At 71.3% G+C, this 47971-nt stretch carries 40 protein-coding genes and 1 tRNA gene (1 of these 41 only partly in view); 20 read left to right on the top strand and 21 right to left on the bottom strand.

Annotated elements, in window-relative coordinates; all coding sequences use genetic code 11:
• Positions 1-146 carry the 5' end (the start) of a YceD family protein gene (locus KV106_RS07775; RefSeq protein WP_261208723.1) on the bottom strand. 412 nt of this gene lie to the left of the window's left edge, so the window shows 146 of its 558 coding nt (coding positions 1-146); its start codon is at positions 144-146; its stop codon lies off the left edge, out of view.
• An 81-nt stretch (positions 147-227) separates the two neighbouring features.
• On the opposite strand from KV106_RS07775, the gene KV106_RS07780 reads away from it, so the two are divergent.
• From KV106_RS07780 to KV106_RS07790, 3 genes are read left to right on the top strand one after another with little or no spacing between them, the layout of a single operon-like run.
• On the top strand, positions 228-809 hold the full coding sequence (locus KV106_RS07780; protein WP_261208726.1) for a Maf family protein: 582 nt from the start codon (positions 228-230) through the stop codon (positions 807-809).
• Complete coding sequence (locus KV106_RS07785) at positions 806-1570, top strand: SAM-dependent methyltransferase (RefSeq protein WP_261208728.1); 765 nt, start codon at positions 806-808, stop codon at positions 1568-1570. Before KV106_RS07780 ends, KV106_RS07785 begins: the two co-directional genes overlap by 4 nt.
• Before the next feature lie 2 nt (positions 1571-1572).
• On the top strand, positions 1573-2727 hold the full coding sequence (locus tag KV106_RS07790) for an MFS transporter (RefSeq protein ID WP_057592303.1): 1155 nt from the start codon (positions 1573-1575) through the stop codon (positions 2725-2727).
• A gap of 13 nt (positions 2728-2740) precedes the next feature.
• On the opposite strand, the gene KV106_RS07795 is transcribed toward KV106_RS07790, so the two are convergent.
• From KV106_RS07795 to KV106_RS07810, 4 genes are read right to left on the bottom strand one after another with little or no spacing between them, the layout of a single operon-like run.
• Entirely contained in the window at positions 2741-3784 is a 1044-nt protein-coding gene (locus KV106_RS07795) for a S49 family peptidase (protein ID WP_057592304.1), read from the bottom strand.
• 42 nt (positions 3785-3826) lie between these two features.
• Positions 3827-4195 carry a Rieske (2Fe-2S) protein gene (locus KV106_RS07800; protein WP_057592305.1) on the bottom strand — a complete coding sequence of 123 codons (369 nt, stop codon included), beginning with the start codon at positions 4193-4195 and terminating at the stop codon, positions 3827-3829.
• Positions 4196-4212: 17 nt separating this feature from the next.
• Positions 4213-4893 carry an HAD family hydrolase gene (locus KV106_RS07805; RefSeq protein WP_057592306.1) on the bottom strand — a complete coding sequence of 227 codons (681 nt, stop codon included), beginning with the start codon at positions 4891-4893 and terminating at the stop codon, positions 4213-4215.
• Entirely contained in the window at positions 4890-5951 is a 1062-nt protein-coding gene (locus tag KV106_RS07810) for an RluA family pseudouridine synthase (protein WP_057592307.1), read from the bottom strand. The genes KV106_RS07805 and KV106_RS07810 overlap by 4 nt, the downstream gene beginning before the upstream one ends.
• A 559-nt stretch (positions 5952-6510) precedes the next feature.
• Here KV106_RS07810 and KV106_RS07815 point away from each other — a divergent pair.
• Positions 6511-9762: an Rne/Rng family ribonuclease gene (locus KV106_RS07815; protein WP_261208733.1), complete on the top strand. Its 3252-nt coding sequence runs from the start codon at positions 6511-6513 to the stop codon at positions 9760-9762.
• Positions 9763-9808: 46 nt separating this feature from the next.
• On the opposite strand, the gene KV106_RS07820 is transcribed toward KV106_RS07815, so the two are convergent.
• Positions 9809-10657 (bottom strand): LysR family transcriptional regulator, encoded by an 849-nt coding sequence (locus KV106_RS07820; protein WP_057592309.1) that lies wholly within the window; start codon positions 10655-10657, stop codon positions 9809-9811.
• Between the two features lie 143 nt (positions 10658-10800).
• Here KV106_RS07820 and KV106_RS07825 point away from each other — a divergent pair, with 143 nt between their 5' ends.
• Complete coding sequence (locus KV106_RS07825; RefSeq protein ID WP_261208735.1) at positions 10801-12345, top strand: MFS transporter; 1545 nt, start codon at positions 10801-10803, stop codon at positions 12343-12345.
• Position 12346: 1 nt separating this feature from the next.
• Here the strand turns inward: KV106_RS07825 and KV106_RS07830 are convergent, their stop codons facing one another.
• Genes KV106_RS07830 through hemC form a run of 4 tightly spaced genes read right to left on the bottom strand, consistent with a single transcriptional unit; the run spans position 12347 to position 16464 of the window.
• A complete protein-coding gene (locus KV106_RS07830) occupies positions 12347-13645 on the bottom strand; it encodes a heme biosynthesis protein HemY (RefSeq protein ID WP_057592311.1) in 1299 nt (432 codons plus the stop codon).
• 16 nt (positions 13646-13661) lie between these two features.
• Complete coding sequence (locus KV106_RS07835) at positions 13662-14762, bottom strand: uroporphyrinogen-III C-methyltransferase (RefSeq protein WP_057592312.1); 1101 nt, start codon at positions 14760-14762, stop codon at positions 13662-13664.
• The gene (locus KV106_RS07840; protein ID WP_261208745.1) at positions 14759-15523 is read right to left on the bottom strand and encodes a uroporphyrinogen-III synthase; all 765 of its coding nucleotides are present in this window, start codon (positions 15521-15523) and stop codon (positions 14759-14761) included. Before KV106_RS07840 ends, KV106_RS07835 begins: the two co-directional genes overlap by 4 nt.
• Positions 15524-15537: 14 nt before the next feature.
• Positions 15538-16464 carry a hydroxymethylbilane synthase gene (gene hemC, locus KV106_RS07845; RefSeq protein ID WP_261208748.1) on the bottom strand — a complete coding sequence of 309 codons (927 nt, stop codon included), beginning with the start codon at positions 16462-16464 and terminating at the stop codon, positions 15538-15540.
• Positions 16465-16559: 95 nt separating this feature from the next.
• On the opposite strand from hemC, the gene ppc reads away from it, so the two are divergent.
• The 3 genes from ppc to KV106_RS07860 all read left to right on the top strand — a co-directional run bounded on the left by ppc (position 16560) and on the right by KV106_RS07860 (position 21246).
• Positions 16560-19406, top strand: coding sequence for a phosphoenolpyruvate carboxylase (gene ppc, locus KV106_RS07850; RefSeq protein WP_261208749.1), 2847 nt, complete (start codon positions 16560-16562; stop codon positions 19404-19406).
• A gap of 11 nt (positions 19407-19417) precedes the next feature.
• A complete protein-coding gene (locus tag KV106_RS07855) occupies positions 19418-19822 on the top strand; it encodes a GFA family protein (protein WP_057592316.1) in 405 nt (134 codons plus the stop codon).
• Between the two features lie 200 nt (positions 19823-20022).
• Positions 20023-21246 (top strand): MFS transporter, encoded by a 1224-nt coding sequence (locus KV106_RS07860; RefSeq protein WP_082321871.1) that lies wholly within the window; start codon positions 20023-20025, stop codon positions 21244-21246.
• A gap of 15 nt (positions 21247-21261) precedes the next feature.
• Here the strand turns inward: KV106_RS07860 and KV106_RS07865 are convergent, their stop codons facing one another.
• A complete protein-coding gene (locus KV106_RS07865; RefSeq protein WP_261208751.1) occupies positions 21262-22227 on the bottom strand; it encodes a LysR family transcriptional regulator in 966 nt (321 codons plus the stop codon).
• A 48-nt stretch (positions 22228-22275) separates the two neighbouring features.
• Between KV106_RS07865 and KV106_RS07870 the strand changes: the two genes are divergently transcribed.
• Positions 22276-22818: a GNAT family N-acetyltransferase gene (locus KV106_RS07870; RefSeq protein ID WP_261208754.1), complete on the top strand. Its 543-nt coding sequence runs from the start codon at positions 22276-22278 to the stop codon at positions 22816-22818.
• A complete protein-coding gene (locus KV106_RS07875; protein WP_261208757.1) occupies positions 22818-24062 on the top strand; it encodes an MFS transporter in 1245 nt (414 codons plus the stop codon). The genes KV106_RS07870 and KV106_RS07875 overlap by 1 nt, the downstream gene beginning before the upstream one ends.
• A 6-nt stretch (positions 24063-24068) precedes the next feature.
• Here the strand turns inward: KV106_RS07875 and KV106_RS07880 are convergent, their stop codons facing one another.
• The 3 genes from KV106_RS07880 to KV106_RS07890 are packed head-to-tail and all read right to left on the bottom strand — an operon-like array spanning position 24069 to position 26750.
• Positions 24069-24461, bottom strand: coding sequence for a tautomerase (locus KV106_RS07880; RefSeq protein WP_261208759.1), 393 nt, complete (start codon positions 24459-24461; stop codon positions 24069-24071).
• 1 nt (position 24462) lies between these two features.
• Complete coding sequence (locus tag KV106_RS07885) at positions 24463-25800, bottom strand: amidase (protein ID WP_261208760.1); 1338 nt, start codon at positions 25798-25800, stop codon at positions 24463-24465.
• Positions 25797-26750, bottom strand: a complete 954-nt coding sequence (locus KV106_RS07890) for a nitrilase family protein (protein ID WP_261208762.1) — start codon at positions 26748-26750, stop codon at positions 25797-25799. The genes KV106_RS07885 and KV106_RS07890 overlap by 4 nt, the downstream gene beginning before the upstream one ends.
• A gap of 210 nt (positions 26751-26960) precedes the next feature.
• Between KV106_RS07890 and KV106_RS07895 the strand changes: the two genes are divergently transcribed.
• Positions 26961-27431 carry a winged helix-turn-helix transcriptional regulator gene (locus KV106_RS07895; RefSeq protein ID WP_057592322.1) on the top strand — a complete coding sequence of 157 codons (471 nt, stop codon included), beginning with the start codon at positions 26961-26963 and terminating at the stop codon, positions 27429-27431.
• Positions 27432-27443: 12 nt separating this feature from the next.
• Here KV106_RS07895 and KV106_RS07900 read toward each other — a convergent pair whose 3' ends face one another.
• The 5 genes from KV106_RS07900 to KV106_RS07920 form a co-directional block, all read right to left on the bottom strand.
• Positions 27444-29804 (bottom strand): hypothetical protein, encoded by a 2361-nt coding sequence (locus tag KV106_RS07900; protein ID WP_261208765.1) that lies wholly within the window; start codon positions 29802-29804, stop codon positions 27444-27446.
• Positions 29805-29824: 20 nt separating this feature from the next.
• Positions 29825-29896: transfer RNA gene (locus KV106_RS07905), tRNA-Thr, on the bottom strand.
• Between the two features lie 66 nt (positions 29897-29962).
• Positions 29963-31243 (bottom strand): AI-2E family transporter, encoded by a 1281-nt coding sequence (locus KV106_RS07910; protein WP_261208767.1) that lies wholly within the window; start codon positions 31241-31243, stop codon positions 29963-29965.
• Positions 31240-31980 carry a LytR/AlgR family response regulator transcription factor gene (locus KV106_RS07915; RefSeq protein WP_057592325.1) on the bottom strand — a complete coding sequence of 247 codons (741 nt, stop codon included), beginning with the start codon at positions 31978-31980 and terminating at the stop codon, positions 31240-31242. Before KV106_RS07915 ends, KV106_RS07910 begins: the two co-directional genes overlap by 4 nt.
• A 28-nt stretch (positions 31981-32008) precedes the next feature.
• Positions 32009-33073 (bottom strand): sensor histidine kinase, encoded by a 1065-nt coding sequence (locus KV106_RS07920; protein ID WP_057592326.1) that lies wholly within the window; start codon positions 33071-33073, stop codon positions 32009-32011.
• Between the two features lie 50 nt (positions 33074-33123).
• Between KV106_RS07920 and argH the strand changes: the two genes are divergently transcribed.
• The 5 genes from argH (at position 33124) to KV106_RS07945 (ending at position 42095) form a co-directional block, all read left to right on the top strand.
• Positions 33124-34521 carry an argininosuccinate lyase gene (gene argH / locus KV106_RS07925; protein WP_093348594.1) on the top strand — a complete coding sequence of 466 codons (1398 nt, stop codon included), beginning with the start codon at positions 33124-33126 and terminating at the stop codon, positions 34519-34521.
• A 33-nt stretch (positions 34522-34554) separates the two neighbouring features.
• A complete protein-coding gene (locus tag KV106_RS07930) occupies positions 34555-36039 on the top strand; it encodes a rhomboid family protein (protein ID WP_261208769.1) in 1485 nt (494 codons plus the stop codon).
• A 189-nt stretch (positions 36040-36228) separates the two neighbouring features.
• On the top strand, positions 36229-37467 hold the full coding sequence (locus KV106_RS07935; protein WP_057592329.1) for an efflux RND transporter periplasmic adaptor subunit: 1239 nt from the start codon (positions 36229-36231) through the stop codon (positions 37465-37467).
• 9 nt (positions 37468-37476) lie between these two features.
• Positions 37477-40650: an efflux RND transporter permease subunit gene (locus tag KV106_RS07940; protein WP_261208770.1), complete on the top strand. Its 3174-nt coding sequence runs from the start codon at positions 37477-37479 to the stop codon at positions 40648-40650.
• On the top strand, positions 40650-42095 hold the full coding sequence (locus KV106_RS07945; RefSeq protein WP_261208772.1) for an efflux transporter outer membrane subunit: 1446 nt from the start codon (positions 40650-40652) through the stop codon (positions 42093-42095). Before KV106_RS07940 ends, KV106_RS07945 begins: the two co-directional genes overlap by 1 nt.
• A gap of 6 nt (positions 42096-42101) precedes the next feature.
• Here KV106_RS07945 and KV106_RS07950 read toward each other — a convergent pair whose 3' ends face one another.
• Together KV106_RS07950 and KV106_RS07955 are read right to left on the bottom strand one after the other, a co-directional pair.
• Positions 42102-43436, bottom strand: coding sequence for a hypothetical protein (locus tag KV106_RS07950; RefSeq protein WP_261208773.1), 1335 nt, complete (start codon positions 43434-43436; stop codon positions 42102-42104).
• 279 nt (positions 43437-43715) lie between these two features.
• Positions 43716-44273: a DUF3455 domain-containing protein gene (locus KV106_RS07955; protein WP_261208774.1), complete on the bottom strand. Its 558-nt coding sequence runs from the start codon at positions 44271-44273 to the stop codon at positions 43716-43718.
• Positions 44274-44471: 198 nt separating this feature from the next.
• On the opposite strand from KV106_RS07955, the gene KV106_RS07960 reads away from it, so the two are divergent.
• From KV106_RS07960 to KV106_RS07975, 4 genes are all read left to right on the top strand, one after another.
• Positions 44472-45047: an RNA polymerase sigma factor gene (locus KV106_RS07960; protein WP_261208775.1), complete on the top strand. Its 576-nt coding sequence runs from the start codon at positions 44472-44474 to the stop codon at positions 45045-45047.
• A 22-nt stretch (positions 45048-45069) separates the two neighbouring features.
• Positions 45070-45828: an anti-sigma factor gene (locus tag KV106_RS07965; protein ID WP_261208783.1), complete on the top strand. Its 759-nt coding sequence runs from the start codon at positions 45070-45072 to the stop codon at positions 45826-45828.
• A gap of 88 nt (positions 45829-45916) precedes the next feature.
• A complete protein-coding gene (locus KV106_RS07970; protein ID WP_057597841.1) occupies positions 45917-46657 on the top strand; it encodes an SGNH/GDSL hydrolase family protein in 741 nt (246 codons plus the stop codon).
• Between the two features lie 240 nt (positions 46658-46897).
• Positions 46898-47971, top strand: a 1074-nt coding sequence (locus KV106_RS07975; protein ID WP_261208785.1) for a type VI secretion system Vgr family protein, incomplete at its 3' end; no start/stop codon positions are given.

Below are 47971 nucleotides of genomic sequence, written 5' to 3' on the forward strand. Positions count from 1 at the left end.
CAGTGCACCGCGGCATCGGGGGCTTCGACCGCCATCTCGTCGACCAGCCGGGTGTAGTTGCGCACCGGATCGTCGGCGGACAGGGTGGCCGCCGCGGCGGCAAAGCCGGCGACATCGAGCCGGCCGGGGGCAAATTCTCTCTTCATCCGCCCCAGTCTAGCGCGCCGACGCCGGCTTGCCCGTCGGGCCGACCCGAAGGGTTGCGGCGCCTCCTTCACAATCGCCGCATGCAACGCACCGTGATCCTCGCCTCCACCTCGCGCTACCGCCGCGAGCTGCTCACCCGCCTGCGCCTGCCCTTCGAGGTGCATGCGCCCGAAGTCGACGAAACGCCGCGGGCCGGCGAGGCCCCGCAGGCCCTGGCCCAGCGGCTCGCGCTCGAGAAGGCCAACGCCGTGGCCGCCCGCTTCCCCGACGCCGTGGTGATCGGCTCCGACCAGGTGGCCGACCTGGCCGGCGAATCGCTCGGCAAGCCCGGCGACCATGCGCGCGCCACCGCCCAGCTGCGGCGCATGCGCGGCCAGACGCTGGTCTTCCAGACCGCAGTGGCGGTGGTCTGTCAGGCCACCGGCTTCGTCCAGCGCGACCTGGCACCCGTGCGCGTGGTGTTCCGCGAACTCAGCGACGCCGCGATCGAGCAGTACCTGCTGGCCGAGCAGCCCTACGACTGCGCGGGCAGCGCCAAGAGCGAAGGCCTGGGCATCGCGTTGCTCGAGGCCATCGACAGCGACGATCCCAGCGCGCTGGTGGGCCTGCCGCTGATCCGCACCGCCCGCATGCTGCGCGCCGCCGGGATCGACCTGCTGTGAGCCGCGGCAAGCTCTACCTCGTGCCGGCGCCGCTCGATTTCGGCTGCGACACCCAGGCCCCGCTGCAGGACGCGCTGCCGCTCGGCACGCTGCAGACCGCCGCCGGCATCACGCACTGGATCTGCGAGAACGCCAAGTCCGCGCGCGCCTACCTCAAGCGCATCGACGCCGTGGCCCCGCTGGCGGCGCCGCTGCAGGCGCAGGTGATCCAGGAACTGCCGCGCGAGGTGCACAAGAAAGGCGACCACGCCGGCCAGTTCGACGCCCGCCCGCTGCTGGCCGCGGCGCTCGAGGGCCACGACATCGGCCTGCTCAGCGAAGCCGGCATGCCGGCCGTGGCCGATCCGGGCTCGTCGGTGGCCCGCGCGGCGCACGATCTGGGCATTTCGGTGGTGCCGCTGATCGGCCCGGTCTCGCTGCTGCTGGCGCTGGCCGCCAGCGGCCTCAACGGCCAGAACTTCGCCTTCGTCGGCTACCTGCCGCAGGACGCCGACGAGCGCCAGCGCCGCATCCGCGAGCTCGAGGCGCTGGCCCTCAAGACCGGGCAGACCCAGTTGTTCATCGAGACGCCCTATCGCAACGCCGCGCTGCTGCAGGCCCTGGTGCAGACGCTGCAGCACAACACGCGGCTGGCGGTGGCGCGCGGGCTCACGCTGGCCGAGGCGAACCTGCGCAGCGAAACCATCAAGGGCTGGCGCGCCAACAAGCCGCCGGCCGGCGTCGACGAACGCCTGCCCGCCGTGTTCGCGATCGGGCGCTGACGATGGCCGTGACCGCCGCCACGCGCTGGGCCTCGCGCGCGCAATTCTTCGCCTCGGGCTTCATCTTCGCGACCTGGGGCGTGCACGTGCCCACGGTCAAGGGGCACTACGGCATCGACGAGGCCCAGCTCGGCCTCGCGATGCTCGCGGCCGGCGCCGGCGCGATGTACGGCCTGACCAGCGCCGGCCGCTGGATCGGCCGCCACGGGCCGCGCCGCATGGCCGCGCTGTGCGGCTGTGTCTACGCGCTGCTGCTCTGCGGCTTGGTCGCGATGCCGGGCTACGCCGCCCTGCTGGGCCTGCTCGCGGTGTTCGGCCTGGTCACCAGCGTGTTCGACGTGGCGATCAACACCGAGGCCGCGCAGCTCGAGCTGCGCGACGGCAAGCCGCTGATGAGCGGCATGCACGGCATGTTCAGCCTCGGCGGCATGGCCGGCGCGGCCAGCGGCAGCGCGGCGCTCGCGGCCGGGCTGGCTCCGCAGAACCATCTGCTGCTGGTGTCTGCCGCGATGGTGGCGCTGGTCGCGCTCTCGGCCACGCGCATGCTGCCGAAACCGCCCGCGACGCCCGGAGCGGCCGAGGCCGATCACGGCTTCCGCCTGCCGCGCGGCGCACTCGCGGTGCTGGGCGTGCTCGCGGCACTGGGGCTGATCGCCGAAGGCGCGATCTACGACTGGAGCGTGCTCTACCTGCAGCAGGAGTTGGGCAGCCCGCAGAAGCAGGCCGCCCTCGCCTATGCGAGCTTCTCGGCCGCCATGGCGGCGGCGCGTTTCGGCGGCGACGCGCTGCGCGCGCGTTTCGCGCCCGCGGTGCTGCTGCGCGGCAGCGGCCTGCTGGCAGCGGCGGCGATGACGCTCGCGCTGCTCACCGACTGGCCCTGGCTCGCGCTGGTGGGTTTCGCGGGCGTGGGCATCGGCTTCGCGAACGTGGTGCCGATCCTGTTCGCGGCCTCGGCCAAGGTGCCGGGCGTGGAGCCGGCGCGCGGCATCGCGGCCGTCTCGGCGATCGCCTACCTGGGCTTCATGGCGGGCCCGGCGGTCATCGGGCTGATCGCGCGCGCCACCTCGCTGACGGCGGCGCTCTACGTGGTGGTGGTGTTCGCGATCGCGCTGGCGGCCTCGGCGCGCTACGCCGCGGCCGACCAGCCGGCCCGCTGAGGCCGCGCAGGCTTCAGCGCAGCGCCGGCACCGACTTCAGCGAACGGATCGTGGCGTCGCCCATGGCGGCGCCGAACTTCTTGGCCAGCTTCTCGGCCACGTTGTCGCGGCGGGTGTAGTCGATGACCTCCTCGGCCTTGATCACCTCGCGCGCCACGTAGTCGACGTTGCCGAGCTGGTCGGCCAGGCCGTAGCTCACGGCCTGTTCGCCACTCCAGAACAGGCCGCTGAACAGGCCCGGGGTGTCGAGCTTGAGGCGATCGCCGCGGCCGGCCTTCACCACGCCGATGAACTGCTCGTGGATCTGGTCGAGCATCTTCTGCGCGTGCTCGCGCTGGGCGTCGTTCAGCGGGCTGAAGGGGTCGAGGAAGCCCTTGTTCTCGCCCGAGGTCAGCAGGCGGCGCTCGACGCCGACCTTCTCCATCGCGCCGGTGAAGCCGAAGCCGTCCATCAGCACGCCGATGCTGCCCACGATGCTGGCCTTGTCGACGTAGATCTTGTCGGCGCCGGCGGCGATGTAGTAGGCCGCCGAGGCGCAGGTTTCCTCGACCACGGCGTAGACCGGCTTCTTGTACTTGGCCTTCAGGCGCTTGATCTCGTCGTTGATGATGCCGGCCTGCACCGGGCTGCCGCCCGGGGAGTTGATCAGCAGCACCACGCCCTTGGCACCGTCGTCCTCGAAGGCGGACTTCATGGCCGCCACGACGAACTCGGCGCTGGCATCGCCGCCGTTGGCGATCTCGCCCTTGATCTCGACCACCGCGGTGTGGGCCGTGGTCTTGGCGGTGCTCGGCGTGCCGCGCGACAGCGCGAACCAGGCCAGGAAGATGAAGAAGGCCAGCCAGGCCAGCCGCGTGAAGGTCTTCCAGCGCCGCGTGGCCTTCTGCTCGTTGAGGGCCGCGAAGGCCAGCTTCTCGAGCGTGGCGCGTTCCCAGCCGGCGCGCTGAGTGGGATCTTTGGACATGGTGCGTTGGGGGTCGGTCGAGGACGAAAGCGAGGGCGGGCTCGGCTCGAAAGGCTCGAAACCCTGGGGATCGGTGCGGTTCTGGTCGTTCATGGGAGCGGCGGGCGAACAGGCAGTCGCGAAGCGCGGCGCATGCTAGAAATTGAAGGGTTGGAGGTTCCAGGCAGTATGCCAGTGCACCACGCCGTCGCGTTCGCTCAGCGCGATCTTCACCAGGCCGCCGCGGCACGGGCCGCCCGCGCATTCGCCGGTGTCGGGCCGGTACACGGCGCCGTGGGTGGCGCACAGCAGCCACTGGCCGGTGTCGTCGAAGAAGCGGTCGGGCTGGAAATCCATCTCCATCGCCACATGGCTGCAGCGGTTGAGGTAGGCATGCGGCTGGCCCTCGAAGCGCACCGCGAAGGCGCGGCAGGTTTCGCCGCCGTAGACCACGTCGAAGGACACGGCCCGGCCGCCCTCGGCCAGGTCGGCCGAACTGCACAGTGGAATGCTGTCGTCGCTCATGACCCCATTGTCCCGATTCAGGCGTTGCGCAGCAGCCAGTCCCGCAGGTCGGCGATCGAATGCGCGATGTGCAGCGGCTTGAACTCGGCGAAGCTGTCGGGCTCGTGCGCGCCGTAGCTCACGCCCACGCCGGCGCAGCCCGCGTTCACCGCCAGCTGCAGGTCGTGGGTGGTGTCGCCGATCATCAGCGTGCGCTCGGCGGGCACCTCCAGTTCCTCCATCAGCTCGAGCAGCATGCGCGGATGCGGCTTGCCGAAGGTCTCGTCGGCGGTGCGCGAGGCGTCGAAGCGGTCGCGCAGCGCCACCGTCTTCAGTGCCTCGTTGAGGCCGCGGCGCGACTTGCCCGTGGCCACGGCCAGCTTGTGGCCGCGCGCGCGCAGCGCATCGAGCATCGGCAGCACGCCGTCGAACAGCACGATGTCGTCCTGGTGCTGCAGGTAGTGATAGCGGTAGCGGGCGCCGAGCTCGGGGTACTTCTCCTTGGGCACGTCGGGCGCGGCGCGCGCCAGCGCCTCGGCCAGCCCGAGGCCGATGACCCAGGCGGCGTCGTCCTCGCTGGGCTTGGCGCCACCGACGTCGACCACGGCGGCCTGGATGCAGCGCACGATCAGGCGCGTGGAGTCGTAGAGGGTGCCGTCCCAATCGAAGGCGATCAGGTCGAAGCGCGGGGGACGGTCGTTGGCGAGAGGTTCGGTCATGGGGTCGTGGGCGTGGGGTGGAGCGCCATCGCGTCGAGCGCGGCGGGCGGCATCAGCGAGCGCAGCTCGGGCGGCAACTCGGCCTGCAGTGCGACGCGTTCGCCGGTGGCGGGATGGTTGAACTGCAGTCGCCAGGCGTGGAGGAACATGCGCTTGAGGCCCAGCTTCTGCAGCGCGCGCCGGCGCTCGGATTCGCCGTACTTGTCGTCGCCGGCGATCGGATGGCCGGCCGACGCCAGGTGGACGCGGATCTGGTGCGTGCGGCCGGTCTTGATGGTGACGGCGAGCAATGACATCGGCGTGGCATCGCCGGGCAGCGACAGCGTGGCCAGCGCTCGCACCAGCGTCACGGCGCGCATCGCGTCGGGATGGTCCTTGGCCACCACGCGCACGCGGCGCTCGCCGGCGCCGGTGCCGCCATCGGGCAGCAGGTACTTGGCGAGCGGCGCGTCGAGCACCTTCCTGTTGGCGGGCCAGGCACCCTCGACCAGCGCCAGGTAGGTCTTGCCGGTCTCGCGCTCGCGGAACTGCTCCTGCAGCGCCACCAGCGCGCTGCGCTTCTTGGCGACCAGCAGGATGCCCGAGGTCTCGCGGTCGAGCCGGTGTACCAGCTCGAGGAACTTCGCGCCCGGGCGCGCGGTGCGCAGCTGCTCGATCACGCCGAAGCTCACGCCGCTGCCGCCATGCACCGCCACGCCGGCGGGCTTGTCGACGGCCAGCACGGCCTCGTCCTCGAGCAGCAGCGGGAATTCGCGCGCCGGCGCCGCGCTCGCGGCCTCCTCGGCGCGCTCGGCCACGCGGATCGGCGGCAGCCGCACCACGTCGCCTGCCTCGACGCGGGTCTCGGCCTGCACCCGCCCCTTGTTGATGCGCACCTCGCCCGACCGGATGATCCGGTAGACGTGGGTCTTCGGCACGCCTTTCAGATGGCGGAAGAGGAAGTTGTCGAGGCGCTGCCCGGCCGACTCGGCGTCGATCGTGAGCAAGCGGATGGCCGCCGGCTGTCCGGCAAACTCCTTAGCCGCGGGGGCTTGCTTCGCACCTATAATGTTTTTCACCAGCGCGGTCGTGTAAGTGCTTGATTAGACAGAAGTTTAGAGCACTGCTGTCAAACACCCCGGCGGCGCTGCGAGGTCGATGCCGCTTTGGCGACGAGCCTGCAAACCCCGCGCAACTGCGCAAAGTGGCAGGCCAGACGCCCAAGTCAAGCCGACACCCACGAAACACCGATACGGAATACCAGCCTGCAGCCTTCAGCTGCCGGCGGATCGAAGCGAGTCCCTTTGTGCTGATGCTGCTGATTCAAATGTGCCTGCGCTGGCTGACCTGGTCCCGACCAGCGGCCTCGGGCATCGAATCGCCAGAACCGCGCGCCACCCTTGCGCAACGAGTTGTCGAACAGACAGCTTCTCAGCACCACGAAGGGCTCGCCCCCATCCACGCGCCCCCACTCCGGCTGTCGTCACCGAGCTGACGCTCGAGACGGCCGCTCGCGCTCGCGCGCCGCGGCACCCAGCATCCGGAGCCAAGCGGCAATTCCCCAAGTTTCGCGGGCGTCGTCCGTGCATCGTTGGCCCTCCAGGGCCGGTAGAACGATACATATAAGGACAACGCATCATGAAGCGGATGCTGATCAATGCCACGCAGGCCGAAGAACGCCGCCTGGCCATCGTCGACGGGCAGAAGCTCCTCGACTACGAAATCGAGATCGAGGGACGCGAACAGCGCAAGGGCAACATCTACAAGGGCGTCGTGACACGCGTCGAGCCCAGCCTCGAAGCCTGTTTCGTCGACTACGGCGAGGACCGCCACGGCTTCCTGCCGTTCAAGGAAATCTCCAAGCAATACTTCGCCGAAGGCGTCTCGGCCAGCCAGGCCCGGATCCAGGACGTCATCAAGGAAGGCCAGGAACTGGTCGTCCAGGTCGAGAAGGAAGAGCGCGGCAACAAGGGCGCGGCCCTCACCACCTTCATCTCGCTGGCCGGCCGCTACGTCGTGCTGATGCCGAACAACCCGCGCGGCGGTGGCGTCTCGCGCCGCATCGAGGGCGACGACCGCGCCGAGCTCAAGGAGGCGATGGACCAGCTCGAGTACCCCAAGGGCATGAGCATCATCGCGCGCACCGCCGGCATCGGCCGCTCGGCGCCCGAACTCCAGTGGGACCTGAACTACCTGCTCAAGCTCTGGAGCGCCATCGACGGCGCGGCCAAGGGCGGCAAGGGCGCCTTCCTGATCTACCAGGAATCCTCGCTCGTGATCCGCGCGATCCGTGACTACTTCAATCACGACATCGGCGACATCCTGATCGACACCGACGACATCTACGACCAGGCGCAGCAGTTCATGGCGCACGTCATGCCCGAGCATGCCGCCCGCGTGAAGCGCTACCGCGACGATGCCGCGCTGTTCAGCCGCTTCCAGATCGAGCACCAGATCGAATCGGCCTACGCCCGCACCGTGCAGCTGCCCTCGGGTGGCGCCATCGTGATCGACCACACCGAGGCACTGGTCTCGGTCGACGTGAACTCGGCCCGCGCCATCAAGGGCGGCGATATCGAGGAAACCGCGACCCGCACCAACCTCGAAGCCGCCGACGAAGTGGCGCGCCAGATGCGCCTGCGCGACCTCGGCGGCCTGATCGTCATCGACTTCATCGACATGGACGAGTCGAAGAACCGCCGCGAGGTCGAAAGCCGCCTGCGCGACGCGCTGCGCCAGGACCGCGCGCGCGTGCAGTTCGGCTCGATCAGCAAGTTCGGCCTGATGGAGATGAGCCGCCAGCGCCTGAAGCCGGCGCTGAGCGAAGGCTCGTCGATCCCCTGCCCCCGCTGCGGCGGCTCGGGCCACATCCGCGACACCGAATCGAGCGCGCTGCAGATCCTGCGCATCATTCAGGAAGAGTCGATGAAGGACAACACCGCCGCCGTGCACGTGCAGGTGCCGGTGGAAGTCGCGTCCTTCCTGCTCAACGAGAAGCGCACCGAGATCGCCAAGATCGAGCTCAAGCAGCGCGTGAGCGTGCTGATGGTGCCGAACAAGACGCTCGAGACGCCCAACTACAAGCTCGAACGCCTGAAGCACGACGACCCGCGCCTCGACCACATCGAGGCCAGCTACAAGATGGCCGACGAGATCGAGGATCCGACCTCGGTCACGCGCCGTTCGCAGGAACCCACCAACAAGCAGACGCCGGTCATCAAGGGCGTGCTGCCCGACGCGCCGGCACCCGTGGTGCCGGTCAAGCCCGAGCCGGTGCGCGCGCCCGTCGCCGCACCCGCGCCGGTCGCACCGCCCGTGGCGGTGGCGCCCGCGCCGGCCGAGCTGGGCTTCTTCGCCCGCATCAAGAGCTGGTTCGGCGGCGGCACGCCGGCGGCCGCGCCGGCACCCGCGCCCTCGGCCATTCCGGTCGAGCCGCCGAAGCCCGCACGCCGCGAAGGCCGTGACGGCCGTCCGGGCCGCGATGGCGAAGCGCGCGGCGCACGCGACGGCGAACAGCGCCGTGGCGGCCGCGGCGGCGAAGGCCGCAATGCCGAAGGCCGTGGCGAGAACGGTGCCCGTTCGGGCAACCGCGACGGCGAACGCCGTGGCAGCGGCCGCAATGGCGAGCGCCGCGAAGGCGGTCGCGAGGGCCGTGAAGGTCGCGAAGGCCGCGACAACCGCAGCGCCGAGCTGCGCGCCGATGGCCAGCCGCGCGAGAACAACCGCGAAGGCCGTCCGCCGCGCGAGGGCGATCAGCGCCGCGGTCGCGGCGAACGCCGCGAGGGCGAAGGTCGCAACGTGCCGGCCGAAGCGCTCGAAGGCGTCAGCCTCGAAGCCCAGCAGCTCGCACCGAACGCGGTGCCGGGCGAGGAAGGCACGGCTGGCGGCGAACGCGCACCGCGCGCCCGTCGCGAACGGGGTGAACGTGGCGGCGAGCGTGGTGAACGTGGTGAACGCAACAGCGACCGCGGCGAGCGCAACCTGAACGGCGAAGCGCCGCGCAGCGAAGCAGCCGCCGGCGAAGACGGCAACGCCGCGCAAGGCGAACGCACCGAGCGCGCGCCGCGCAACGGCCGCGAAGAGCGTGGCCCGCGTGGCGAACGCAACGACGGCCGCCGCGAGCGCCGCAACGACGGCCAGCCCCGCTTCAACGAGGAAGGCGAAGCCGCCACCACCGCATCGGCCGACGCCGAAGCCGGCCGCGAAGCCGCACCGCAGGACGGCGCCGAGCAGGCACCGCGCCGCGATGGCGAGGAGCGCCGCGGCCGTTCGCGCGACCGCTACGGTCGTGACCGCCGCGAACGCGCCCCGCGCGAAGAAGGCGAAGCGCAGCAACCCGTGGCCGCCTTCGACGGCGCGCCCGCCGAGGCGCAGAACCTGCAGGACGCGCCCGTCGCGCGCCAGCCGCAGCCGTTCGCGGAGCAAGCGGTGGCCCAGGCCGCCGACAGCGTCGCGGTCGTCGCCGAAGCCCCGGTCGCCGCGCCGCAGGTGCGCGAGCCCGCACCCCAAGCGCGCTTCGAGCAGCCGCAGCAACCCGCGGCGCCCGCGGCACCGATCGTGGTCGAACGCGCGAGCGCTCCGCAGCCGGCCGCCAACGGCCGCGCGCTGCCGAAGGTCCAGTCCTTCGAACTGCCGCTCGACGAGCTCGCGCAGATCGCTCAGAGCTCGGGCCTGCAGTGGGTCAACTCCGACGCCGAACGCATCGCGCAGGCGCGCGCCGCGATCGCCGCCGAGCCGAAGCCGGTCCATGTGCCGCGCGAGCGCCCGCCGGTGATCGTGCTCGACGAAGGCCCGCTGGTGCTGGTCGAAACCCGCCGCGAACTGGCCGCGATGACGTTGCCGTTCGAGCAGCCCGCTGGCGAAGCGCAGCCGGAGCAGCGCACGCTCTGAGCATCCGCTCGACTGCGATGAAGACGGCGCCCTCGGGCGCCGTTTTTCATGGGGCCGGCATCTCGAGGATCAGCTCCCCGAAGCGGCAGGCGCAGGGCGTGCGGCCGTTCTCGCTCCAGATCAGCGAGAAGTCCACGCTCGGCAAGGGCCGCAACCCATAGCGGCCGTCGACGATCTTCATGCCCGGCTCCACGTCCTCGCGCGTGATCACCGTTGCCGCGAGCCCCGCGAGCACCGCCGCGCGAATGCCCTGCGGGCTGGCCGAGGTGAACACCACGTGCCAGTCGATCGGCGCGAGGTCGAGCGCCGAGCCGGCCACCTGCCGGTAGACGCAGGGCTTGGGAAAGAAGGCCAGCGGCAGCGAGCCACCCCTGGGCGGCTCGAAGGTCTCGGCCGCGGCCCAGACCAGCTGCGTGCGCCGCAGCCGCGTGCCCTCCTCCACCTCGGGCGGCGACATCACGACCGCGAGGTCGAGCTCGCCGGCCTTGATCGCCGCGCGCAGGTCGACGTGCATGCTCACGCAGACCTCCATGCGCACCGACGGAAAGGCGCGCGCGAACTGCGACAGCAGCGGCGCCAGGCGCTCGCCCAGGAAGTTGTCGGGTGCGCCGAAACGCACCACGCCCGAGATCGGCGAGGGCTGGAAGCGCTGCGTCATGGCATCGAGCGTCGTCAGGATCTGCTCGGCATAGCGCAGGAAATCCTCGCCGTCCTCCGTCACCGTGAGGCGGCGCGTCGTGCGGTGCAGCAGCGCGCGGCCCACCTGCTCCTCGAGCCGGCGGATCTGGTGGCTGATGGCCGACTGCGTCAGGTGCAGGCGCTGCGCGGCGCGCGTGAAGCTGCCGGTCTCCTTCACGGCCACGAAGGCGCGCAGCAGGGTGGGATCGAAGTCCATGGCGGGGCGGGCGGGTCGTTCGAGTAGTGATGGAGATTAATGAATCTCACGAAATTAAATCATTTCCCTCATGAAGACCCTTTGCCCAAAATCGCGCTCCTCACGGCCGGCCTCCTCGCCGCGCCGCGCCAACCGGACACCCCATGACCCTCTCACCCACCGCACGCAACCGCCTCGCGCTGGTCGCCCTCTGTCTCGTCGCCGCGATGTTCGGCCTCGAGATCTCCAGCATTCCCGTGATCCTGCCCACGCTCGAGAAGACGCTGCACGCCGACTTCGAGGCCATGCAATGGATCATGAATGCCTACACCATCGCCTGCACCACGGTGCTGATGGCGGCCGGCACGCTGGCCGACCGCTACGGTCGCAAGCGCGTGCTGGCGATCAGCCTGCTGCTGTTCGGCCTCACCTCGCTGGCCTGCGGGCTGGCGCCGAGCGCGCCGCTGCTGATCGGCGCGCGCTTCCTGCAGGGCCTGAGCGGCGGCACCATGCTGATCTGCCAGATCGCCATCCTCTCGCATCAATTCCAGGAGGGCCGCGAGCGCAGCCGGGCCTTCGCGATCTGGGGCGTGGTGTTCGGCGTCGGCCTGGGCTTCGGGCCGATCGTCGGCGGCGCGATCGCCGCGCTGTGGCGCTGGGAATGGGTGTTCCTGGTCCATGCGCCGCTGGCCGCCATCGCCTGGCTGCTCGCGGCCGCAAGCATCGGCGAATCGCGCGACCCCGAGGCGAAGCGGCTCGACCTCGCGGGCATCGTCACGCTGTCGCTCGCGGTGCTCGGCCTCACGGGCTACATCACGCAGGGGCCCGGGCTCGGCTTCGCGAGCGCGGCGGCTCTGGCCCTGCTCGGCGCCGCGGCCGCGAGCTTCGCGGCCTTCGTGGCGATCGAGCGAAGCCGCGCCCATCCGATGTTCGACTTCTCGGTGTTCCGCATCCGCGCGTTCTCGGGCGCGATCCTCGGCTCGGTCGGCATGAACTTCAGCTTCTGGCCCTTCATGATCTACCTGCCGATCTACTTCCAGGCCGGCCTGGGCTACGACGCGGTGCAGGCCGGCACGGCGCTGCTGGCCTACACGCTGCCGACCCTGCTCGCGCCGCCGCTGGGCGAACGGCTCGCCACGCGCTTTCGCGCCGGCATCGTGATCCCGACGGGCCTGTTCGCCATCGGCGCGGGTTTCCTGCTGATGCGCTGGGGCAGCGGCGCCGCCGACGCGAGCTGGCTCACGCTGCTGCCGGGCTGCCTGCTGGCGGGCCTCGGCCTGGGCGTGATCAACACGCCGGTGACCAACACCACCACCGGCTCGGTGTCCGCGAGCCGCGCCGGCATGGCCTCGGGCATCGACATGAGCGCGCGGCTCATCACGCTGGCGGTCAACATCGCGCTGATGGGCTTCCTGCTGCTCGCGGGCATCGCCGACGCGCTGCGCCGCGCGCTGCCGGAACTGGCCTTGTCGCTGCCCGCGCTCGCCGAGCGGATCGCGGCCGGACACCTCGCGACGCTGGACCGGGAGTTTCCGGCGCTTGCCGCGCTCGACCCCTCGGGCACCATCGCCCACGCGGCACTGCTGCGGGGTTTCGGCGGGGTGATGCTCTACGGCGCGCTCGGCGTGTGGATGCTCGCGGCGCTGAGCGCGCTGGCCTTCCACGGCGGAAGCAGGCGGCCGGCGGTCGCCTGCGCCTCGCGTCCCTGAGCTATCGCAACGAAACCGGGTGGTTCTCGATCTGCGCCGCGTTGCGCCAGGCCAGCGCGGCCTGCTCGGCATCGCCACGGTCCTCGGCCAGCTGCGCGAGCGCGAGCCAGGCGCGACGGTAGAGTTCGGGATCCTGCAGCCCCATGCCGGCCTGCGACAGCAGCTGCTGCGCCTTGCCCCAGAGCTGGCGCTTCATGCAGGCCATGCCCGCGAGGTACTGCAGGTTGGCATCGCGCGGGTTGTTGCGCTGGGCGCTCTCGATGCGCGCGAGCCAGTCGGCATCGACCGGATCGAGCCCCGCCTCGAGCGCCAGCGCGAGCTTGACGCGCAGCGCGTCGCCGAGACCGCGCGGCACCGACACCATGCGCTCCCAGACCGGCAGCAGCCAGCCGCGCGCCACCGGCAGGTCGCCCTTGAGCAGCACCATGCGCTGCGCGGCGTGGATGGCGACCTCGGGCATCTCGCGTTCGGCCGTCTCGAGTTCGGACCAGGCACGCAGCAGCTGCGCCGGATCGTGCGCGCCCGTCAGCAGCTCGGTCGCGAGCCCGCGCACGATGCTCTGCGCGGCGGCCTCCGAGAAGGCGCGGTGCTTGGCCAGCAGCCGCGCGGTCTCGAGCGCCTCGAGCGTGCGGCGGTCCTGGCGCGCGGCCTTCAGCCGCAGCCGCAACGCCAGCGTGCGGCGCTGCGCGCCCTGCGGCAGTTCCTCGAGCCGCGCGAGCGCGGCGGCCGGATCGCGGTCTTCGAGCGCCCAGCGCGCGGCGCGCAGCTGCACGCCCTCGCGGGTCTCGGGGCTGGCCAGCAGGTTGCGGTCGGCGCTCTCGTTGAGCGCCTGCTGCAGGTGGGCGTCGCGCGCCGGGCGGTCCTGCAGCGCCTGCGCGCTCTCAGCCGCGAGCAGGTGCGACAGCACGCGCACCTGCTGCGCCTGCGGCAGACTGGCGCCCAGCGCGGCCAGGGTCTTCTCCTGCGTGAGCGCGGCCTGCGCGGCCTTGCGCGCGCGCGAGAAGCGGCCCGAGATCAGCTGCACCATGGCATCGAGCAGCGCCGAATGCAGCATGCGTTCCTTCTGCTGCATGCGCCACTGGCGCGCCTGCGTCGGCAGCGAGAACAGCGCGGCCAGCGCGCGCAGCGCCGCGTGCAGCAGCACGAACAGCGTCAGCAGGATCACCAGCACGAGGTTGAGCGAGAGATCGACCCGCCAGGGCGGCCAGAACACGGTGATCGTGCCCTGGTTGTTGCCGGCGAACAGCGCGACCGCCGCGGCGACGGCGAACAGCGCGAGGAGCCAGAGTGCGGCGCGCATGAAAAGCCCTGCCTCCTCAGCGTCCGGCCGCGGCGGTGGCCAGGGCGGCGAGCGTGTCGTCGATGCGCGGCGGCTCGGTGGTCTTCACCAGCGCCTGCAGCTGCTGCAACTGCGTGGCGGCCGTCTGCGTGCGGCGCGACGCGGGATCGAAATAGCGGTTGAGCGAGGCCGCCACGGTGGCGAGCTCGCTGCGCGTGACGTCGACCTGGCGCGACAGCAGCGACAGCCGCGCGTTGAGCAGCTTGAGCTTGAGGTTCTCGCGCAGGAAGTAGGTCTGGTCGGGCGCCAGCAGGATCGCCTCGGGCCGCTCGATGCGGCCCACGCGTACCAGCGAGCGCGCCTCGTTGCGCACCGTGAGCAGCGCGCGCTCCCACCAGGGCGCGTCGGCCGGCACCGGGTCGGACTGCCAGGCATTGAGGCCGGTGCCGCGCATCGCGACCGCGTTGAGCGGCGGCAGGTCGTCCACGCCGCGCATCAGTTCGTCGAGCTTCTGCAGCGCCTCGCCGCCGTCGGCGCTGGCGGTGCTGCGCAGCCGGTCGGCGTCGCGCTGCATGGCGCGCTGCAGCGGCGCCAGCCGCGGCTGCGCGGCGCGCGCGATGCGCAGGTCGCCGGCCTTCAGCGCGGCCAGCAGCGGCTCGACGCTGCCCGTGACCTGCGCCTGCTGCAGCGCGAGCCGCAGCGTGGATTCGATGTCGACCACCAGGTTCTCGTCGCGCGAACGCGAGAGGCTCTGCATCAGTTCCTCGAGCTGCGAGCGCTGCAGCGCGACCTCGGCGACCCGGGTCTCGGTGAGCGCCACGCGCGCGGCGGTGTCGCGCACCGTGTCCTTGGCCTCGCGTGCCAGCGTGCGCGCCTCGAGCGACTGCATCAGCGCCTCGCTGCTCTGGCGCGCGAGCTGCTCCTTCATGTTGCCGACCTTCTGCCACAGCGCGATCGACGTCAGCAGCGCGCCCAGCGAGACCAGGGCCAGCAGGCCGAGGCCGATGCGCGTGAGGGTGGTGGCGGCCGCGGCGAGGGCAGCGGGAGATTGGGAAGAAGTCGTCAGCGGAGCCGGCACGGGTGCCTGGGGTGCGGCGGAGGCGGAAGAAGACTCGTCGGACGGAGGCACGGCGCTCATGCGAGGGATTCTATCGACGCGACCAGCGCTTCCAGCAGCGGCGCGCTCTCGCGCACCGTGCCGAAACCCGCGCCACGCGCGGCTTGCGCGATGCGCGGGTGGGTGGCGATGGCGCGCGCGGCCCGCCAATCGGTGGCCGGCAGCGCGGCGCGCAGGTTGGCGATCGCCTCGGAACTGCTGAAGAGCCAGAGCGCGCGGCCCGCCGCGCCCTCCCCGGCCAGCCGGCGCTGGGCGTCGTCGAACACGGGCGCGAGCCGGCGGTAGGCGACCACCGTGTCGCGCTGGGCGCCCGCAGCGTCGAGCGCTTGCGCGAGCCAGTCGCGGCCCGCGGGAAGGCCCTGCGCGTCGCCGCCGCGCACGATCAGCACGCGCATGCCGGGCACGAGCCGCGGCCCCACGATCGCCCACAAGGCTTCGGAATCGAAACGGCCTTCGTCGGCCGCTGGCGTGTCGATGGCCTCGAGCGGAACACCGTTGCGTTGCAGCGCGCGCGCGGTGCCGGGGCCGGTGGCCCAGAAGCGGCAGCCGGCTGGCAGCGCGGCGCCGGCGTTGGCCTCGAAGAAGCGGTCGACCGCCGCGGCGCTCACGAACATCCGCGCCGCATGGGCGTCGTTCCAGGCCGCGCGCAACGGCGCGGCATCGGCGACCGGCGCGATCTCGATCAAGGGCAGCGCACGCGCGTCGAAGCCCGCGTCGCGCAGGGCATCGATCCACGGGGGAGCCTCGCGCGCCGGCCGTGTCACGAGGACGGTCGTCGCCACGGTCCCCACGCGCCTCAGTGGGCGCCCGCGTCGCGCAGTAGCGAGGCCGCGTGCAAACCGAGCGCATCGGCCTGCGCATGGTCACCGGCTTCGGCGCGCGCGCTCACCTGCAGCATCGGCTCGGCGCCCTCGGGGTCGCCCCAGGCGGCGTCGATGCGCAGGCTGCCGTCGGGCTGCCAGCGCGCATGCGCGGCCAGCGGCATCGAGCAACTGCCGCCCATCGCGCGGCTCACGGCGCGCTCGGCGGCGGTGGCGAGCCAGTCGCCGCGGTGCGCGAGCGGCGCCAGCAGTTCGATCAGGTCGGCGCGGTCGGCGCGCACCTCGATGCCCAGCGCGCCCTGGCCCGCGGCCGGCAGCATGGTCTCGGGCTCGAAGGCGATGCGGATACGCTGCTCGAGGCCCAGGCGCTTGAGGCCCGCGGCGGCGAGCACGATGGCGTCGTACTGGCCCTCGTCGAGCTTGCGCAGGCGGGTGTCGAGGTTGCCGCGCAGCGGTTCGATGCGCAGGTCGGGCCGGCGCGCGCGCAGCAGCATCACGCGGCGCAGGCTCGAGGTGCCGACCACGGCACCCCGCGGCAGTTCGTCGAGCGAGGCATAGCGCGGCGACACCAGCGCGTCGCGCGGGTCCTCGCGCTCGAGCACGCAGGCCAGCACGAAGCCCTCGGGCAGTTCCATCGGCACGTCCTTGAGCGAATGGACCGCGATGTCGGCACGCCCTTCCTCGAGCGCGAGCTCGAGTTCCTTCACGAACAGGCCCTTGCCGCCGACCTTGCTCAGGGTGCGATCGAGGATCTGGTCGCCACGCGTGGTCATGCCCAGCAGGCGGACCGTGTGGCCCTTGTCTTGCAACAGCGCTTGCACGTGCTCGGCTTGCCACAAGGCCAGCCGGCTTTCGCGCGTGGCAATCACGATATTGCTCAAAACCGCCCCCGAAAAGTACATGAACAGAAACCGGCGGGATGCTAGCATGTTGCGCCGCAGCAACGGCGGCGACGCTCCATTCCAACAGCACTCCAAGTCTCCAGGAACAACATCGAATGAAAGCCAGCAAGACCCCTGTCGCCCCACCGAAGCGCAGGCAAGCCGAAGACCAGCCGCTGATCGACGACATCCGCCTGCTGGGCCGCATCCTCGGCGATGTGATCCGGGAGCAGGAGGGCAAGGAGAGCTATGAACTGGTGGAGAAGATCCGCACTCTGTCGGTGGCCTTCCGCCGCGATGCCGACCAGACCGCCGACCGCGCGCTCAAGAACCTGCTCAAGAGCCTGACCGCGGCCGAGACGGTGCGCGTGATCCGCGCCTTCAGCTACTTCAGCCACCTGGCCAACCTGGCGGAAGACCGCCACCTGATCCGCCGCCGCACCGAGGCCGAACGCGCCGGCGAAAGCGCCGACGGCGACCTGCAGACCGCGCTGGCGCGCATCCGCAAGGCCGGCGTGAAGCCCGACGAGATCGTGGCCACGCTGGCCCACAGCTACCTGTCGCCGGTGCTGACCGCGCACCCGACCGAGGTGCAGCGCAAGAGCATCCTCGACGCCGAGCGCGCCATCGCGCTGCTGCTGACCACGCGCGACGAGATCCGCCTGCGCCAGCAGGCCTATGCCGGCGGCACCGACGCGCTGTCGCCGCTCGAATTCGCCGACAACGAGGCGCAGATCCGCATCCGCGTCACGCAGCTGTGGCAGACGCGCCTGCTGCGCTTCTCCAAGCTCACCGTGGCCGACGAGATCGAGAACGCGCTGAGCTACTACGAAGCCACCTTCCTGCGCGAGATCCCGCGCGTCTATGCCGACCTCGAGAAGGCGCTGGCGCAAGGCGGCCAGACGCCCTCGGTCGCGACCTTCCTGCGCATGGGCCAGTGGATCGGCGGCGACCGCGACGGCAACCCCAACGTCACGGCCGAGACGCTCGAGTACGCGCTGCGCCGCCAGGCCGAGCTGGCGCTGCGCCACTACCTCACCGAGGTGCACTACCTGGGCGGCGAACTGTCGCTCTCGGCCACCCTGATCGATGTCTCGGTCGAGATGCAGGCGCTGGCCGAGCGTTCGCCCGACACCAGCGAGCACCGCAAGGACGAGCCCTACCGCCGCGCGCTGACCGGCGTGTACTCGCGGCTCGCGGCCACGCTGCGCGAGCTCACGGGCGGCGAGGCCGCGCGCCACGCGGTGGCACCGCAGAACCCCTATGCCACGGCCGAGGAGTTCCTCGCCGACCTGCGCACCATCGAGGACTCGCTCGGCGAGAAGCACGGCAGCCTGCTGGCCGCGCCGCGCCTCAAGCCGCTGATCCGCGCGGTCGAGGTGTTCGGCTTCCACCTCGCCACGGTCGACCTGCGCCAGAGCTCCGACAAGCACGAGGCCGTGATCGCCGAGCTGCTGGCCACCGCGCGCATCGAGCCCGCCTATGCCTCGCTGGCCGAGGAAGCCAAGCAGACGCTGCTGCTCAAGCTGCTCGACGACGCGCGCCCGCTGCGCGTGCCCGATGCCGACTACTCGCCGCTCGCCCGCAGCGAGCTCGCGATCTTCGCGGCCGCGCGCGTGGCCCGCGCGCGCTACGGCAACGCGGCGATCCGCCACTACATCATCAGCCACACCGAGACCGTGAGCGACCTGCTCGAGGCGCTGCTGCTGCAGAAGGAAGTGGGCCTGCTGCGCGGCGCGATGGACAAGGACGCCACCTGCGACCTGATCGTGGTGCCGCTGTTCGAGACCATCGAGGACCTGCGCAATGCCGCGCCGATCGTGCGCGCCTTCTATGCGCTACCGAACATCCAGGCGCTGATCGAGCGCTCGGGCGCCGAGCAGGACGTGATGCTCGGCTACAGCGACAGCAACAAGGACGGCGGCATCTTCACGAGCAACTGGGAGCTCTACCGCGCCGGCATCGCGCTGGTGGCGCTGTTCGACGAGCTCAACAGGAAGAAGGCCAACCCCATCCGCCTGCGCATGTTCCATGGCCGCGGCGGCACCGTGGGCCGCGGCGGCGGCCCGAGCTACCAGGCGATCCTCGCGCAGCCCCCGGGCACGGTGCGCGGCCAGATCCGCCTGACCGAACAGGGCGAGGTCATCGGCTCGAAGTACGCCAACCGAGAGATCGGCCGGCGCAACCTCGAGACCCTGGTGGCCGCCACGCTCGAGGCCACGCTGCTGCCGCAGGGCAAGTCGGCGCCCGCCACCTTCCTGTCGGCGGCCGGCGAGCTCTCGAGCGCGAGCATGGCGGCCTACCGCAAGCTGGTCTACGAGACCCCGGGCTTCGGCGAGTACTTCTTCAGCGCCACGCCGATCCGCGAGATCGCCGAGCTCAACATCGGCTCGCGCCCCGCCTCGCGCAATCCCAGCCACAAGATCGACGACCTGCGCGCCGTGCCCTGGAGCTTCAGCTGGGGCCAGTGCCGCCTCACCATCCCGGGCTGGTTCGGCTTCGGCTCGGGCGTGGAGCAGTTCCTCGCGGCCGCCGGCAATGCCGCGGGCCGCAAGGAGCGCCAGGCGCTGCTGCAGCGCATGTACGCGCAGTGGCCCTTCTTCCGCACGCTGCTGTCGAACATGGACATGGTGCTCGCCAAGAGCGACCTCGCGCTGGCCTCGCGCTATGCGGAACTGGTGAGCGACCGCAAGCTGCGCCAGAAGGTGTTCTCGATGATCGATGCCGAATGGCACCGCACCTCGGACGCGCTCACGCTGATCACCGGCGCCAAGCAGCGGCTCGAGGGCAATGCCGAGATGCAGCGCTCGGTGCGCCACCGCTTCCCCTACATCGACCCGCTGCACCACCTGCAGGTCGAGCTGATGCGGCGCTACCGCGCGGGCGACGGCGGCGAGCGGCTGCAGCGCGGCATCCACATCTCGATCAACGGCGTGGCCGCCGGCCTGCGCAACACGGGCTGAGGAGGCACGGCATGCAAGGCTCCTGTCTCTGCGGCGCCGTGGCCTACGAGGCCGCGAAGCTCGCGGGCCCGATCGGCCACTGCCACTGCCGGACCTGCCGCAAGGCGCATGCGGCCGCCTTCGCGAGCACGGCGCGCGTGGACCGCGCCGACTTCCGCTGGCTGCGCGGCCAGGACGACGCGCTCGCGGCCTTCGAGTCGACGCCCGGCAAGCTGCGCCATTTCTGCCGCCGCTGCGGCAGCCATCTGGTGGCCGAGTGGGTGGCCCAGCCGCAGGTGATCCTGCGCGTGGGCTCGCTCGACGACGATCCCGGCGTGCGGCCCAGCCAGCACATCTGGCGCTCGCACGACGTGCCATGGATGGCCTGCGGCGAGGACCTGCCCTCGTTCGCCGAAGGCGCGCCGCCGAAGCCCTGAGCGCGCATTGCCGTCGATGGACGGCAATGCGCCGCCTGCGTGCGGTCGAGGACACGCAAACCCCTCGATTGTTCGCCCCCGGGAAACTGACAACTGCCGCGCGGCCCCTTTGTCGCGGGCGCCCGTGCGACCACACTGCGAAGCCCTTTGCAACAAGCATCGACCGCCGCGCCGGCCGATGCCCACCGGACTTCCTCCTCATGATGAACGCACCCAGCGGCGCCCCCTGCATCGACGCGCTGCCGCCCGATTCCGCGAAGACCTCGCGCTCGACCTGGCTCGCGGTCGGCTCGCTCTCGGTCGGCTCCTTCGCCATGGTCTCGACCGAGTTCATGCCGATCGGCCTGCTCACCGACATCGCCAGCACCCTCAACGTCTCCAACGGCACGGCGGGCCTGATGATCACCATGCCCGGCATCCTCGCGGCCTTCGCGGGGCCGGGCCTGATCGTGGCCTCGGGCCGGCTCGACCGCCGCACCCTGCTGATCGGCCTCACCGTGGCGCTGATCGCCTCGAACCTGCTCGCGGCCTTCGCGCCCAACTTCGCCACCATGCTGATCGCGCGGCTGATCCTCGGCCTGTGCGTGGGCGGCTTCTGGACCTTCGCGCCGCCGGCCGCCACGCAACTGGTGCCGCCGGCCCAGCAGGCGCGCGCGATGTCGCTGGTGCTGGCCGGCGTGTCGGCCGCCACCGTGCTCGGCGTGCCGGCCGGTGCCTTCCTCGGCACCACCTTCGGCTGGCGCGCCTCCTTCGCCGCCACCGGCGCGCTGGCCGGGGCCGTGCTGCTGGTGCAGCTGTGGCTGCTGCCGCCGCTGCCCTCGGCACGGGCCATCGGTGCGCGCGACCTGCTGATCCCGCTGACGCGGCGCATGGCGCAGGTCGGGCTGCTCGCGGTGCTGTTCTTCATCGCCGGCCACTTCGCCGCCTACACCTACCTCAAGCCGCTGCTGCAGCAGGTCTTCGGTCTCGACCCCAACGGCGTGACCACGCTGCTGCTGGTCTACGGCGCCGTGGGCTTCTTCGGCACCTTCCTCGGCGGCAGCATGGTGGCGCGCAGCGTGCGCGGCACCACCCTGCTGGCCGCGCTGCTGCTGGCCACGGCGCTCATCCTGTCGACGCTGCTGGGCACCGGCCTGGTGGCCGGCGCGGTGGTGGTCGTGATCTGGGGCGTGGCCTTCGGTCTGATCCCGGTGGCGCTCACGGGCTGGATGCTCGAGGCCGTGCCCGACGCGCCCGAGGCCGGCCAGGCGCTGCTGGTCAGCGGCTTCCAGGTGGCGATCGCCTCGGGCGCGCTGCTCGGCGGTCGCGTGGTCGACGGCTGGGGCATCTCGAGCACCATGGTGATGAGCGGCGGGCTGGTGCTGGTCGCGGCGCTGATCGTGGTCACGCTGGGCCGTGCGCGCGGCGCCGCCGTGGCGGCCTGAGCGGCAGCTTCGCCCTCAACGGCCGGGACGCCCGCGTGGCGCGCCCGGCCTTTTGCTTTCGGCCCCGGCCCGCGCGATCGCATCGAGCACCACGCGCAGGCCCTTGCCCACCGGCTTGTCGCGCCGCAGCACGATCGCCAGGCTGCGCGACAGGGGCGGCACCAGCCGGCTGATCTTGAGTTCGGGATGGGCGCCGCGCCCGCGCATCGCCATGCCGGGCACGATGGCGTAGCCCAACCCCGCGGCCACCATCTCCTTCATCGCCTCGACGCTGCCGAGTTCCATCACCGGCTGCGGCTGCAGCCCTTCGGCCGCGAACCAGCGCTCGACCAGCCGGCGCGTGTTGGCCGCGGGTTCGAACAGCACCAGCGGCAGCGGCGCCAGGTCGGCCGGCCCCACGCGCGCCTTCAGCGGCGCGAGGTCGGCGCGGCCGATGGCCACGAACTCGTCGTCGAGCACCGGCGTCACCTCGAGCGAACGCCCCGTGGCCGGCAAGGTGACGAGCGCGAGGTCGATGCTGTTCTCCTCCACCTTGCGCACGCAGTCGTCGGTGTTGCCGGTGCTCACCACCACGCTGAGCGCGGGGTACTGCTCGCGCAGCGCGCGCAGCAGCGGCGGCAGCAGGTGCAGGCAGGCCGTGGCGCCGGTGCCCAGCCGCACGCGGCCCGCGACCGCGCTCGCATGGTCGCCCAAGGCCTCGATCGCGTTCTCGACCGCCGCATCGATGTGCTGCGCATGCCGCAGCAGCTCGCTGCCGGCCGCCGTGGCCCGCGCGCGCCGGCCCACGCGCTCCACCAGCCGCACCGCGAGGCGGCGCTCGAGCTGGCGCACCTGCAGGCTCACGGCGGGCTGGGTCAGGCCCAGGCGTTCGGCCGCGGCCGAGAAGCTGCCGGTCTCCACCACCAGGCCGAAGGCGCGCAGCTGGTCGAGGTTGAGCGAGCGCTGCAGCGGTTTTTCCAAAGTTTTTCTCATGGCTTGCATAGGTGATCGAAGCTTCATTTATCGATCGCCGCGCGTCAAGATCGCGCCATGCCTTCTTCCGACCCTTCTTCCGACCCTTCTTCCGCTTCCGCCGCGTTCGAGATCGCCGACGCCGAGCCTCAGCACCTGGACCAGATCCAGGCCATCTACAGCCACTACGTGCTGCACGACCTCTGTTCCTTCGAGGAACAGGTGCCGACCGTGGCCCAGATGCTGTCGCGCCGCCTCGAGGTGCTGCGCCTGGGCCTGCCCTACCTGGTCGCGCTGCGCGAGGGCCGCGTGGTCGGCTATGCCTATGCCGGCGCCTACCGCGCGCGCTCCGCCTACCGCCACACGGTCGAGGATTCGATCTACGTCGCGCAGGGCGAACACGGCCGCGGCATCGGCAAGGCGCTGCTCGCGGCACTGATCGAACGCTGCGCCGCACGGGGCCTGCGCCAGATGGTCGCGGTGGTCGGCCACAGCGGCAACGCGGGCTCGACGCGGCTGCACGAGAGCCTGGGCTTCGAACGGGTCGGCGTGCTGCGCGACGTGGGCTTCAAGTTCGGCCGCTGGGTCGACACCGTGCTGATGCAGCGCGCGCTGGCCTGATGGCGGCGCCGGCCACCCTGCCCGCGCCGGGCTGGCTCGCGATGCTCTGCGCGAGCCGGCTGCTGCAGGCCATGATCGTCACGGCCTATGCCGGCGTGCTGCCCTTCACCATGGTCGACTGGCGGATGAGCGCCGCGCAGGCCGGCTCGATCCAGAGCGCCTGGCACGTGGGCTACATGAGTTCGCTGTTCGCCGTGGGCCTGCTCGCGGACCGCTTCGGCGCGCACCGCGTGTTCCTGCTCGGCAGCGCGGTCAGCGCGATCGCGGCGCTGGGCTTCGCGCTGTTCGCGAGCGGCCACCGCTCGGCGCTGCTGCTGTACGGGCTCGCGGGGCTGTGCGCCGGTGCCTCGTACACGCCGGGACTGCAACTGCTCGCGCGCAATGCCGAACCCGCCGTGCGCGGCCGCGCAATGGGGCTGTTCCTCGGCGCCTCGTCGCTCGGCTATGCGCTCTCGCTCGCGGTGGTGGCCGCGCTCGCGAGCCTCGCGCACTGGCGCCACGGCCTGATCGCGGCCGCGCTGTGCACCGCGGTGGGCGCGCTGCTCACCGTGCCGGCACTGCGCCGCATGCGACTGCCCACGGCACCGCCGCCGGCCGCGCGCGAAAGCACGCTGCGCGCGCTGGCCGAGACGGTGTGCGACAAGCCCGCGATGGCCGGCAACTGGGCCTATGCCTTCCATTGCTGGGAGCTGATGGCGCTGTGGGCCTGGCTGCCCGCCTACCTCGTGGCCTCGTCGGGCGATGTGCCCGCGGCCTGGAAGGGCGCGGGCATCGCGCTCGCGGCGCTGGCGCACCTGGTCAGCGTGTTCGGCAGCATCGCGGGCGGCGCCGCCTCCGACCGCTGGGGCCGCGCGCGCGTGATGATGGTCGCCACCCTCGCGAGCCTGTGCATGTCCTTCGCCTTCGGCTGGATGTGGAGCTGGCCGCTGTGGCTGCTGGCGGCGGCGGCCGCGCTCTACAACCTGTTCGCCATCGCCGACTCCTCGGTCTACTCGACCGCGCTGGCCGACGTGGTGGCGCCGCATCGCCTGGGCGTGGCCTATTCGGTGCGTTCGGTGATGGGCTTCGGCGCGGGCGCGGTCAGCCCCTGGGTGTTCGGCCTCGCGCTCGACTGGGGGCAGGCGCGCTTCGGCGTGGGTAGCACCCACGCCTGGGTGGCGGCATGGACCACGGTCGGACTGGGCGCGCTGCTCGGGCCGCTGATGATCGCGCGCTTCGCGCGGCTGGCCAGGCCACCGCGCTGAGCGCCCTCAGCCGCCCTCGCCCTGCGCCCACTCGGGGCTGTAGCCGCCCAGCGTCGGGTGGTACATCTCGTCGCCCGCATGCTGGGTGAACTCGACGTTGAGCCGGTCCTCGCGCAGCCCGAGGATCTCCGCGCAGTCGCGGCACAGCGCCTTCGCGACCGCGAGCCGCAGCTCGGCCGAACGGCCGCGCCGGATGTCGCACATCAGCACCGAGACCTCGACCGGCTGGCCATCGACCATGCGCCACACGCCGCCCTCGCCCGCCTCGCGCACCGTCACGCTGATGCGCCGGATGTCCACGCTCATCATCGCGGCATAGGTTTCGCAAAGGCGCTGCGCGAGCCGTCGCTTGTCGGTGGCCGCATGGCGGCCGTTCACGTCGAGTTGCAGATAGGGCATGTCAGGCGACTCCTTCGAGGGTGGAGGCGAGGCGGAACAGCGCGGCTTCCCTGCCGGCCGCGGCCACTAGTTGCAGCGCGATCGGCAGGCCGTCGATGCGCCCCACGGGCACGCTGATCGCGGGCAGCCCGACCAGGTTCCACGGGCTCGTGAGCGACAGCAGCGCGGCGCGCACCTCGACGGCCACGCCATCGATGCGGGGCGTTCGCTCGCCGATGGCGGGCGCCAGCATCGGCACGGTCGGCAGCGCCAGCACCTCGTGCCGCCGCAGCAGCTCGGCCACGGCGCGCGCCACGGCCTCGCGCTGCGCGAGCGCGCGCACATAGCGCCAGGCCGGGATCGCCTCGCCGCGGCGCAGGCGCTGCAGCACCTCGGCATCGATGGCCTCGGCGCCGCGCGCCACATCGTCCGCATGCACGGCGAAGGCCTCGCTGGCCTGCAGCGTGGAGAAGAGCTCGAACAGTTCGTGCGCCTGCGGCAGCCGCGCGGGCAGGTCCACCTCGTCGACCGGCAGGCCGGCGGCACCGAGGCGTTCGCGCACGGCGCGCGCGATGCGTGGATCGGTGCGCGCGAGCAGCGAAGGAACGATCCAGCCGATGCGCGTCGCGGGCGCAACCTCCGTATCGAAGGATGCCAGGCAGCCATAGGCCAGCGCCACGTCTCCGGCGTCGCGCGCGAACAGCCCCACGTGGTCGAGCGACGCGGCCAGCGGCCGCACGCCCTCGCACGAGATCGAGCCCCAGGCCGGCTTGAAGCCCGCCACGCCGCACAGCGCCGCGGGCACGCGCACCGACCCCGCGGTGTCGGTGCCCAGCGCCAGCGGCACCATGCCCGCGGCCACCGCGACCGCGCTGCCGCCGCTGCTGCCGCCCGACATGCGCGCGCTCGCATGCGGATTGCGCGCCGCGCCCTGCACCGAGCGGTCGCCGGTGGCGCCGTAGGCGAACTCGTGCAGCGTGGTCTTGCCCACCGGCACCGCGCCGGCCGCGCGCAACTGCCGCACGCAGGCCGCGTCGTCATGCGCCACGTGCTCGAGGTACAGCGCCGAGCCCTGCGTGGTGGGCTGGCCCGCGATGTCGATCAGGTCCTTGATCGCCACCGGCATGCCGTGCAGCGGACCGCGGTCGATGCCTTGCCGCAGCTCGTCGTCGGCACGCAGGGCGGCGGCGCGCGCGCCCTGCGCATCCACGCGCACGAAGGCATTGAGCCGCGGGTTCCGAGACTCGATCGCGGCCAGCGAGGCCTCGACCAGCTGCGCCGAGGTGCGCCGGCCCGCGCGCAGGTCGTTCGCGAGCGCGGCGATCGTCTGCCGCGCGAAGAAGCCGAAGGTCTCGCTCATCGCGGCAGCGCCCGCGCACCGACGTAGCCGAGCAGCGGGTCGTAGAGGTCGGTGCGGCGGTCGCGGTGCAGGTCGTTGAGCGGCGTCCAGATCGGCGCCGAGCGCGCCGCGCCGATGTCGACGTCGGCATGGAGGATGGTGTCCTCGTCGGGGCCCGCGATGCGGCCGATCGGCCAGCCGTTGGTGCCCGCGATCAGCGAGTTGCCCATGAAGCCCGCGCCGCGCTCGGTGCCGATGCGGTCGGCCGTCGCGATGAAGATGCCGTTGGCATGGGCCGCCGTCATCGTGAGGTAGGCCGCCATGCAGGTGCCGCTGGCGTCGTACAGCGGCGGCGGCGTCCAGACCCAGTTGGTGGGCGCGCAGACGATGTCGGCGCCCAGCTGCGCGAGGATGCGCGGCACCTCGGGAAACCAGATGTCCCAGCACACCAGCAGGCCGATGCGGCCGATCCGGGTCTCGAACACCGGATAGCCCTCGTCGCCGGGCGTGAACCACAGCTTCTCGTTGTTCCACAGATGGGTCTTGCGGTAGCGGCCGATGTAGCCCTCGGGCCCGACCAGCACCGCGGTGTCGAACAGCTGCAGCCCGTCCTGCTCGACCAGGCAGCCGACGATGTGGATGCCGTGCTTCGCCGCATACGACACCCACCCCTGCACCGTGGCACCGCCGGGCACGGGCTCGGCATGGGCATAGGCCTCGGCGCGGCCGCTGAAGCAGTAGCCGGTGGTCGCGAGCTCGGGCAGCACCACGAGCTGCGCGCCGTTGGCGACCGCGGCATCGAGCCGCTGGTAGATCGCCGCGCTGTTGCGCGCGAGGTTCTCCACGCCGACCTGCGGGTCGAACTGCACCACGGCCACGCGCACGGGGCTGGCGCGCAGGCCGGGAACGGCATCGGCGCCGCGGGCGATGCCGGCGGCGGGGGACGGTTGCGTATCGGATGAAGCGGTCATGGATGGCTTTCTGCGCAATGGCAAAGGGAGGGATCGAATCGGCTATCTGGTTTTTATTTGAAACCTGATTGATCGTAGGCAGATCGGTTTTTGTTTGCAACCTGATGGGTCGGACAGCCCCGCCACGCCGCAAGGTCTTGCGGCAGCGCGCATGCGGCCAGCGCCGAAATGGTTTAATCCTGCAACCACATCCACCCGCAACGCATCGCCATGGCCCGCCGCAAAAGCCTCAAGGAAGACGCCTGTCCCATGGCGCGCACGCTCGACATCCTCGGCGACCGCTGGTCGCTGCTGATCGTGCGCGACGCCTTCGACGGCATGAAGCGCTTCGGTGAGTTCCAGCAGAGCCTGGGCGTGGCGAAGAACATCCTCGCGGACCGGCTCAAGAACCTGGTGAACGAAGGCGTGCTGAGCCAGGCGCCGGCCTCCGACGGTTCGCTCTACCAGGAGTACCTGCTGACGCCAAGGGGCGAGGGGCTTTTCCCGGTCGTGGTGGGGCTGCGCCACTGGGGCGAGCAGCACCTCTATGCCAAGGGCGAGCCGCACTCGGTGCTGGTCGAGCGCGAGAGCGGCAAGCCGGTGAAGCGCATCGATCTGCGCACGCACGACGGGAAGCCGCTGGCGCCGGCGGCGACCTTCGTCAAGAAGCTGCAACCGAAGGCCGCGCGCGGCACCGCCTAGGCGGCATCCGTGTCAGCGGCCGGGGTTGTCGTCCTGCATCAGCCAATGCGTTCCTTCGGTCCATCCCATGAAAGGCTGGACGCGCGGGTCCTCCGTGGTGGCGGCGGCCACCAATCCGGAAAGGATCGGCTCGAAGCGGCGCTTGAAGGCCTTCGCCTGCCCGCCCAGGCACGCCCGTGACCAGCCCAGGAACTCGATGACTTCGTCGTCGCGGCACTGCGAGAGGAAGAAGACCATCTGGCGCCAGGCATAGGCCGAGCCCTTGATCCGGATCAGGGTCGCATGCCGGTCCGCCGCGGGCAGTTGGAGCTGCGCGCAGATCCATTCGAAGCATCGGCGTGCCATCGCGGGCAGTTGCGCGGCAAGGCTTTCGCGCAGGCCCGACCCGGCAAGCAGGAGCGCCAGGTTGTGGGTGGTCAGCACCTGCACCTGCTCGATCACCATGCCGTTGCGCACCACGTTCCGCGCCGGCCACTCGATGCCCGCGCGCGACGCGCCCAGGCGGGCCAGGACATCGACCGCGTCCTTCGCCCCTCGCTTGGATGCGGCGTCCTGCGGCGCGCGCAGCGCCCGCAACACCGGGCCGTCGATGCCGTAGTAGCGGGCATAGAGGCTGCCCTCCACGACATCCGCGGCCAGCCTGGCGGCCTCGAGGAACTTCGGCGAGAACCGACCCATGAAGATGTCGGCCGCGATCTCCTCGACGAATGGCAGTGGCAGCCCGGCCATCTCGGCCAGGGCCCCCAGCTCCTGCAGCAGCTTGTTCGGCAGGATCGCCTGCGGGAACGACGTCAGGGCCAGGCGCGCGATCTCGGTCAGCGCCTGCCGCGCCGCCTCGCGCGAGGCCGAACCCGGCGCGCGGAAACGCGCGGTCGCGGCCACCCAGGGCAGTTCCGCCAGCTGCACCTGTCGTTCCAGATTCAGCAGCAGCAGCGAGCGCCGACGGCGAAACGCCTGGTCGATGGCGGACTGGAGCCGCCGCAGCGCCGGGTCGGCGATATCGGCGGCGCGCAGCGCGGCGGTCCATCGAGGCAGCACGCGGGCCAGCGCCTCGCCCGAGGGAATCGCGCCGCGCTCGACGAGCTCGCCGGCGGCTCCCTCGAGGGCGCGCGCGAGCTTGCGGCGAACCGAGTGCGGAATGGTCGTTCCTTCGCGGATGCCGCTCGCCGCGGCCTCCGATGCATCGACAGGGGCCAGAAAGGGCTCGATGTCGTCGAGCCCCGCTTCGGGCGGCACAGCCTCGAGCCGGTGCGCAACCTGGCGGCCGATCTGCTCGAAGGGAGGCGCGCCCGCTTCGTCGCGCTGGCGTTGCCTGAACGTCAGGCGTTCGGCAGCGCCGGGCAGGCCGTGTGTCGCGCGGTAGCGCGCGAGAACGAGTCGCAGCCGCCCCACCTCCCTACCGCTCAAGGCCGCGGGCTTCTCGACGCAGCGCCGCAACCCTTCGCGAAGCGTGAAGAAACTGTCACCTTCGCGCTCCGGCCGCCCGCATCGCGCGTGCAGCGCGCGTGCCTGCCGGTACTGGTCGAGCAGCATCGCGGCGCGCTCGTGCCAGCCTTCGGGATAGTGGGCACAGGGCCAGCCTCCGGACACGACGAAACTGTTCGCCTCGCCGCGCTGCCAGGCGCCATCGGCGGTGCGCAGCGCGATGGGGGCATCGCCCCGCACGGTCTCGAACAGCAGCGCCGCCATGCGGTCATGCAGCGGAGCCCAGACCTCGACGGCTTCCTTCTGCGCCAGGATCGCCGCGTTCGGCTTCACCGCGCGCAAGCGCTGCATCACGGTGGCGACATCGTCGACCCACAGGAGCGTGCCCTGCGTGCGCGCCTCGGCCAGCTCGACCGGGTAGAAGCGCAGCCGCGAGAACCAGGGCGCGATCGCCTCCACCAGTTCCCAGGCCTGCTCCACATGGCCAGCGCGCAGCAGCCATGCCACCGCGAGCAGGGCGCCCTCCTCGGGCACCGCGACCTCGAAGCGTCCCGCATCGAGCAGCAGCCCGAGCCGCTCGAGGCCCGCGTCCGTGAGAAAGAAGCTGTTCAGTGCCCCTCGTGCATCGGCCTCGGGCACGCCCGGCGCGAGTTCGTCGCGCAACGTGCGTTCATGCGCCTGGAACGCCCCGCCCGCCAGCAGCGCGCCGGTCGCGAACCCGCCGGTCGCCACCTCGGGCGTGACCCAGGCGGGCATGTCCTTGAGCGGCGTGCGCGAGCCCGTGGCGATCGCGCCGCCGCGCTGCCCCTCGATCACGGCAGTCCACTGCCGCACGCGCTTCGCGGCGTTGCGGCGCACCGTCTCGTCGGCATGCTCGGTCGCGGCCAGCGCGCGGGCCAGCTGGAAAGCCGAGTAACCGCCGGCCGCCAGGGACGGATCGTCTTCCATGGTCATGCGAAATGAGTGGGGTCCGGGGGCTGGGGTTGAACCAGCGCCTTCTCGGTTACAAGCCGAGCGTTCTGCCACTGAACTACCCCGGAACAGAAACGATGAAGATCAGGTGTCCGGCTCTTGAATCACAGGGCCTCGACGGCCTTGCCCGCGGCCTACTCGCCCAGCAATTCGCCGATCGGCTGCAGGTCCTCGACCCGGTCGCAGATGGCCTTGATCACCATGGTGATCGGGATGCCCAGCAGCAGTCCCCAGACGCCCCAGAGCCAGCCCCAGAAGATCACGCCGACGAACACCGCGACCGGGTTCATGCGGCTGGTGCGGCTGGTGAGCCAGGGCATCAGCAGGTTGCCGACCAGGGTGTGGATCAGCAGCGAGGTGCCGGCCACCAGGATGCCCATCTCGAGGGTATTGAACTGCAGGAAGGCCACCAGGCCCGCGGCCGAGAGCACGATCACCGAGCCGATGTAGGGAATGAGGTTGGTGACGCCGGCCACGATGCCCCACACGGCCGCGTTCTGCAGCCCGATGGCCCAGAAGGCCAGGCCGGTGGCCACGCCCACGAGCACGCTGGTGAAGATCTGCACCAGCAGGTAGCGCTCGATGTTGCGCGTGATGTCGTCGAGCACGTGCACGGTGATCTTCTTCTTCTCGAGGCTGGAGCCCGAGATCTTGATCAGCTTGCGCCGGAAGGTGGAGCCCGAACAGAGCGCGAAGTAGGTGAGGAAGGCCACCAGCGTGAGCTGCCCGGCCGCGCCGAGCAGGCCGACGGTGCCGGTCCAGAGGTAGTCGCGCACGTTGAACGGCGGCCGCTCGATCACCACGCGCGCGACGCCGCGGCGTGCCAGCGCGCGCGAGTTCTCCTCGGCCGCGCGCTCGAGCTGCGAGGCGGCCTGCTGCACGCTGTCGAGCGTGCCGCCGGTGCTCTTGTCGGTGCGCGTGGCCTGGCGCAGCTTCTGCGCGGCGGCCGGCAGCGAATCGAGCAGCGCCGAGGCGCTGCCCGAGAGCGAATAGCCGGTCCAGCCGATGGCGCCGCTGAGCCCGAGCAGGATGACCGCCGCGCCGATCCAGCGCGGCAGCCACCAGCGCTCGAGCCGGTCGACCAGCGGCGACAGCGCATAGCTCAGCAGCAGGCTCAGCATCAGCGGGATGAACACCGACTGCGCCCACTGCAGCGCGAACACGCTGGCCAGCACCGCGAGCACCACCAGCGAGAAGCTGCGCACGTCGACCGGCACGCGCAGCACCGGCAGGTCGCGCTCGGCATCGGCCTCGGATTTCGGCGCGGGCGGCGGCTCGGGACGCAGCGCGGGCGCGGGCGAAACAGCGGCCACCACGGGCTCCTCGGGCCGCGGCGCAAGGTCGGGCGCGGGCACCTCCTCCGGCGCGGCCGGCGGCCGCGGGGCGTCGTCGTCCTCGCGCGCCTTGTCGTTCATCGTGCGTCCTTGATGACTTCGCGCACCGCCGCCAGCTGCCGGCGCGACACCGCGACCAGCTCGGGCACGGTCGACAGGCGCAGCGCCCAGCCCTCGGCGTCCTCGCCGTCGTCGTAGCGCTCGAGCGCGCGGATCGCGCTGCGCGCCACCAGCGCGTTGCGGTGCACGCGCAGGAAACGCTGGGGATAGCGCTCCTCGAAATCGTTGAGCGAGCCGTCGAGGATGTGGCTGCGCGCGGCCGTGCGCACCGTGAGGTACTTGTACTCGGACTTCAGGTAGACGATCTCCGCCAGCGGCACGCGCTCGGCGCGGCCGCGGTCCTGGATCAGCACGCTCTCCTGCGCCACCTTGTCGCTGGCGCGCTCCTTGAGGTAGCGCTCGGCCTTCTGCAGCGCCTGCTGCAGCCGCTCGGCGCGCACGGGCTTGGTGAGGTAGTCGACCGCGTCGAGCTCGAAGGCGGTGACGGCATGCGCCGCATGGGCGGTCACGAACACCACGGCCGGCGCGTCGGCGCGCTCGCGCAGCGCACGCGCCACCTCGATGCCGTCGATGCCGGGCATGTGCACGTCGAGCAGCACCACGTCGAGCTTCATCGACGCCAGCTGCGCCTGCGCCTCGGCGCCCTGCGCGGCCTCGGCCACCACCTCGGCCGCGGGCGCGCTGCAGTCGCGCAGCAGCGTGCGCAGCCGCGAGCGGGCCAGTGCTTCATCGTCGACGATCAATGTCCTCAGGCTCATTCATGTCCCCCCACGCAATGGCATGCGTTCATGATTCGGCGGGTATCGCGATGCGCACCCGGTAGCTCTTCTGGTCCATGCCGGCGCTGAACTGCATGCGCATGTCGTGCAGCAGCCGCAGCCGGTCCCTCACGTTCGCCAGCGCGATGCCGTGGCCGCGCGGCAGCGGTTGGTCGGCCCAGCGCAGCGGCGGCAGGCTGTTGACCACCTCGATCACCACCATCGAGCCGCGCCGCTCGGTGCGGATGCGCAGCCTGGCACCGTCCGGGCTCGGCTCCACGCCGTGCTTGATCGCATTCTCGACCAGGGGCTGCAGCAAGAGCGGCGGCAGCCGCGCGTCGCTGGCCGCGGCATCGAGGTCCCAGCGGATGCGCAGCCGCTCGCCGAAGCGCACCTGCTCGATCGCGAGGTAGCGCTCGGCCAGCGCGATCTCGTCGGCCAGGGTGCCCGATTCGCCGGGATCGGCCAGCGCCTGGCGGAACAGTTCGCTCAGGTCCTCCAGCATGGTCTCGGCCTTGGCGGGCTCCTCGCGCACCAGCGCGATGGCGCTGTTGAGCGTGTTGAACAGGAAGTGCGGCCGGATCCGAGACTGCAGCTCCTCGAGCCGCGCCGTGGTGGCGGCCGGTGTCTGGCCGCGCGCGCGCAGCACCATCGCCGCCATCACCATGCCCGCGAAGAAGGCCCCGGCCAGCGCGCTCGCGAACCAGGGCGCGCTGCCCAGCACGCCCGTGAGCCGCAGCAGCCCGCAGCCGTAGAGCGCCGAGATGGCGCCCAGCACCGCGCCCACCGCGTACTGCCATGCAACCGGCAGCCGCCGCAGCGGCTTCTTGAGCCCGCAGGCCGCGACCAGCCACAGCAGGGTGGCCGGCAGCGCGCCGCCCGTGACGGTGGCGGCCTGCACCAGCCACTCGCCGGGCGAGCCCGAGACGAACATCGCGGCCACGCCCACCACCGCCTCGACGAAGACCACGGTGCGCAGCACCACGCCGATCTGGCAGGCGTCGAACAGCACGGCCTGCGCGCGCGCGGACGGGCGCGTGCGGTCGGAGGACGCGGCGGATGGGGTGGCCGATAAAATCGCCGGCTTGCGCATTCGCAGATACATTGGGTAACCAGCCCATTATTGCCTCCCGAACGGCTCCCATGACCCAAAACCAACTCGACAAGAAATCCGAAGCCTGGTCCGCCCTGTTCTCGGAACCCATGAGCGACCTCGTGAAGCGCTACACCGCCAGCGTCTTCTTCGACAAGCGCCTGTGGCAGGCCGACATCGAAGGTTCGCTCGCCCATGCCGGCATGCTGGCCGCGCAAGGCATCATCACCATGCAGGACCACGCCGAGATCGAGCGTGGGATGGCGCAGATCCGCGCCGAGATCGAATCCGGCGCCTTCGAGTGGAAGCTCGACCTGGAAGACGTGCACCTGAACATCGAGGCCCGCCTGACCCAGCTCGTGGGCGACGCCGGCAAGCGGCTGCACACCGGCCGCAGCCGCAACGACCAGGTCGCGACCGACGTGCGCCTGTGGCTGCGCGGCGAGATCGACCTGATCGCCGAGCTGCTGGTCACGCTGCAGAAGTCGCTGGTCGACATCGCCGAGAAGAACGTCGAGGTGATCCTGCCGGGCTTCACCCACCTGCAGGTGGCGCAGCCCGTGAGCTTCGGCCACCACATGCTGGCCTACGTCGAGATGTTCAGCCGCGACGCCGAGCGCCTGGCCGACGTGCGCCGCCGCGTCAACCGCCTGCCGCTGGGCGCCGCCGCGCTGGCCGGCACCAGCTATCCGCTCGACCGCGAGCTGGTCGCCAGGACGCTGAACATGGAAGGCGTGTGCCAGAACAGCCTGGACGCCGTGAGCGACCGCGACTTCGCGATCGAGTTCAGCGCCGCCGCCAGCCTGTGCATGGTGCACATCAGCCGCATGAGCGAGGAGCTGATCCTCTGGATGAGCCAGAACTTCGCCTTCATCCAGATCGCCGACCGCTTCACCACGGGCTCGTCGATCATGCCGCAGAAGAAGAACCCCGACGTGCCCGAGCTGGCGCGCGGCAAGACCGGCCGCGTGGTCGGCCACCTGATGGCGCTGATCACGCTGATGAAGGGCCAGCCGCTGGCCTACAACAAGGACAACCAGGAAGACAAGGAGCCGCTGTTCGACACGGTCGACACGCTCAAGGACACGCTGCGCATCTTCGCCGAGATGATCGGCGGCATCACGGTCAAGCCCGAGGCGATGGAACTGGCCGCGCTGCGCGGCTACGCCACCGCCACCGACCTGGCCGACTACCTGGTGAAGAAGGGCCTGCCGTTCCGCGACGCGCACGAGATCGTGGCCCACGCGGTCAAGGCCGCGACCTCGCACAAGGTCGACCTGGCCGAGCTGCCGCTGGCGGTGCTGCAGCAGTTCAACCCGAAGATCGAGAAGGACGTGTACGACGTGCTGAGCCTGCGCGGCTCGCTCAACGCACGCAACATCCTCGGCGGCACGGCGCCCGCGCAGGTCAAGGCGCAGATCGCGCGCCACCGCGCCCGCCTCGGCTGACCGCACCGGCCCTCGGCACCGCGGGGCCCCGCCATGTTCTACGCCATCCCGCTCGAGAACCGCCCGAGCTGGCGCAACCCGCCGTGGATGACGGTGCTGCTGATCCTCGTGAACATGCTGGTGTTCTGGGGCCCGCAGCGCAGCGAGGAGAACGCGCAGGAGCGCGCCGCGCGCTACTACGCGAAGAGTTCGCTGCCGGCGCTCGAGCTGCCGGCCTTCGTCGACTGGCTCGAGCGCACCCGGTCGCCGCGCGCCGAGGCCGCGCGGCAGCTGCTCGAGCGCAAGCGCACCGGCGAGCTGCTCGAGGGCCTGCAGCACGAGCGCGTCTTCCTGCGCCAGCTGCGCGCCGGCGAGGTGATCCCGCCCGCGCATCCGCGCTTCGACGAATGGAAGCGCGACCGCCGGGAGTTCGATGCCCAGTGGCCCGCGCCCTTCACCGAGCGCTGGGCGCAGGACTACGCGAAGGACGCCGAGTTCAAGCCCTGGACCTGGATCACGGCCGCCTTCCTGCACGGCAGCACCGGCCACCTGCTGGGCAACATGCTGTTCCTGTTCCTGTTCGGCTTCTCGGTCGAACTGGCGCTCGGACGCACCACCTTCCTGAGCTTCTACCTGCTGGGCGCCGTCGGCGCCTCGGCGCTGGCCGACTGGGCCTATGCGGGCAAGGGCAGCTACGGCCTCGGCGCCTCGGGCGCGGTGTCGGCGCTGATGGGCATGTATGCCGTGATGTACCGGCTGCGGCGCATCCGTTTCTTCTACCAGCTGTTCTTCTACTTCAACTACGTCACGGCGCCGGCCCTGCTGCTGCTGCCGGCCTGGATCGCGAACGAGCTGCTGCAGCACCTGGTGGGCGGCCAGGGCATCGCCTACATGGCGCACCTGGGCGGGCTGCTCAGCGGCGCGGCACTGATGACGCTCGCGCTGGCGCTCGGGCGCGTGAAGGCGCCCGAGGCGCTGGCGGCCGAGCGCGGCCGTGATGGGGGCGGCGACGGCGAGTTCCAGCGCCGCGTCGCCAACGCACGGCGGCTCGGCGCGGCGATGAAGTTCGAGTCGGCCAGCAGCGAATGGCGCGCCGCCGCGGCGCTGCGCCCGAACGACGCCGACACCTTGCGCGCCTGGTTCAACACCGCACGGCTGCAGCCGGCCGGCGACGACTTCCATGCCGCGGCGCGGCGCATCTTCCGCCTGAACGCCACCGACCCCGACACGCTCGCGCTGCAGCATGCGAGCTTCACCACCTACCTCGACCAAGCGAAGCCCGGCGTGCGCCTCAAGCCCGACGACATGGCGCGGCTCGCGCGCCGCTTCGTGCGCATCCGCCAGTTCGAGGACGCGCGCCGGCTCTGCACCATCCTGCTGAAGACCGCGCCCGACCATCCCGAGCTGGCCGACACGCTGTCGGTGTGCGCCAACGGCCTGCTGCACGCGGGCGAGCGCGACAAGGCCGTGGGCCTGCTGCCGCACCTGCTGCGGCTCGCGCCCGACGACATGGTCACGCGCGCGCTTCAACGCGCATGAAGCGCGCCTGAAGGCGCCCCAAGTACATCTAACTTTGCATTCCGGCAAAGCGTCTGTCACAGGACTTTGTCAATCTTTGGCACTGGACTTGCAGGGCCTCTCTGTAAAGCTCGCTTCCGGCCTCCCGCCGCATTGAACTCGGGAGCGCCCGTTCGCTCCATTTGGGGCCTTCGTCACTTCCCCCTGCCCATGCCCGATCACCTACGCCGTCCCTTCCCGCTGCCCATCGCAGCCCTCGCGCTGGCCGCCGCCATCACGCTCGCCGGCTGCTCGCGCAACGAGGCCGCCGCACCAAAGCCGGCGGCGGCCGCGGCGCCCGAACGGGAAGTCGGCACCGTCACGCTCAAGCACGAGACGCTGGCGCTGAGCACCGAGCTGCCGGGCCGCACCGCGGCCCCCGTCATCGCCGAGATCCGGCCGCAGGTCGGCGGCATCCTCAAGGAGCGGCTGTTCACCGAAGGCTCGCAGGTCAAGGCCGGCCAGGTGCTCTACCAGCTCGACCCGGCCTCGCTGCAGGCGGCCCATGCCAGCGCGCAGGCCAGCGTGCGCAAGGCCGAGTCGGCGCTCGCCACCGCGCGCACCGTGGCGCGCCGCAATGCCGAGCTGGTGAAGATCGACGCCATCAGCCGCCAGGTGTTCGACGAATCGCAGGCCGCCGAGCAGCAGGCCGAGGCCGACCTCGGCGTGGCGCGCGCGGCCGAGCAGACCGCGCGCATCCAGCTCGGCTACACCCGCATCACCTCGCCGATCAGCGGCTGGGCCGAGCTCTCGAGCGTCACGCCGGGCGCGCTGGTCACGGCCAATCAGGCCACCGCGATGACCACGGTGCAGCAGCTCGACCCGATCCACGTGCACGTCACCCAGTCGAGCAGCGAGCTGCTGCGCCTGAAGCGCGAGCTCGCCAGCGGCCGGCTGCAGCGCGCCAGCGATGCCGAGGCGCGCATCCAGCTGGTGCTCGAGGACGGCAGCAAGTACCCGCACCCCGGTCGCCTGACCTTCAGCGGCGTCACCGTCGATGCCGGCACCGGCAGCGTGACCCTGCGCGCGGTGGTGCCCAACCCCGACCGCCTGCTGATGCCCGGCATGTACGTGCGCGCCGTGCTGCAGGAGGGCGTGAACGCCGCCGCGCTGCTGGTGCCGCAGCAGGCCGTGACGCGCGCGCCCGACGGCAGCGCCTCGGCGCTGGTGATCGATGCCGAGAACAAGGTCGCGAAGCGCCCGATCCAGGTCGGCCGCGCGATCGGCACGCGCTGGCAGGTGCTCGAGGGCCTCGCCCCCGGCGACCGCGTGATGACCGAGGGCTCGCAGCGCGTGAAGGTCGGCGACAAGGTCAAGGTGGTCGACCTCGGCGCCCGCGCCGCGGCCGGCCCGGTGGCCGCCGTCGCGCCCGACGCGGCCGACGCCGCCACCGATCCCGTGGCGCGCTGAGGTCGGGCCATGGCGCAGTTCTTCATCGACCGACCCATCTTCGCGTGGGTGCTCTCCATCGTCGTCATGCTCGCGGGCCTGATGGCGATCCGCACGCTGCCGCTCGAGCAGTACCCCGACATCGCGCCGCCGCGCGTGTCGATCAACGCCACCTACACCGGCGCCTCGGCCAAGACGGTCGAGGACTCGGTCACGCAGGTGATCGAGCAGCAGCTCAAGGGGCTGGACAACCTGCTGTACATGCAGTCGACCAGCAACTCCTCGGGCGTGGCCCGGCTGTCGCTGACCTTCAACCCCGGCACCAGCATCGACGTGGCCCAGATGCAGGTGCAGAACAAGCTGCAGCAGGCCATGTCGCGGCTGCCGCAGCAGGTGCAGAGCCGCGGCGTCACCGTCACCAAGGGCGGCAACGACTTCCTGATGATCGTCTCGATGTTCTCGGGCGACGGCAGCGCCTCGGCCGTGGACGTGGGCGACTACATCAGCAGCAACCTGGTCGACGTGATCAGCCGCATCGACGGCGTGGGCGAGGTCCAGACCCTGGGCACCGGCTACGCCATGCGGCTGTGGCTCGACCCCGACAAGCTGCGCAAGTACGCGCTGATGCCCTCGGACGTGAACGCCGCCATCACGGCGCAGAACGCGCAGGTGTCGGCCGGCCAGCTCGGCGCGCTGCCGGCGGCGGCGCAGCAGCAGCTCAACGCCACCATCACCGCGCGCAGCAAGCTGCAGACCGCGGAGCAGTTCGAGAACGTGGTGCTGCGCGTGACGCCCGACGGCGCCGTGGTGCGGCTGAAGGACGTGGCGCGCGTCGAGCTCGGCGCCGAGAACCTCACGGTGCGCTCGCAGCTCGACGGCCGGCCCGGTGCCGGCCTCGGCGTGGTGCTGGCCGACGGCGCCAACGCGGTGCAGGTGGCCGAGGCCGTGAAGGCCAAGGTCGAGGAGCTCAAGCCGCTGTTCCCGAACCAGCTGCAGACCTTCGTGAGCTACGACACCACGCCCTTCGTCAGCGCCTCGATCGACGAGGTGGTGAAGGCGCTGCTCGAGGCCATGCTGCTGGTGGTGCTGGTGATGTATGTGTTCCTGCAGAACTTCCGCGCCACGCTGATCCCCGCGATCGCGGTGCCGGTGGTGCTGCTGGGCACCTTCGGCGTGCTGTCGATGGCCGGCTACTCGATCAACACGCTCACCATGTTCGGCATGGTGCTGGCGATCGGCCTCCTGGTGGACGACGCCATCGTGGTGGTCGAGAACGTCGAGCGCGTGATGCACGAGGAAGGGCTCTCGCCCAAGGAGGCCACGCGCAAGTCGATGGCCGAGATCACGCCCGCGCTGGTAGGCATCGCGCTGGTGCTGTCGGCGGTGTTCGTGCCGATGGCCTTCTTCGGCGGCTCCACCGGCGTGATCTACCGCCAGTTCTCGATCACCATCGTCTCGGCGATGGCGCTGTCGGTGTTCGTGGCGCTCACGCTCACGCCCGCGCTGTGCGCCACGCTGCTCAAGCCGGTCGCCAAGGGCGGGCATGCGGCGCCGCGCGCCGGCCTGCTGGGCCGGGTCGACCGCTTCTTCGCGGCCTTCAACCGCGGCTTCGACCGCAACGCCGCGCGCTACGAGGGCGTGGTCGGCGGCATCGTGCGGCGCGGCAAGCGCAGCCTGGTGGTCTACCTGCTGATCGCGGGGGTGATGGCGCTGCTCTTCATGCGGCTGCCGACCTCCTTCCTGCCCGACGAGGACCAGGCCTTCCTGCAGGTGCAGGTGACCCTGCCGCCGGGCGCCTCGAACGCGCGGCTGCAGCCCGTGACGCAGCAGGTGCAGCAGTACTTCGCCAAGCAGCCCGAGGTGCTGAGCGTCAACGTCATCACCGGCCAGAACGGCGACCAGAGCTCGGCGCGCGCCTTCGTCAAGCTCAAGGACTGGGCCGAGCGCACCGGCAAGGGCCAGTCGGCGGCCGAACTCGCGCGCCGTGCCAACAAGGACCTGTCGACCGTGCGCGACGCGCGCATCTTCGTGCTGCTGCCGCCGGCCGTGCGCGGCCTGGGCGCCAATGCCGGCTTCAACTTCCACCTGAAGGACATCAACGGCCTGGGCCACGACGCGCTGGTGAAGGCGCGCGACCAGGCCATCGAGCTGCTGGGCCAGCGGCCCGAGGTGGCGAACGTGCGCAGCAACAACCTCGACGACACGCCCGAGTTCGCGGTCGACATCGACGACGCGCGCGCCGGCGCGCTGAGCCTGGCGACCGCCGACATCGACAGCACGCTGTCGAGCGCCATGGGCGGCACCTACATCAACGACTTCCTCGACAAGGGCCGCGTGAAGCGCGTCTACATGCAGGGCGACACCGACTTCCGCATGCTGCCCTCGGACATCGACCGCTGGAGCGTGCGCAACAGCCTGGGCCAGATGGTCTCGTTCCCGGCCTTCTCGAGCTCGCGCTGGAGCTACGGCTCGCCGCAGCTGCAGCGCTACAACGGCAGCCCGAGCTACGAGTTCGTGGGCGATGCCGCGCCGGGCGTGAGCTCGGGCGACGCGATGGCCGCGGTCGAGGAGGTGATGAAGCAGATGCCGCCGGGCATCGGCTACGAATGGACCGGCGCCTCGTTCCAGGAGCGGCTGTCGGGCGCGCAGGCGCCGCTGCTCTACGCGATCTCGATCCTGTTCGTGTTCCTGTGCCTTGCCGCGCTCTACGAGAGCTGGTCGGTGCCGTTCTCGGTGATCCTGGTGGTGCCGCTGGGCATCGTGGGCGCGCTGCTGTTCACCAGCCTGCGCGGCCTGAGCAACGACGTGTACTTCCAGGTCGGCCTGCTGACCACCGTGGGGCTGTCGTCGAAGAACGCGATCCTGATCGTGGAGTTCGCCAAGCAGCTGCAGGAACAGGGCAGGAGCGTGCTCGACGCCACGCTGCAGGCGGTGCGCCTGCGGCTGCGCCCGATCCTGATGACCTCGCTGGCCTTCGGCTTCGGCGTGCTGCCGCTGGCCATCGGCACCGGCGCCGGCGCGGGCGGCCGCCAGTCGATCGGCACCGCGGTGCTCGGCGGCATGGTGGTGGGCACCGCGCTCGGCATCTTCTTCGTGCCGCTGTTCTTCGCGCTGATCCGCGGCTGGCTCGCGGGGCGGCGCAAGCCCGCGCCGAAGGACGAGCCCCTCGCACCCGCGCAGACCGCCGGGCAAGGAGGCCACTGATGCGCCACGCCCTCCCCTTGCGTTCGCTGACGCTCGTCGCCGCCGCCGTGCTCGCGGGCTGCGTCAACCTCGCGCCCGATTACCAGGCGCCCACGTTGCCGGTGCCGCAGACCCTGCCCTCGGCCAACGTGGAAGCCGCCACGCCGCTCGATGCGGGCTGGCGCGACTTCTTCGTCGAGCCGAAGCTGCGCGCCGTCATCGAACTCGCGCTCGCCAACAACCGCGACCTGCGCGTGGCCGCGCTCAACATCGAGCGCGCACGGGCCCAGTACGGCATCGCGCGCGCCGGGCTCTTTCCCACCATCGACGCCGGCGCCGGCGGCAGCCGCTCGCGCACGCCGGGCAGCCTCTCGACCGGCGGCGAGCCGCGCTACGCCACGCAGTACAGCGCCGACCTCGGCCTCACGAGCTACGAGATCGACCTGTTCGGCCGCGTGCGCAACCTGAGCGAGTCGGCGCTGCAGAGCTTCTTCCAGACCGAGGCCACGCAGCGCGGCACGCAGATCAGCCTGGTGGCCTCGGTCGCCACCGCCTGGCTGCAGCTCGCGGCCGACGAGCAGCGGCTGCAGCTCGCGCGCCACACGCTCGAGAGCCAGCGCCGTTCCTTCGACCTGATCCAGCGCGGCCATGGGCTGGGCGCGCAGTCGGGCCTCGCGCTCGCGCAGGCCCAGAGCACGGTCGACGCGGCGCGCGCCGACGCGGCCGCCTTCGACAGCCAGGTCGAGCAGGACCGCAATGCGCTCGCGCTGCTGGTCGGCGCCACGCCGCCGGCCGAACTGCTGCCCACGCCGGCCGCGACCGACCCGAGCACGGCCACGGCCGCCACCGCCGAGCCCGCGCCCGCCGCGCGGCTGCTGGTGCCGCCGGCCGGCCTGCCCTCGAGCGTGCTGCAGCAGCGGCCCGACGTGCTCGCGGCCGAGCATGCGCTGCGCGCGAGCAACGCCGACATCGGTGCCGCGCGCGCCGCCTTCTTCCCGCGCATCGCGCTCACCGCCTCGGCGGGCACGGCCAGCAGCACGCTGTCGGGCCTGTTCGCCAGCGGCAGCAGCGCCTGGAGCTTCGCGCCCTCGATCAGCGTGCCGATCTTCGATGGCGGCGCCAACCGCGCCAACCTGCGCGTGGCCGAGGCGCAGCAGAAGATCCAGCTCGCGAGCTACGAGAAGACGGTGCAGACCGCGTTCCGCGAAGTGGCCGATGCGCTGGCCGAGCGCCGCACGCTGGCCGAGCGGCTGGACGCGCAGCGCTCGCTGCTCGACGCCACCTCGCGCAGCTTCTCGCTGTCGCAGTCGCTGTTCCGCAGCGGCGCCAGCAGCTACCTCGACGTGCTCGATGCGCAGCGCGCCTACTACGCCGCGCAGCAGACGCTGATCGGCCTGCAGCTCACCGAGCAGACCAACCGGCTCACGATCTACAAGGTGCTGGGCGGGGGCTGGAAGGAGAGCTGAGGCCGCTCAGGCCGACGCCGCCACGCCCGGCGCCGGCCGCAGCAGCCAGCGCACCTCCTGCGTCTGCTCGCTGTCCGGGTAGCGGTTCTCGAGCGTGGTCAGGATCGGTTGCGCCATGTCCGAACGGCCCAGCCCCTGCACCAGCACGCGCGCGGCCAGCTCGTAGGCCTGCGGGATCGCGGCATGGCCGCGGAAGCGCCGGTCGAAGCCCGCGAGCAGCGCCAGCGTGCCGTGGGCATCGCCGCCGCGCCATTCGGCGCGCGCCATCGCGATCACCATCGCGGGGTCCTCGAGCGCGAAGGCCTTGTCCTTCTCGCGGCAGGCCTTGAACACCCTGAGCGCCTCGGACGCGAGGTCGCGCCGCATCAGCAGCGGGATGAAGCGGCGCGCCTGGTCGAGCATCGCGTCCTTCTTGTCGGGCACGAGCGCCAGCACGCGGTGGTAGCGGCGCTGCGCCGCGAGGTCGTCCGAAGGCGCGGTGCGCTGCGCCTCGTAGGCGAGGCCGAGCGCGGCCGCGAGGTCGCCCTCGGTGATGCACTGCGCGACCTCGGCGTCGAGGCGCTGCGCCGCAATCTGCTCGGGCGTGCGGCGGTCCACCGGCGCGCCGTCGTCCACGCCGCCGCCGGGCAGCAGGTCGATGCCCAGTGCCGCATGGTGCTGGTACATCACGTAGCCCAGCAGGCTGGCCATCACCCAGCCGAAGTAGATGAAGGCGAAGTTGATGATAGGCAGCGCGATGCGCCCGTCGATCACCGGCAGCAGCATGGCGATCGCGATCTGCGCGCCGGTGCTCAGCAGGAACAGGAAGAAGCACAGCAGCGCATAGGGCCAGCCGATGATGCGCATCGTCTCCCACACGTAGCCGGGGTTCATCGCCTGGAAGAAGCTGCACGACTGCACCAGCACGATCACCGCGGCCGGGAAGGTGAAGGACATGACGAACACGCCGACCGTGGCGAGCATCGGATCGAGCCTGGCCAGCGCGCCGATCGCGATGCCCTGCACCAGCGAGATCGCGAACAGCTTCCACGGCAGGTTGACCCACTCGTCGTCGAGCGTGCGCGGGAAGTCGGCCGAGCGCCAGATGCCGCGCGAGCCCAGCGCCACCACCTTGAAGCCGTAGCGGCTCGCGGCCAGCACGATGCCCAGCTCGATCAGAAGGATCGCGAGCACGTCGGGCAGGAAGAACACCGCCTCGAACAGCAGGCTGCACAGCGCGAGCGCCAGCCCGTACATGAGCGGGCGCATCTGGAAGGGAAAGGCGAAGAAGCTGTTGAGGCGGTGCCAGAACGGCGGTGGCGCGGGCGGCTCGTCGTCGAGCCGGCGGTCATGGGCCCTCATGGCGCGGCCCCCGCTGTCCGGGCCTCGCAGCGGCGGGCCATCGGCGCACGCGCGCGCCCGCCGATGAAGCCATGGCACGCGCCCACGCGGCGCGCGATCACGATCGCGATGTTCCTCATGCTCCACCCCGCGCGCCTCGGCGCTCCCGCTGCTGTTCTGTGTGCGGGGCAGTATACGTTCGCAAATGTTTCCAACGCCCACCCAAATGGGTGGTTCGCGCGCGCAAAAGCCACCGGAAGCCGGGGGCACGCCCCGGTCTTCGCGATGGCGGCGCGAGGCTCAGCCCGCGCGGTAGAAGATGTAGTCGGCCTGGTACTTGACGACCTGTTTCTGGCCCATGTTCGAGGCGCCGCAGGCCGCGGCCGGCGCGACGCCGCCCTGGGTCGCCACGCGCTGGATGTAGCTCACGTTCTGCATCGCGCCGGCGCCCGTGGCCGGGTTGGCCTTCACGAGCTGGTGCGGGATGTTGCCGCTGCCGTTCGGAGCAACCGCGACCTGCGTGGCCGTGACCTTCGAACCGTCGGCGCTTTCCCAGGTGGCCGGCGGACCGTAGTACTTGCCGACCTGCTTGCCGCCGCGATCCCAGAGCTTGGCATCGGGGCCGACGAAGAACCATTCGTACTGGCCGGCGGCGTTGGCCTTGACGCGGCATTCGTAGGTGATATCGCCGGTGCCCACGGTTTCCATGACCACCATGTGGCCGGCCGGCACCTTCACCGCGTCGGGCAGGGAGGCCTGCGAGAACGTCGCGGCGGGCTTGGCGCCCATGCCGGAGCAGGCGGCGAGCCCGACCACGGCCAGCGCGGCGGCCAGGGCGTTCAGGGTGCGGATATGCATGATCGTTTCCTTTTTCAGATCGGCTTCGGGAGAGGTGAAAGAAGAAGCGGTCCGTTGTTGTCGTACGTTTCGACGGCCTCCTTCCCCTGTACGCACGCGACGGCCGAACGGATTCAGCACGCGCGCAAGGCCGGTTGAATCCGGCGCCGCCGCGCGGCCGTATTCCAGGGATGCAAAGCGATGCCCCACAATCGGCGAATGACCGCACCCAGCCCCGACGCCGAGCTGATGGCGCTGATCGACCGGATCGGCCATCGCGACGAAGCCGCCCTGCGCATCCTGTACGACCGGACCGCCCCGAAGCTCATGGGCCTCGCGATGCGCGTGGTCCGGCAGCGCGAATGGGCCGAGGACGTACTGCAGGAGAGCTTTCTCACCGTCTGGCGCGTGGCCGGCGACTACCGCGCCAGCCTGAGCCCGCCGCTGGCCTGGCTCGGGCTGATCGTGCGCAGCCGCGCGCTCGACCTGCTGCGCCGCCGCACCGCCGACCGGGCCCAGCTCACGCAGGAATTCGACGAGCTGATGGCCGACACGCTCGAATCCGATGCACCGAACCCGGCCGACACGGCCGATGCCAGCGAGCAGGCCTGGGCGCTGCACCAGTGCCTGAGCCAGCTCGAGGGCCGGCAGCGCGAGGTGGTCAGCCTGGCCTACCTGCGCGAGCTCAGCCATGGCGAACTGGCCGACCAGCTCAAGCTGCCGCTGGGCACGGTCAAGACCTGGATCCGGCGCGGCCTGGAGAAACTGCGCGTCTGCATGGGACGCTTCGCGTAGGCGCAGAGAAAGTAGCCCCGCCATGAAACTCACCGCCCATCCCGAACTGCTGGAGCTGCTGGCCGCGAGCCACGCGCTCGGCACCCTGCGTGGCGGCGCGCGCCGCCGCTTCGAGACCCTCGCGCGCGAACAGGCGCCGGTGCGCGCCGCCGCGCTGGTCTGGCAGGGCCGACTGGCCAGCATGACCGAGCTGCAGAGCCCGGTCGTGCCCGACCCGGCCGTCTGGACCCGCATCCGCAACATGATCGACGCCGAGCAGGCGCAGCTTGCGCTGACGCGCCAGCGCGAGGCGGCCGCGGCGGCCCAGCAGCGCAAGCCCGCGGGCGGCTGGCTCGGCAGCCTCGCGCTGTGGCGCGGCGCGACCGCGGCCGGCGCGCTGGCCACGGTGCTCGCGGTCACGGTCGGCCTGAACCTGCGCGACCAGCTGCAGAACGCGCCCGCGGTGCAGTACGTGGCCGTGCTGTCCGACGACAAGGACGCGGCCTCGATGCTCGTGACCTTCGATCCGAAGAAGCGCCAGCTGGTGCTGCAGCGCGTGGGCGGCTTCAGCGAAGGCGCCGACAAGTCGCTGCAGCTGTGGGCCCTGCCCCCGGGCGGCGCGCCGCGCTCGCTGGGCGTGCTCGACCGCGCGCCGGGCCTGCGGCTGCCGGCCAGCGAAGCCGACGTGCGCGCCGTGCCCACGCTCGCGATCAGCCTCGAGCCCAAGGGCGGCGTACCGAGCGAAGGCGGGCCGACCGGCCCGGTGCTCTTCAAGGGCGCACTGATCGAGAAGACAATCTGAGGCCTGGCGGGCGCCGTGCGCGGCGCCCGTTGTTCGCCCAGCTTCGGCTTTTCCGATGGTCCGCCCGCCCGCTTTTTCTTTTCGTTCCATGCTTTCGACGAAGACCGCGCTCGCCGCGCTGTGCCTGCTGGCCGCCTCGCTCGCCGCCCAGGCCCAGGCACCCGCCCTCGCCCCGGCGCCCGCCGCCAGCTTCGACCCGGTCGTCTCCTCGGCCGACTACCTCGCCGCGCGCGTGCGCTGGCACCGCGAGCTCGAGGCCTTCGCGCGCGCCGACCAGGACGGCCTGCCACCGCCCGGCGGCGTGGTGTTCGTGGGCAGCTCCACGGTGCGCATGTGGACCCGCCTCTCGCAGGACTTCGCCAACGTGCCCGGCATCGTCAACCGCGGCTTCGGCGGCTCCACGCTGGCCGACTGCAGCCTGTTCGCGCACGACCTCGTGGTGCGCTACCGGCCGCGCCAGGTGATCGTCTACGCGGGCGACAACGACCTCGCCGAGGGCCGCACGCCGCTGCAGGTGCTCGATGCCTTCGTGCGCTTCGCCAACGCGGTGCGCAACGAACTGCCCGATGCGCGCATCAGCTTCGTCTCGGTCAAGCCCAGCCCCTCGCGCGAGCACCTGATGCCGCTGATCCGCGAGACCAACCACATGGTCTCGGCCTACCTCAACCGGCTGCCCAACAGCGAGTACATCGACATCTTCACGCCGATGCTCGGGGCCGACGGCAAGCCGCGGCCCGAGCTGTTCCGCGGCGACCGGCTGCACATGACCGACGAGGGCTACCGGCTGTGGCAGTCGGTGATCGCCTCGCACCTCGTGCCGGCGCCCTGAGGCGGTCGCGCGCGGATTCGAATTCTTTCGACTGAACTTTCCCGCCGGCTTTCGCCCATTGCCGGCGGTGTCCTACGTCGGGCCCGCGCGCCCGGTCATCGAGGACCCGCGCCGGCCGTGTAAAAACGACGCATGGTCAACACCCGCCGGGCGCCATGCAGCCGCGGCGGGACGTTCAGGGAGAGATCCATGCCGAGCGCTTCGCGAGCCCAACGCGTCCTGCGAGTCACTTCGCCCGCGATGCCGCAATGGGGCGGCGACTCCGCGCTGGAGCCGGTCGCGATCGAGGGTCACGAGGGACTGAGCCGGCTGTTCGCCTACACGGTCACGCTGAGCACGCGCGAGCAGCCCGGCCTCAACGAGCGGCAGGCCGCCAACGTCGCCATCAAGCAGCTCGTGGGCGAACCGCTGGCGGTGCACATCCTGCTCGACGGCCGTCCGGGCGCGAACGGCGAGTGGCGCCATCTCTCGGGGCTGGTCACGCGGGTGCGCTTCCTGCGGCTGGAGAACCGCCGCGCGCTCTACGAAGCCGAGATCGAGCCCTGGCTCACGCTCGCCACGCGCAGCAGCGACTACCGCATCTTCCAGCACAAGACGGTGCTGGACATCGTGCGCGAGGTGCTCTCGCCCTACGGCTTCGCGCTCGACATCCGCGCCTCGCGCAGCTATCCGGCGCGCGATTTCCAGGTGCAGTACGGCGAGACGGATTTCGATTTCGTCGCGCGGCTGCTGCACGAATGGGGGCTGTACTTCCACTTCGAGCATGCCGAGGACAAGCACACGCTGGCGATCGTCGACGAGATGGACGCGCACCGGCCCTTCGCGAACGCGGGCTACGAGAAGATCCCGTTCCACGCGGCCGAGGACACGGTGCGCGAGGAGCACTGCGACAGCTTCTGCGCCTTCGAGGCGCTGCAGAGCGGGCGCTGGGTCACCGACGACTTCGACTTCGAGCGACCCAAGGCACGGTTGCAGCAGGTCAGCGCGATGCCGCGCAAGACCGCGCAGAACGAACGCGAGCGCTATGGCTGGCCCGGCGACTACACGGTCGAGTCCGAAGGCGAGCAACTGGTGCGCCGCCGCATGGAGGAGACCGGCAGCCGCGGCGAGCGCGCGAGCGGCTCGGGCAACCTGCGCGCGGTGGTGCCGGGCTGCACCCTGACGCTCGAGCGCCATCCGCAGAACGAGGCCAACCGCGAATACCTCGTCACCGCCGCGCGGCTGCGCCTGCAGGAGCCCGGCGAGGCCTCGGGGCAGGAACAGTTCGAGTGCCGCGTCGACTTCGAGGTGATCCCGACCAGCAAGGTCTACCGC

Source organism: Variovorax endophyticus (genome assembly GCF_025376855.1).
Lineage (GTDB): Bacteria > Pseudomonadota > Gammaproteobacteria > Burkholderiales > Burkholderiaceae_C > Variovorax.

What these genes read in the sequence shown, in the direction of transcription:
- KV106_RS07870 (WP_261208754.1), top strand. Translation starts at nt 22,276, where the DNA reads ATGCCTTCTTCCGACCCTTCTTCCGACCCTTCTTCCGCTTCCGCCGCG.
- KV106_RS07945 (WP_261208772.1), top strand. Translation starts at nt 40,650, where the DNA reads ATGCGCCACGCCCTCCCCTTGCGTTCGCTGACGCTCGTCGCCGCCGCC.
- KV106_RS07885 (WP_261208760.1), bottom strand. Translation starts at nt 25,800, where the DNA reads ATGAGCGAGACCTTCGGCTTCTTCGCGCGGCAGACGATCGCCGCGCTC.
- KV106_RS07890 (WP_261208762.1), bottom strand. Translation starts at nt 26,750, where the DNA reads ATGACCGCTTCATCCGATACGCAACCGTCCCCCGCCGCCGGCATCGCC.
- KV106_RS07865 (WP_261208751.1), bottom strand. Translation starts at nt 22,227, where the DNA reads ATGCAAGCCATGAGAAAAACTTTGGAAAAACCGCTGCAGCGCTCGCTC.
- KV106_RS07970 (WP_057597841.1), top strand. Translation starts at nt 45,917, where the DNA reads ATGCTTTCGACGAAGACCGCGCTCGCCGCGCTGTGCCTGCTGGCCGCC.
- KV106_RS07900 (WP_261208765.1), bottom strand. Translation starts at nt 29,804, where the DNA reads ATGGAAGACGATCCGTCCCTGGCGGCCGGCGGTTACTCGGCTTTCCAG.
- KV106_RS07780 (WP_261208726.1), top strand. Translation starts at nt 228, where the DNA reads ATGCAACGCACCGTGATCCTCGCCTCCACCTCGCGCTACCGCCGCGAG.
- KV106_RS07820 (WP_057592309.1), bottom strand. Translation starts at nt 10,657, where the DNA reads ATGGACTTCGATCCCACCCTGCTGCGCGCCTTCGTGGCCGTGAAGGAG.
- KV106_RS07855 (WP_057592316.1), top strand. Translation starts at nt 19,418, where the DNA reads ATGCAAGGCTCCTGTCTCTGCGGCGCCGTGGCCTACGAGGCCGCGAAG.
- KV106_RS07935 (WP_057592329.1), top strand. Translation starts at nt 36,229, where the DNA reads ATGCCCGATCACCTACGCCGTCCCTTCCCGCTGCCCATCGCAGCCCTC.
- KV106_RS07875 (WP_261208757.1), top strand. Translation starts at nt 22,818, where the DNA reads ATGGCGGCGCCGGCCACCCTGCCCGCGCCGGGCTGGCTCGCGATGCTC.
- hemC (WP_261208748.1), bottom strand. Translation starts at nt 16,464, where the DNA reads ATGTACTTTTCGGGGGCGGTTTTGAGCAATATCGTGATTGCCACGCGC.
- KV106_RS07830 (WP_057592311.1), bottom strand. Translation starts at nt 13,645, where the DNA reads ATGCGCGCCGCACTCTGGCTCCTCGCGCTGTTCGCCGTCGCCGCGGCG.
- KV106_RS07805 (WP_057592306.1), bottom strand. Translation starts at nt 4,893, where the DNA reads ATGACCGAACCTCTCGCCAACGACCGTCCCCCGCGCTTCGACCTGATC.
- KV106_RS07800 (WP_057592305.1), bottom strand. Translation starts at nt 4,195, where the DNA reads ATGAGCGACGACAGCATTCCACTGTGCAGTTCGGCCGACCTGGCCGAG.
- KV106_RS07860 (WP_082321871.1), top strand. Translation starts at nt 20,023, where the DNA reads ATGATGAACGCACCCAGCGGCGCCCCCTGCATCGACGCGCTGCCGCCC.
- KV106_RS07910 (WP_261208767.1), bottom strand. Translation starts at nt 31,243, where the DNA reads ATGAACGACAAGGCGCGCGAGGACGACGACGCCCCGCGGCCGCCGGCC.
- ppc (WP_261208749.1), top strand. Translation starts at nt 16,560, where the DNA reads ATGAAAGCCAGCAAGACCCCTGTCGCCCCACCGAAGCGCAGGCAAGCC.
- KV106_RS07930 (WP_261208769.1), top strand. Translation starts at nt 34,555, where the DNA reads ATGTTCTACGCCATCCCGCTCGAGAACCGCCCGAGCTGGCGCAACCCG.
- KV106_RS07940 (WP_261208770.1), top strand. Translation starts at nt 37,477, where the DNA reads ATGGCGCAGTTCTTCATCGACCGACCCATCTTCGCGTGGGTGCTCTCC.
- KV106_RS07835 (WP_057592312.1), bottom strand. Translation starts at nt 14,762, where the DNA reads ATGAGCGCCGTGCCTCCGTCCGACGAGTCTTCTTCCGCCTCCGCCGCA.
- KV106_RS07790 (WP_057592303.1), top strand. Translation starts at nt 1,573, where the DNA reads ATGGCCGTGACCGCCGCCACGCGCTGGGCCTCGCGCGCGCAATTCTTC.
- KV106_RS07920 (WP_057592326.1), bottom strand. Translation starts at nt 33,073, where the DNA reads ATGCGCAAGCCGGCGATTTTATCGGCCACCCCATCCGCCGCGTCCTCC.
- KV106_RS07795 (WP_057592304.1), bottom strand. Translation starts at nt 3,784, where the DNA reads ATGAACGACCAGAACCGCACCGATCCCCAGGGTTTCGAGCCTTTCGAG.
- KV106_RS07915 (WP_057592325.1), bottom strand. Translation starts at nt 31,980, where the DNA reads ATGAGCCTGAGGACATTGATCGTCGACGATGAAGCACTGGCCCGCTCG.
- KV106_RS07895 (WP_057592322.1), top strand. Translation starts at nt 26,961, where the DNA reads ATGGCCCGCCGCAAAAGCCTCAAGGAAGACGCCTGTCCCATGGCGCGC.
- KV106_RS07960 (WP_261208775.1), top strand. Translation starts at nt 44,472, where the DNA reads ATGACCGCACCCAGCCCCGACGCCGAGCTGATGGCGCTGATCGACCGG.
- KV106_RS07825 (WP_261208735.1), top strand. Translation starts at nt 10,801, where the DNA reads ATGACCCTCTCACCCACCGCACGCAACCGCCTCGCGCTGGTCGCCCTC.
- KV106_RS07955 (WP_261208774.1), bottom strand. Translation starts at nt 44,273, where the DNA reads ATGCATATCCGCACCCTGAACGCCCTGGCCGCCGCGCTGGCCGTGGTC.
- KV106_RS07965 (WP_261208783.1), top strand. Translation starts at nt 45,070, where the DNA reads ATGAAACTCACCGCCCATCCCGAACTGCTGGAGCTGCTGGCCGCGAGC.
- KV106_RS07880 (WP_261208759.1), bottom strand. Translation starts at nt 24,461, where the DNA reads ATGCCCTATCTGCAACTCGACGTGAACGGCCGCCATGCGGCCACCGAC.
- KV106_RS07950 (WP_261208773.1), bottom strand. Translation starts at nt 43,436, where the DNA reads ATGAGGGCCCATGACCGCCGGCTCGACGACGAGCCGCCCGCGCCACCG.
- KV106_RS07815 (WP_261208733.1), top strand. Translation starts at nt 6,511, where the DNA reads ATGAAGCGGATGCTGATCAATGCCACGCAGGCCGAAGAACGCCGCCTG.
- argH (WP_093348594.1), top strand. Translation starts at nt 33,124, where the DNA reads ATGACCCAAAACCAACTCGACAAGAAATCCGAAGCCTGGTCCGCCCTG.